Annotated in this window: 49 protein-coding genes and 2 pseudogenes (1 of these 51 running past the window's edge); 19 read left to right on the forward strand and 32 right to left on the reverse strand. The window is 71.8% G+C overall.

The genetic code is table 11. The features are described 5' to 3' along the window. Positions 1-450 precede the first annotated feature (450 nt). Positions 451-1,149, reverse strand: a complete 699-nt coding sequence (locus ABTX62_RS24380) for an ANTAR domain-containing protein (RefSeq protein ID WP_352118182.1) — start codon at positions 1,147-1,149, stop codon at positions 451-453. A 188-nt stretch (positions 1,150-1,337) separates the two neighbouring features. Between ABTX62_RS24380 and ABTX62_RS24385 the strand changes: the two genes are divergently transcribed. Further along, positions 1,338-1,691, forward strand: a complete 354-nt coding sequence (locus ABTX62_RS24385; protein WP_502998004.1) for an STAS domain-containing protein — start codon at positions 1,338-1,340, stop codon at positions 1,689-1,691. After that, entirely contained in the window at positions 1,688-2,644 is a 957-nt protein-coding gene (locus ABTX62_RS24390; RefSeq protein ID WP_352118184.1) for an anti-sigma factor RsbA family regulatory protein, read from the forward strand. The genes ABTX62_RS24385 and ABTX62_RS24390 overlap by 4 nt, the downstream gene beginning before the upstream one ends. A gap of 14 nt (positions 2,645-2,658) precedes the next feature. Here ABTX62_RS24390 and ABTX62_RS24395 read toward each other — a convergent pair whose 3' ends face one another. The 4 genes from ABTX62_RS24395 to ABTX62_RS24410 all read right to left on the reverse strand — a co-directional run bounded on the left by ABTX62_RS24395 (position 2,659) and on the right by ABTX62_RS24410 (position 6,893). Beyond that, a complete protein-coding gene (locus ABTX62_RS24395) occupies positions 2,659-3,696 on the reverse strand; it encodes a rod shape-determining protein (protein WP_352118185.1) in 1,038 nt (345 codons plus the stop codon). 169 nt (positions 3,697-3,865) lie between these two features. Further along, a complete protein-coding gene (locus ABTX62_RS24400) occupies positions 3,866-4,105 on the reverse strand; it encodes a hypothetical protein (protein WP_352118186.1) in 240 nt (79 codons plus the stop codon). A 9-nt stretch (positions 4,106-4,114) separates the two neighbouring features. Next, positions 4,115-5,455, reverse strand: a complete 1,341-nt coding sequence (locus tag ABTX62_RS24405) for a carboxyl transferase domain-containing protein (RefSeq protein ID WP_352118187.1) — start codon at positions 5,453-5,455, stop codon at positions 4,115-4,117. After that, positions 5,448-6,893 carry an acyl-CoA synthetase gene (locus ABTX62_RS24410; protein WP_352118188.1) on the reverse strand — a complete coding sequence of 482 codons (1,446 nt, stop codon included), beginning with the start codon at positions 6,891-6,893 and terminating at the stop codon, positions 5,448-5,450. Before ABTX62_RS24410 ends, ABTX62_RS24405 begins: the two co-directional genes overlap by 8 nt. Positions 6,894-7,172: 279 nt before the next feature. Between ABTX62_RS24410 and ABTX62_RS24415 the strand changes: the two genes are divergently transcribed. Continuing rightward, positions 7,173-8,051 (forward strand): ATP-grasp domain-containing protein, encoded by an 879-nt coding sequence (locus ABTX62_RS24415; protein WP_352118189.1) that lies wholly within the window; start codon positions 7,173-7,175, stop codon positions 8,049-8,051. Positions 8,052-8,458: 407 nt separating this feature from the next. Here the strand turns inward: ABTX62_RS24415 and ABTX62_RS24420 are convergent, their stop codons facing one another. The 10 genes from ABTX62_RS24420 to pgfA form a co-directional block, all read right to left on the reverse strand. Continuing rightward, entirely contained in the window at positions 8,459-9,067 is a 609-nt protein-coding gene (locus ABTX62_RS24420) for a hypothetical protein (protein ID WP_352118190.1), read from the reverse strand. Beyond that, complete coding sequence (locus ABTX62_RS24425; protein ID WP_352118191.1) at positions 9,033-9,860, reverse strand: FkbM family methyltransferase; 828 nt, start codon at positions 9,858-9,860, stop codon at positions 9,033-9,035. The genes ABTX62_RS24420 and ABTX62_RS24425 overlap by 35 nt, the downstream gene beginning before the upstream one ends. Continuing rightward, entirely contained in the window at positions 9,857-10,078 is a 222-nt protein-coding gene (locus ABTX62_RS24430; protein ID WP_283970038.1) for a Trm112 family protein, read from the reverse strand. The genes ABTX62_RS24425 and ABTX62_RS24430 overlap by 4 nt, the downstream gene beginning before the upstream one ends. Next, entirely contained in the window at positions 10,075-10,980 is a 906-nt protein-coding gene (locus ABTX62_RS24435; RefSeq protein WP_352118227.1) for a hypothetical protein, read from the reverse strand. The genes ABTX62_RS24430 and ABTX62_RS24435 overlap by 4 nt, the downstream gene beginning before the upstream one ends. Positions 10,981-10,995: 15 nt before the next feature. Beyond that, positions 10,996-11,739 (reverse strand): class I SAM-dependent methyltransferase, encoded by a 744-nt coding sequence (locus ABTX62_RS24440; RefSeq protein WP_352118192.1) that lies wholly within the window; start codon positions 11,737-11,739, stop codon positions 10,996-10,998. Next, positions 11,736-12,983 (reverse strand): condensation protein, encoded by a 1,248-nt coding sequence (locus tag ABTX62_RS24445; protein ID WP_352118193.1) that lies wholly within the window; start codon positions 12,981-12,983, stop codon positions 11,736-11,738. The genes ABTX62_RS24440 and ABTX62_RS24445 overlap by 4 nt, the downstream gene beginning before the upstream one ends. Beyond that, complete coding sequence (locus ABTX62_RS24450; RefSeq protein ID WP_352118194.1) at positions 12,980-17,149, reverse strand: alpha-(1->3)-arabinofuranosyltransferase domain-containing protein; 4,170 nt, start codon at positions 17,147-17,149, stop codon at positions 12,980-12,982. Before ABTX62_RS24450 ends, ABTX62_RS24445 begins: the two co-directional genes overlap by 4 nt. Further along, positions 17,146-17,931, reverse strand: coding sequence for a class I SAM-dependent methyltransferase (locus ABTX62_RS24455; RefSeq protein ID WP_502998005.1), 786 nt, complete (start codon positions 17,929-17,931; stop codon positions 17,146-17,148). Before ABTX62_RS24455 ends, ABTX62_RS24450 begins: the two co-directional genes overlap by 4 nt. Further along, the gene (locus ABTX62_RS24460; protein WP_352118195.1) at positions 17,928-19,079 is read right to left on the reverse strand and encodes a glycosyltransferase family 4 protein; all 1,152 of its coding nucleotides are present in this window, start codon (positions 19,077-19,079) and stop codon (positions 17,928-17,930) included. Before ABTX62_RS24460 ends, ABTX62_RS24455 begins: the two co-directional genes overlap by 4 nt. 218 nt (positions 19,080-19,297) lie before the next feature. Continuing rightward, positions 19,298-20,293 (reverse strand): cell envelope lipid trafficking protein PgfA, encoded by a 996-nt coding sequence (gene pgfA / locus ABTX62_RS24465; protein ID WP_352118196.1) that lies wholly within the window; start codon positions 20,291-20,293, stop codon positions 19,298-19,300. A gap of 376 nt (positions 20,294-20,669) precedes the next feature. Between pgfA and ABTX62_RS24470 the strand changes: the two genes are divergently transcribed. From ABTX62_RS24470 to ABTX62_RS24485, 4 genes are all read left to right on the forward strand, one after another. Then, a complete protein-coding gene (locus ABTX62_RS24470) occupies positions 20,670-20,822 on the forward strand; it encodes a hypothetical protein (RefSeq protein ID WP_352118197.1) in 153 nt (50 codons plus the stop codon). Between the two features lie 2 nt (positions 20,823-20,824). After that, entirely contained in the window at positions 20,825-22,069 is a 1,245-nt protein-coding gene (locus tag ABTX62_RS24475; protein ID WP_352118198.1) for a PucR family transcriptional regulator, read from the forward strand. A gap of 328 nt (positions 22,070-22,397) precedes the next feature. Beyond that, on the forward strand, positions 22,398-23,171 hold the full coding sequence (locus ABTX62_RS24480; RefSeq protein ID WP_352118199.1) for an IclR family transcriptional regulator: 774 nt from the start codon (positions 22,398-22,400) through the stop codon (positions 23,169-23,171). Beyond that, the gene (locus tag ABTX62_RS24485) at positions 23,168-24,016 is read left to right on the forward strand and encodes an SMP-30/gluconolactonase/LRE family protein (RefSeq protein WP_352118200.1); all 849 of its coding nucleotides are present in this window, start codon (positions 23,168-23,170) and stop codon (positions 24,014-24,016) included. The genes ABTX62_RS24480 and ABTX62_RS24485 overlap by 4 nt, the downstream gene beginning before the upstream one ends. A 268-nt stretch (positions 24,017-24,284) precedes the next feature. Here the strand turns inward: ABTX62_RS24485 and ABTX62_RS24490 are convergent, their stop codons facing one another. From ABTX62_RS24490 to ABTX62_RS24500, 3 genes are all read right to left on the reverse strand, one after another. Then, a complete protein-coding gene (locus ABTX62_RS24490) occupies positions 24,285-25,685 on the reverse strand; it encodes an FAD-dependent monooxygenase (protein WP_352118201.1) in 1,401 nt (466 codons plus the stop codon). 319 nt (positions 25,686-26,004) lie between these two features. Further along, positions 26,005-27,219: an MAB_1171c family putative transporter gene (locus tag ABTX62_RS24495; RefSeq protein ID WP_352118202.1), complete on the reverse strand. Its 1,215-nt coding sequence runs from the start codon at positions 27,217-27,219 to the stop codon at positions 26,005-26,007. A gap of 11 nt (positions 27,220-27,230) precedes the next feature. Then, complete coding sequence (locus ABTX62_RS24500) at positions 27,231-27,842, reverse strand: toxin-antitoxin system, toxin component family protein (protein ID WP_352118203.1); 612 nt, start codon at positions 27,840-27,842, stop codon at positions 27,231-27,233. Between the two features lie 246 nt (positions 27,843-28,088). Here ABTX62_RS24500 and ABTX62_RS24505 point away from each other — a divergent pair, with 246 nt between their 5' ends. The 4 genes from ABTX62_RS24505 to arfA all read left to right on the forward strand — a co-directional run bounded on the left by ABTX62_RS24505 (position 28,089) and on the right by arfA (position 32,817). Further along, a complete protein-coding gene (locus tag ABTX62_RS24505; RefSeq protein ID WP_352118204.1) occupies positions 28,089-29,444 on the forward strand; it encodes an extracellular solute-binding protein in 1,356 nt (451 codons plus the stop codon). Next, positions 29,444-30,382 (forward strand): carbohydrate ABC transporter permease, encoded by a 939-nt coding sequence (locus ABTX62_RS24510; RefSeq protein ID WP_352118205.1) that lies wholly within the window; start codon positions 29,444-29,446, stop codon positions 30,380-30,382. Before ABTX62_RS24505 ends, ABTX62_RS24510 begins: the two co-directional genes overlap by 1 nt. Further along, on the forward strand, positions 30,379-31,212 hold the full coding sequence (locus ABTX62_RS24515) for a carbohydrate ABC transporter permease (RefSeq protein ID WP_352118206.1): 834 nt from the start codon (positions 30,379-30,381) through the stop codon (positions 31,210-31,212). The genes ABTX62_RS24510 and ABTX62_RS24515 overlap by 4 nt, the downstream gene beginning before the upstream one ends. Positions 31,213-31,305: 93 nt before the next feature. Then, on the forward strand, positions 31,306-32,817 hold the full coding sequence (gene arfA / locus ABTX62_RS24520; RefSeq protein WP_352118207.1) for an arabinosylfuranosidase ArfA: 1,512 nt from the start codon (positions 31,306-31,308) through the stop codon (positions 32,815-32,817). A 36-nt stretch (positions 32,818-32,853) separates the two neighbouring features. Here the strand turns inward: arfA and ABTX62_RS24525 are convergent, their stop codons facing one another. Continuing rightward, positions 32,854-35,826: a glycoside hydrolase family 35 protein gene (locus ABTX62_RS24525; RefSeq protein ID WP_352118208.1), complete on the reverse strand. Its 2,973-nt coding sequence runs from the start codon at positions 35,824-35,826 to the stop codon at positions 32,854-32,856. A 609-nt stretch (positions 35,827-36,435) separates the two neighbouring features. Here ABTX62_RS24525 and ABTX62_RS24530 point away from each other — a divergent pair. Then, complete coding sequence (locus ABTX62_RS24530) at positions 36,436-37,092, forward strand: DUF4360 domain-containing protein (protein WP_352118209.1); 657 nt, start codon at positions 36,436-36,438, stop codon at positions 37,090-37,092. Between the two features lie 119 nt (positions 37,093-37,211). Here ABTX62_RS24530 and ABTX62_RS24535 read toward each other — a convergent pair whose 3' ends face one another. Continuing rightward, entirely contained in the window at positions 37,212-38,009 is a 798-nt protein-coding gene (locus ABTX62_RS24535; RefSeq protein WP_352118210.1) for an alpha/beta fold hydrolase, read from the reverse strand. A 65-nt stretch (positions 38,010-38,074) separates the two neighbouring features. Here ABTX62_RS24535 and ABTX62_RS24540 point away from each other — a divergent pair, with 65 nt between their 5' ends. Then, complete coding sequence (locus tag ABTX62_RS24540) at positions 38,075-38,626, forward strand: YciI family protein (RefSeq protein ID WP_352118211.1); 552 nt, start codon at positions 38,075-38,077, stop codon at positions 38,624-38,626. Positions 38,627-38,695: 69 nt separating this feature from the next. Beyond that, the gene (locus ABTX62_RS24545; RefSeq protein WP_352118212.1) at positions 38,696-38,932 is read left to right on the forward strand and encodes an arginase family protein; all 237 of its coding nucleotides are present in this window, start codon (positions 38,696-38,698) and stop codon (positions 38,930-38,932) included. An 18-nt stretch (positions 38,933-38,950) separates the two neighbouring features. On the opposite strand, the gene ABTX62_RS24550 is transcribed toward ABTX62_RS24545, so the two are convergent. Together ABTX62_RS24550 and ABTX62_RS24555 are read right to left on the reverse strand one after the other, a co-directional pair. After that, the gene (locus tag ABTX62_RS24550; RefSeq protein ID WP_352118213.1) at positions 38,951-39,133 is read right to left on the reverse strand and encodes a DUF397 domain-containing protein; all 183 of its coding nucleotides are present in this window, start codon (positions 39,131-39,133) and stop codon (positions 38,951-38,953) included. Beyond that, positions 39,130-39,972, reverse strand: coding sequence for a helix-turn-helix domain-containing protein (locus tag ABTX62_RS24555; protein WP_352118214.1), 843 nt, complete (start codon positions 39,970-39,972; stop codon positions 39,130-39,132). The genes ABTX62_RS24550 and ABTX62_RS24555 overlap by 4 nt, the downstream gene beginning before the upstream one ends. Before the next feature lie 130 nt (positions 39,973-40,102). Between ABTX62_RS24555 and ABTX62_RS24560 the strand changes: the two genes are divergently transcribed. The 3 genes from ABTX62_RS24560 to ABTX62_RS24570 all read left to right on the forward strand — a co-directional run bounded on the left by ABTX62_RS24560 (position 40,103) and on the right by ABTX62_RS24570 (position 43,134). Then, on the forward strand, positions 40,103-40,576 hold the full coding sequence (locus ABTX62_RS24560) for an ATP-binding protein (protein ID WP_352118215.1): 474 nt from the start codon (positions 40,103-40,105) through the stop codon (positions 40,574-40,576). Positions 40,577-40,735: 159 nt separating this feature from the next. Further along, positions 40,736-41,716 (forward strand): arabinan endo-1,5-alpha-L-arabinosidase, encoded by a 981-nt coding sequence (locus ABTX62_RS24565; protein ID WP_352118216.1) that lies wholly within the window; start codon positions 40,736-40,738, stop codon positions 41,714-41,716. Continuing rightward, entirely contained in the window at positions 41,698-43,134 is a 1,437-nt protein-coding gene (locus tag ABTX62_RS24570) for a family 43 glycosylhydrolase (protein ID WP_352118217.1), read from the forward strand. The genes ABTX62_RS24565 and ABTX62_RS24570 overlap by 19 nt, the downstream gene beginning before the upstream one ends. A gap of 87 nt (positions 43,135-43,221) precedes the next feature. On the opposite strand, the gene ABTX62_RS24575 is transcribed toward ABTX62_RS24570, so the two are convergent. The 8 genes from ABTX62_RS24575 to ABTX62_RS24610 form a co-directional block, all read right to left on the reverse strand. Beyond that, entirely contained in the window at positions 43,222-45,060 is a 1,839-nt protein-coding gene (locus tag ABTX62_RS24575) for a pyridoxal phosphate-dependent aminotransferase (RefSeq protein WP_352118218.1), read from the reverse strand. 198 nt (positions 45,061-45,258) lie between these two features. Further along, positions 45,259-46,407, reverse strand: a complete 1,149-nt coding sequence (locus tag ABTX62_RS24580) for an aldose epimerase family protein (RefSeq protein ID WP_352118219.1) — start codon at positions 46,405-46,407, stop codon at positions 45,259-45,261. 54 nt (positions 46,408-46,461) lie between these two features. Then, on the reverse strand, positions 46,462-47,706 hold the full coding sequence (gene mmsB / locus ABTX62_RS24585; protein WP_283970006.1) for a multiple monosaccharide ABC transporter permease: 1,245 nt from the start codon (positions 47,704-47,706) through the stop codon (positions 46,462-46,464). After that, positions 47,703-49,253, reverse strand: a complete 1,551-nt coding sequence (gene mmsA, locus ABTX62_RS24590; protein ID WP_352118220.1) for a multiple monosaccharide ABC transporter ATP-binding protein — start codon at positions 49,251-49,253, stop codon at positions 47,703-47,705. The genes mmsB and mmsA overlap by 4 nt, the downstream gene beginning before the upstream one ends. 46 nt (positions 49,254-49,299) lie before the next feature. Then, positions 49,300-50,412 (reverse strand): multiple monosaccharide ABC transporter substrate-binding protein, encoded by a 1,113-nt coding sequence (gene chvE / locus ABTX62_RS24595; protein ID WP_352118221.1) that lies wholly within the window; start codon positions 50,410-50,412, stop codon positions 49,300-49,302. 139 nt (positions 50,413-50,551) lie between these two features. Beyond that, positions 50,552-51,520: a glycosyltransferase family protein gene (locus tag ABTX62_RS24600; RefSeq protein WP_352118222.1), complete on the reverse strand. Its 969-nt coding sequence runs from the start codon at positions 51,518-51,520 to the stop codon at positions 50,552-50,554. 128 nt (positions 51,521-51,648) lie between these two features. Beyond that, positions 51,649-52,653, reverse strand: coding sequence for a zinc-dependent alcohol dehydrogenase (locus tag ABTX62_RS24605; RefSeq protein WP_352118223.1), 1,005 nt, complete (start codon positions 52,651-52,653; stop codon positions 51,649-51,651). Beyond that, positions 52,650-53,813, reverse strand: coding sequence for a mandelate racemase/muconate lactonizing enzyme family protein (locus ABTX62_RS24610; protein WP_033306141.1), 1,164 nt, complete (start codon positions 53,811-53,813; stop codon positions 52,650-52,652). Before ABTX62_RS24610 ends, ABTX62_RS24605 begins: the two co-directional genes overlap by 4 nt. A 269-nt stretch (positions 53,814-54,082) precedes the next feature. Here ABTX62_RS24610 and ABTX62_RS24615 point away from each other — a divergent pair, with 269 nt between their 5' ends. Then, positions 54,083-54,985, forward strand: a complete 903-nt coding sequence (locus tag ABTX62_RS24615) for an SCO2400 family protein (protein ID WP_352118224.1) — start codon at positions 54,083-54,085, stop codon at positions 54,983-54,985. Positions 54,986-55,231: 246 nt separating this feature from the next. Here ABTX62_RS24615 and ABTX62_RS24620 read toward each other — a convergent pair. Both ABTX62_RS24620 and ABTX62_RS24625 read right to left on the reverse strand, forming a co-directional pair. Beyond that, positions 55,232-55,602: pseudogene (locus ABTX62_RS24620) on the reverse strand (NTP pyrophosphohydrolase). Between the two features lie 42 nt (positions 55,603-55,644). Beyond that, positions 55,645-56,536 (reverse strand): annotated as a pseudogene (locus ABTX62_RS24625) (NAD(P)-dependent oxidoreductase). A gap of 176 nt (positions 56,537-56,712) precedes the next feature. Between ABTX62_RS24625 and ABTX62_RS24630 the strand changes: the two are divergent. Next, positions 56,713-56,964: the start of a LamG-like jellyroll fold domain-containing protein gene (locus ABTX62_RS24630; RefSeq protein WP_352118225.1), read on the forward strand. The gene runs 4,068 nt beyond the window's last position; 252 of the gene's 4,320 nt are visible here — the first part of the coding sequence; its start codon is at positions 56,713-56,715; its stop codon lies beyond the right edge, outside the window.

The raw sequence follows: 56,964 nt of genomic DNA on the forward strand, positions 1-56,964 counted from the left end.
AGGGCGGTGGTCATGTGCGGTGGTCCGGTGTGCGGTCCGGGGGCGGCTCCCGTGGCGGATTCGGTGTGGGTGCGGCGGGTCGTGTGCGTGGCGCGGGGCGGTGGGGAGGAGCGGGCCCGTGTCCCTGGCGGGTGGTCGGCTGATGGGGGCAGGGCGGTGGTCATGTGCGGTGGTCCGGTGTGCGGTCCGGGGGCGGCTCCCGTGGCGGATTCGGTGTGGGTGCGGCGGGTCGTGTGCGTGGCGCGGGGTGGTGGGGAGGAGCGGGCCCGTGTCCCTGGCGGGGCGGCTGGGGGCGGGGGCTCGGCGGCCGGGGGGCGGTGGCATCTCGCCCGTCCCGGGTCGCGGTCACGGGGCGCGGAGCCCATGGCGTTCTCCTCGGCGGAGGCGGGCCGGAGCGGGCCGCCGGGTACCCGGGCCCTCCGGCGCGAAACCGGGCGCCTCTCCGGCCCTTCAGACCGCGCGGCGCCTCGCGACGGCCCTCTGCAACGCCGTGCGCAGCTCCGGCGACGGCGGCGGGCCGTCCGCTTCCGCACTCGCCGTCACCGCCGCCGCGACATCCCGCAGCTTCGTGTTCGACAGTTGCGACGCCTCCCGCAGGATGTGCCACGCCTCGTCGGACGTACAGCCGTGGGTGGCCATGAGAATGCCCCGGGCCTGGTCGATGACCGGGCGCGAGGCGATGGCCTGGCGAAGTTGCTCGACCTCTTCCCGGAGCACGTGCAGACACTCCGCGCGTTCCAGGGCGACCGCCGAGGAGGCCGGAGCGGCCGGTGCCGACGCGAAGACCCGGCCGACGGCGTCCGGATCGGTCAGCGGGTCGGTCGTGTCCAGGCCCGCCAGCTCCAGGATCCGGCGCGGCTGGCCGTTCCAGTTCGTCGCCGTCACCGTCCGCGACCACTGCCGGCCGTGGTCGGCCAGCACGTCCAGGAACTGCAGGCCGGCCGTGTCCATGAAATGCACGCCCCTCATGTCCAGCTCGACCCGGGTGACGGTGGCCGGCAGGTCGGTCAGGGTTCTGTCCAGGATCTCCGCGCAGCCGTGGACGAGCTCGCCCCGGGGGGTGAGCTCGGCGCGGTCCGCGTCGACGCGGCCACAGATGACCAGGGTGTCCAGCCCTCCTGTGAGTCGTGGTGATGCCGCTGAGGTCATGTCACCGCCTTGTCGGTCCTCGTCGGTCGTGTTCGTCTCGCCGGCCTGCATGACGTCACTCGCCCCCGTGGACGTCGGTGTGACGTGCGCCTGCCCGCCGTACGGCGTACTACACACGGTTCCGGGGAATGAGGTTGTCCCGTACGGGTACGAGCGCTGTGGTCCGCGAGAAGCGTGGGGAGAGGGGCTTGAACACTCGGCAGCAGGTGTCGGCGACCGGCCCGGGCGGACCTGTGCCGGGCTTGGCGGTGTTTCCGCTGGCCGGGCAGCAGGGCGTGAGGGCAGCCGGTGAGGTCGGCCTGACGACGCGTGCGATCTGGGAAGGCGTACTGGAGCAGGCTGTCCGTGAGGATGAGGACGTGTACTACTTGGAGCTGTCCGAGGTGACGTTCGTCGACGTGGCGGGCGCCGATGCGCTCGCGACGGCCGCCGGGCGGCTCGGGGACGGCCGGAGGTTCGTGGTGCGCCGGCCGCCGGCGGCGCTGCGGCGCACGCTCGACCTGCTGTGGCCCGGCCAGACGGGGATCGAGGTGTCGACGTGACGACCACCGCGGTGACCGAGCCCTTCGGGCCCCTCGATCCCTTCGCCCACCCCGCGCTCTTCTACCGGGACGAGCAGGAGTACCTCGACGGCACCCTGCCCTTCGTGCACGCCGGCCTGGAGGCGGGCGAGCCGGTCGCCGTCGCCGTGCCCGGCAAGAACCTCACCCTGATCAGGGACGCGCTGGGGGACGCCGCCGAGTCCGTGCGGCTCCTGGACATGCGCGAGGCGGGCCGCAATCCCGGGCGGATCATCCCCGGCGTGCTGCGTGCCTTCGCCGACGCCCAGCCCGACGGCCGCCGGGTGCGGATCATCGGCGAGCCGGTCTGGGCGGGCCGCTCCGACACCGAGTACCCGGCCTGCGCCCAGCACGAGGCGCTCATCAACGCCGCCTTCCGGGGCCGTACGGCGACCATCCTGTGCCCGTACGACATCGCCCGGCTGCCCGAGCACTTCGTCGCCGACGCCTACGCCACCCACCCCACCGTCATCCACCCCGGCTCCGACGTCGCCCGGGAAAGCGGCGCCTACGCCCCCGAGGACGTCGTCAGCCGCTACAACCAGCCGCTGGAGCCCGTGCGGGAGGCGCTGACGTTCGCCTTCGACTCCGACTCGCTCTCCCAGGCCCGGCACGTGGCCGTCGGGGAGGGCGTGCGGCTCGGCCTCGTCGGCGTCAAGCGGGAGGATCTGGCCCTCGCCGCGGCCGAGCTCACCACCAACAGCGTGGTGCACGGCGGCGGTGCGGGCGTGCTGCGGCTGTGGGCCGAGGAGGGGTACGTGGTGTGCGAGGTCCGCGACGAGGGGCGGCTCGCGGACGTCCTGGCCGGACGCCGGCCCGTGCCCCGCGACCAGCGCGGCGGGCGCGGGATGCTGCTGGTCAATCTGATCGCCGACCTGGTGCGGGTGCACCGGAGCGACAGCGGGACGACCGTGCGCTGCTGGTTCGCCCGCTGACCGGCCGCTGACGCTCAGGAGCCCAGCGGGTCCAGGGCCAGCGGCGCGATCCTGCCCTCCAGCATCGCGCCGAGACCCTGCACGGCGCACACGTCCGGGCGCTCGGCGATGTGCACCGGCATGCCGGTCGCCTGCCGCAGCATCTGGTCCAGGCCCGGCAGCAGGGCGCTACCGCCGACCATCATGATCCCCCGGTCGGCGAGGTCGGCGACCAGGTCGGGCGGGCAGGCCCGCAGCACCTTGCCGATGCCGTCGAGGATCGCGGTGAGCGGTGTCTGGATGGCGTCCCGGACGGCCGCGGTGTCGACCTGGACGGAGCGGGCCAGTCCCGTGGCGACGTCCCGGCCGTGGATCTCCGTGGAGGCCGGGCCCTGCGGGGTGAGGCCGTTGCCGGACAGGGCGAGTTGCAGCGGCCGGACCGACTGGCTCGGCAGCATCAGCTCGTGCTCGTGCCGCAGGTGCTGCACGATCGCCTGGTCGACGGCCTCGCCGCCCACCGGGATGCGTTCGGCGGTGACGATCGCGCCGAGCGACAGCACCGCCACCTGCGTGGCCGCCGCCCCGCACACCATGATCATGGTCGCCTCGGGCTGCTCCATGGGCAGTCCGCAGCCGACTGCCGCGGCGATGAGGGTGTCGACCAGTTCCACCCGGCGGGCGCCCATGCCGACGAGTGTCTCGATGCACGCGCGCTGCGCCAGCGGGTCGGCGTCGTGCGGGGTGCAGGCCGCCGCCCGCAGGATCGGCTTGCGGCGCAGCGCGCGGCGCATCTTGTCGCCCAGCAGGTGCCGCAGCATGCGCTGCGCCATCTCGATGTCGACGACGGTGCCGCCGGACACCGGCCGGGCCACCCGGATGTAGTCGGGGGTGCGGCCCGTCATCTTCTCCGCGAGTTCGCCGACCGCGATCAGCGCCCCGGTGCGGGTGTTCACGGCGGCGGCGGACGGCTGGTCGACGACGAGACCCGCGCCCTTGACGTAGACGCGGGTGCGGGCCGCCCCGAGGTCGACGGCGAAGTGGCAGCGGCGCAACTGCTCCAGACTGGCGGTCATGGCAGGTCCTCCCGAGAGCACAGACCGTGGGGGGCCGCCAGGTGGCGGGCCTCGCGGGCGTGGGTCCGCCGGGTGGCGGGCCTCCTTCGCATGGTGCGCGGGAGCGGGCCCGGCCGCCTTTCCTGGAGGGCCGGGCGGGGCGCCGCCGAACGGGGGTATCGACCTCCGGTCACAGGGAGTGCGCGGCCTCCAGCAGGGGCGCGAGGGAGGGCACCGTGGTCTCGCAGCCGGCCTCGCGCAGCCGCCGGTCGATGGTGGTGTTCCGGGCGAGGCCGATGAAGCGCAGCCCGGCCCGCCGGGCGGCGGCGAGTTCGGCGAGCCCTTGCCGGAGCTGGGCAGGGAGACGCGGTGGTGGGCCTGGTGCGGGGTGTGGTCCACCTCGGAAGGTACTTGATGACGCGGTCGGCATGCACCGTACTCATCCGCCGACGGTCCCCCGGGTCACCCCCAGCTCCACCAGGTCCTGCGGACGGATGCGGAGCTGGTCCGCGGTCGCCTCCACCGCGCGCGGCGGTCGTTTCAGGATGGCCGCCGCGAGCTCCGGGGCGATCACCGAGAAGTAACTGTCGGGTGTGGCCCAGGTGTTGCCGGGAGCGGCCAGGGCCAGCGCGCCGCCGGAGCCGCCCTCACCGATCACCAGCGTGGTCACCGGGGTGCCGACGCTCGCGACCGCGCCGAACAGGTCGGCGATCGCCGCGCCCGCCCCCTGCCGCTCCGCCTCCGCGTCGTTGGCCGCTCCCGGGGTGTCCACCAGGGTCAGCACCGGGATGCCGAGCCGGTCCGCGAGACGGATCAGCCGGGCGGCGGTGCGGTATCCGGCCGGCCGGGTCGCGCTCCCGGTCTGCGCGGCGTACGCGACCGTACGGCCCTCGTGTGTGCCGAAGCCGCAGAGCATGCCGTCCGGGTCGGTGCCGCCGCAGCGGTCGCCGCTGATCGCGACCCGCTCGGTGAAATACGCCTCCAAGTAGGCCGTGGCACGCGGCCGCCGGGAGGAGCGGGCCCGCCGGACGGCGTCCCAGCCCGTGGCGGGCAGGACCCCGCACTCGCCGAGCGGGTCGGGCGGTGGGGCGGGCGTGACCGACGGGCACGTCAGCAGCCGCAGCCACCGTCCCAGCGTCTCGCGCAGCTCCTCCGGCCGTACGACCGCGTCCGCCGCGCCCGCCGCGACCTGCGCCTCGGCCGTGTACGCCGCCGGGTCCGCGTCCGCCGGCCGCACCCGGGAACCGGCGAAGCCGACCTGGGCACCGGGCAGCGCGAGCACCACGTCGGCGCCCGCGCCCAGGGTGGCCCACCCGCCCCCGGTGGTCGGGTCGCGCAGGACCGCGACCTGCGCGAGACCGGCCTCCCGGGTGAGGGCCGACTGACGGGCCACCCGCTGGAGTTGGGTCAGCGCGAGCATGCCCTCCTGCATCCGGCTGCCGCCCGTCGCCACCAGCGGCACCACCGGGAGGCGGCGCTCACGGGCGCAGGCGTACGCCGCCTCCAGCCGGTCCCCGGTGCGCTCACCGAGGGAGCCGCCGAGGAAACCGAACTCGAACGCGAGCAGCACGGCCCGGGTGCCGCCGACGCGGGCGGTGCCGCACACCACGGACTCCTGCTCGCCGGTGCGTTCGGCGGCCCGCGCGCGGGAGTCGTCGTAGCCAGGCCAGGCGAGCGGGCCGTCGGGCCTCGACGGCCTCGCGGGGACGGGAAGTTCGGCGAACGTGGCCTCGTCGGCGAGGGCGGTGACGACGGCGCGGGCGGAGAGGCGCTCAGTCATGGGCCAGCGCCCGCTTCAGGATCTTCCCCATGTCGTTGCGGGGCAGCGCGTCCAGGTGATGGACGACCCGTGGCCGCTTGTGCGGGGCGAGCCGTTGCGCCACATGGTCCGCCAACTCCTCCAGCCCGGGCGGCGACTCGGGGTCGGCCGGCACGATCCACGCCACGATCCGCTCGCCCAGGTCGGCGTCCGGCTCCCCCGTGACGGCCGCCTCCCGCACCCCGGGGTGTTCCAGGAGCGCGTTCTCGATCTCACCGGCACCGATCTTGTAACCGCCGCTCTTGATCAGGTCGGTGGCCTTGCGGCCCACGATCCGGACGTAGCCGTCGGGGTCGCGCACCGCCATGTCGCCGGTACGGAACCAGCCGTCGGCGGTGAAGGCGGCGGCGGTGGCGTCGGGGCGGTTGAGGTACCCGGTGAACAGGTTCGGCCCGCGCACCTGGATCTCGCCGACCGTCTCCCCGTCGTACGCGGCGACCTCCGAGCCGTCCTCCTCGACCAGCCGCAGCTCCACACCCGGCAGCGGCACGCCGACCGTGCCCGGGCGGGCCTCGCCGTCGGCACGGACGCTGGTGTTCATCAGCGTCTCCGTCATGCCGTACCGCTCGATCACCCTGCGCCCGGTCGCGGTCGCGATCCGGCCGTGGTCGTGCACGGGCAGCGCGGCGGAACCGGAGACCAGCAGCCGCGCCCCGGTCAGGGCCTTCACCAGATCCGGGTCGCTCGTCACGGCCTCCGCGATGCGGTGGTACATCGTCGGCACGCCGAACAGCATGGTCGCCCCGCCGTTCAGCTCCCGGGCGACACCCTGGATGCTGAAGCGGCCCAGGTGCCGCACCGAACCGCCGCGCCGCAGCGGGCCGAGCGTACCCAGGACCAGCCCATGCACATGGAACAGCGGCAGCCCGTGGACGAGGACGTCGTCGCCGGTCCACCGCCAGGCGTCGGCCAGCGCGTCCAGGGTGCCGGCGACGGCCCGGCGCGGGATGACGGCACCCTTGGGCGGGCCGGTGGTGCCCGAGGTGTAGACGATCAGGGCCGGGTCCTCCGCTCCCGCACGGTCCTCGGGGGCGGTGCCGGTGGCGTGCACGTCGACGTCCACCCGGGCGAGGTCCCGCAGGGGGGCGGGGAGTTGGTCGTCCGGGGCGGTGAGCACGAGGCCGGGGGCACTGTCGGACAGGATGTGCCCGAGCTCCTTCTCGCCCGACTTGGGGTTGAGCGGCACGGCGGGCACCGAGGCCATCAGCGCGGCGACGACGGCGACGGCCGTCTCCATCGTGGGCGTCGCCCAGACGGCGACCCGGCGGGCCCGCCCGATGCGTTCCGCCGTCGCACCGGCCGCGGCGGCGAGCTCGCCGTAGGTCAAGGAGCGCTCACCGAACCGCAGGGCGGGCCGGTCGGCCGGGCCACTGGTCAGGGCCGGGAAGAGAGAGGTCACGCGTCACATCTCCTTAGCTGTTCGCCTGTCAGGGTCCCCGGCGGTCCGCCCCCGCCGGGGACGGAGCGCCGCGCCCCGTCAGGCCGCCGCCGGTACGACCGCCACCCTCCCTCCGTACACCATCGGCCGCCGGAAGAAACGCCCGCGGTCGGCGCCCGGTGCGGCCGTCCCGCGTGCGCGCCGGTCTGCCGTGGTCACACGGGGGTGTCGCGGCTCCGGAGCGGATTGTTAGCCTGCGACGGACACCGAGTCGATCGCCTCTACGAGGATGGAGTCGCCGTGGCCGGCACCCCGCGCATCGCCGTCGTCACCTATGACCCTCGCGGCGAGGAGCACACGGATCGGGACCTGCCGGTGCTGGTGGAGGCGCTGCGGGAGGCGGGGGCCGGGGCCGCCGCCGTGCACTGGGACGATCCCGCGGTGGACTGGGCCGGGTTCGATCTCGTCCTCATCCGGTCCACCTGGGACTACAGCTGGCGCGCCCAGGAGTTCACGGCGTGGGCCGAGCGGTGCGGGAAGGCGACGCGGCTCGCCAATCCGGCCGGCATCGTGCGGTGGAACGCCGACAAGCGCTACCTCGGGCAGCTCGCCGAGGCCGGAGTGCCCGCCGTGCCCACCCGGTACGTCGCGCCCGGCGACCCCGTCGACCTGCCCGCCGACCGGGAGTACGTCGTCAAGCCCGCCTCCGGGGCCGGGGCCCGGTACGCCGCCCGATACCCGGCCGGGGAACGGGACGCCGCCGCACGCCAGGTCGAGCGGATGCACGCCGAAGGGCTGACCGTGATGGTGCAGCCCTATCTGGCCGGCATCGACACGCACGGCGAGCGGGCCCTGCAGTTCTTCGGCGGACGCCTGCTGCACGCGAGCGTCAAGGGCGCCGTCCTGGCGCCCGGCACGCCCTACGACGCCGACAAGGTCGCCCATCCCGACCTGCGCCCCTGGGAGCCGACCGGTGCCGAACTGGCCGTCGCCGCGCGGGCGCTGGCCGCCGTGCCCGGGGACGCGGAGCCGCTGTACGCGCGCGTGGACCTCGTCACCGGACCGGACGGGGAGCCGTGGGTGATGGAGCTGGAACTGATCGAGCCGAACCTGTTCCTCGGTCTGCACCCGGACTCCGTGCCGCGCGTCGTGCGGGCGGTGCTGGCCGCCGCCCGCTGATCGGCACGGTGGGCATACGTCCCTCGGTGGGGCTATTGGTGTACTGGTAGGGCCATGCCCCCTCCCGAGCCGGCCCCGGAGCCCGCGCGACGGTCCTGGGCACCGCTGCCGGCGGTGTGAGCCGGGTACTTCATGGTGATCCTGGACGTGACGGTGATCAATGTCGCCGTACCGGTGATCTGGCGGGAGCTGTCGGCCTCGCTCACCGGGATCCAGTGGATCGCGGCACACTGCTCGCCTCCGCCGCGAACCACGGGGCACCGGGATCCGGGATCCGGACCAGCATGGGCATCGGCGCGCTCGTGTGTCTGACCGCGGCGGTCCTCGCGTCGTGGTGGGTACCGGTGAAGCCCCGGCGTTTCGCGCAGGCCCGGTAGGACTCATGTCTCGGCGGATGCCCGGGCCCCTCAGCCCGGACGGCCGGTGACGGACACCCGCTGCACCAGCCCCCAGGTGAACTCCGCGGCGGCCTCCCGCCGCACACCCCGAGCGTCCGGCGCGCTGAAGGCCAGCCCCCAACGGGTCGGTGCCGAGCCCTCCAGGGGGCGGGCCGGGGCGAAGGCACGGGCCGCCTCGTCGACCGTGCAGGACCAGGGGGTGAGATCGTCGAGCGTGCGCAGCTCCGGGCCCGGGGCGCCGGGGGCGCGGACCAGCCACTCGTTCCACACCGCGCGGTTCGGGGCGGTCAGCACCTCGAAACGCAGGGTGGGCCACAGGGGCAGCGGCCACAGCCAGGCCTCGCAGTCCAGGTCGCCGATCCGGCGCGGCGTACGGGATTCCGGTTCGCCGAGGACCGAGCGGTAGCGGGACAGGGGCGTGCGCGAGCGCGGGGAGCGGACCATGGCCTGCCAGCGCTTGTTGGCCTCGCGCATGTCCGCGAGGGAGGCCCCCAGCTGATGACGGGCGTCCTCCACGAGATCCGGATTGTGGTCGGCCATGCGGCGCAGCAGCACCAGCTGGAAGTCGAGCGGGGTGAAGGGGCTAGCGGGGCGCTTCGCGGAGGGCATGGGAACCATCGTCGCCCACCGGCGCGGTGCCCGGGCGGTGGCCGTCCGGGAGGAAGAGCACCGAGTTGACGTAGCGCGGCCCGCGCAGCGGGTCGTACGGCAGGACCCGGCGGAGCAGGCCGTGCGAGACCACGTAGGAGGCGTCCGCCTGGTGCGCCTCCAGGGGGAACCTCGCCAGCGGCACCCACCGGTCGCCGGGCAGCACCCAGCCCTCGTAGCCCAGCAGGGACAGATAGGTCACCACCGGCGCGATCGGCTGGATGCGGGACTCCAGCTCCACGAACAGGGCCGGGCGGTCCCGGGCCAGCAGACCCGTCGCGCCCCGCAGCACCGCCGGTTCGTTGCCGTCCACGTCGATCTTGATGAAGCCGACGTTCCGCAGACCCAGCTCGTCCAGCGTGACACAGGAGACGTCCAGCGCGCGGCCGTGGATGTCGCGCCGCACCAGCGAGGACACGCCCCGGTCGCCGGAGTCGTCCGGCGGCAGCCACAGGCGGGCGATGCCCGGCCGGTCCGAGGCCGCCGCCCGGATCACGCGGACGTTCGGCGGCGCGGCGGCGGCCAGCAGCCGGGCCAGATGGGGCACCGGCTCGACCGTCACGACCTGTTCGGCGAGGCCGGCCAGGCGGTGCGTCCAGGGCCCGTACCAGCCGCCGACGTCCACCGCCGTGCCGCAGTCCGGCGGGCACAGCTCGGCGAGCCGCGCCAGCTCCGGTTCGAACCGGGGATACAGCGCCCGGGCCGCCGCGGCCACCAGACGGGTGGGCAGGAGAGGGGCGAGGCGCGCTGCCAGGCTGGTCACGGTGCCATCCTCTTGAGGAGTTCCTCGTGCACGTCGTCCGGCACCTGCTCGCCCGAGGAGGGCAGCAGCTGCGGAATGCCGTCGGTGATCGGGTAACGGCGGTGCAGGCGCGGGTTGTACAGCGCCTCCTCCTGCCCGGCCTCCTCGGCCAGCAGGTGCAGCGGGCCCTTGTCGATCGGGCAGGCGAGAATCCTGAGCAGCGGGTCGTCGGGCTTCATGGGGATGCCAGCTCCTCGGCGGGTGGGGAGGGTTGGGGAGTGGTGTCGTGCTTCGGCATGGTCAGCAGCACGGCCACCGCCAGGGCCGTGCCCGCCACCCGCAGCGCGAGCCGCAGCGGCTCGTCCGGCAGGGCCTCGCCGAACGAGACCGTGCCGAGCACCGCCGTGAACAGACTGGTGACGGTCGTGCACACCGGCACGATCAGCGACGCCCGGCAGCGCTGGAGCGCCGCCTGCGACATCACCAGGCCGAACACACCGGTGAACAGCAGCAGATACGGATACGGGGAGCTCAGCAGGTCCAGGATCGCGCCGCCGATCCCGCTGGTCGTCAGGTGGCCGGCGACGCCCTTGATGGCAAGGGAGCTGACCCCGTAGAGCAGGCCCACGGCCACCCCGTACTCGACGCCGGTCGTCGGGCGCCGGTGCCGGTTGCGGGTGCGCCGTTCGGCGGAGGCGTACAGCCACACCCCGGCCGCCAGCGAGGGCACGCACACCAGCAGGATCAGCTGGTAGGGCGCGTCCTGGCTGACGGTGTCGGAGCCATCCCGCAGCGACAGCACCACCATCAGCAGCGCCAGCAGGATCGCGCCCAGCGCGTACCGCTCCCGGCCGGAGGTCTCCTCCCCGAGCAGCCGGGCCGACAGCAGCACCAGCAGCACCAGGCCGGAGACGAAGATGCCCTGCGCGGCGGCGATCGGCAGGGTGCGGTAGACGACGAGCTGCGCGGCGAAACCGGCGGCGAGGGCGAGGGAGCCGCCGATCCACAGGGGACTGCCGAGGACGAGGCGCAGCAGCCGGGCCGGCTGCCGGATCGACACCTCGGGCAGGGAGGTGAGCGCCCGTTTCTCCAGTACGAAGCCCAGGCTGTACAGGGTGTTCGCCAGCAGGGCCGCGGCCACTCCCCACCACATGGGTTACGTCCTCCGGGCGTGCAGCAGCAGGATCGACGCGAGCTGCGGCCGGGCGCAGGCCAGCCGGTCCAGCGGCCGCAGCGGGCGCGGCACGCCGTGGAAGGGGGCCCCTTCGAGCCGTACGACGGTGAATCCGGACGCGGCGACGAACTCCCTGAGCGCGCGGGCGGTGTAGAGCCGCAGATGCCCCACGACCTCCTTGCCCGGGCGGCCGTGGATGCCGCGCAGGCTGACCTCCGAGAACACCGGCTGCACCCCGGCCAGCAGCAGGCCCCGGTTGTACCAGGCGGCCAGATTCGGGGTGGACAGCATCAGATGGCCGCCCGGGCGCAGGATCCGCCGGATCTCGTCGAGGGCCGCGTCCGGGTCGACGAGGTGCTCGATCACTTCGCTGAACAGCACGGCGTCGGCCGAGGCGGACGCGAAGGGCAGCCCCCCGCCGGTGAGTTCGCCGCGGACGGCGTACGGGATGCGGGTGCGGGCGCGGCGCAGGGCGTCCTGGGACCAGTCGACGCCGATGACGCGGTGGCCGGGCAGGAGCGGGGCGGCGGTGGCGGCGGCGGTGCCGTCCCCGCAGCCGATGTCGAGGACCGTGCGGGGGGCCCGGGCCGCCGGTCCGAGGGCGCGGGCCAGCATGCGGGCCTGGCGGAGGCTGCGCGGGGTGCCGGAGGCGACCGGGACGGCCGGGTTCTCGTAGAAGTCGCGCAGGTCCCGGGGTGGGCGTCCGGTGGTGGCCGGGGTGGTCACGGGGTCACCTCCGTGGTGTGCAGATAGTGCTCGAAGAGGTCGCGGAGGTGGGCGCCGTCGCCGTGGCCGAGCAGGGCGTTCGACCAGCGCAGGGCCAGATGGAGACGGCCGGCCGTGGAGGCGGTGGTCACGGTCAGGCCCCGCGGCATCCGGGCCGGGGCGGAGAACCAGACGGCGTGCGCGCGGCCCGCCTCCTCCCCGAAGTCCAGCGGGTAGGGGATACGGCCGATGTTGCTGAGCAGGGTCGTCGACGTCCAGGGCGCGGCGGCCCGGCGCAGGGCGCGGGTGAGGGCGGCGCGGGCGGTGACGGGTGCCCAGGGCGCGGTCAGGAGGGCCGCGCCGTGGCCCAGTTGGGGGCGGGGCAGCGACTTCAGGGCACGGGTCCGCTCCGCGGTGCGGCGCAGGAGGGCCGGCATGTCGGTGACGTCCAGCTCCCGCGGCGCGTACGGGACCTCCACCAGACGCGTGCCGTTGCCGATGGGCATCGTCGTGTCACGGGGGCGGTCGTCCACGGGCATGGTGATGCGCAGGGGGCGGGGGCGGGCGCCGTGCTCCCTGTTCCAGTGGGCGATGGTCAGGGCGGTGGTGACCATGAGCTGGTCGTTGACGGTGTAGGGGGAGCCCTTGGGGCGCTGCGGGAGGGGGAGTTCGGTGACGAGCATGCCGTTGCCCGGGGAGGGGTCGGGCGTGCCCCGTGCCACCCGCGCCGGGGGCGACCAGCCGGCCGGGGTGTCCGCCGCCTCCTGGTGGGCTCGAGGCGCGCGGACCGGGGGCGCCGCGGGGGCGTTGTCCCTGCCCCCGTACAGCTCCGCGGCTGTCGCCAGGACGCGGAGGCAGGCGGGCCCGTCGAGGGCGGTGTGGTTGACGGTGAGGAGGAGGACCGAGTCCACCACCTCGAGCCGTATCGGCGGGGACGACGACAACGGCGGCGCGTGGGAAAGGGCCCGGGCCCTGGCGTCCCGCAGGGCCCGGGGGCCCGGCGGGGCGAAGGTCACCACCTCCACATCGGGCTCCGGCGTCAGCTCCCACTCGTAGCGCCGCCGGTACCAGGGCCCCCGCGCCTCCCGCATCAGGATCCTCGGATGCCGGTGCAGGGCCTCCGCGAACGCCTTGCGCAGCCGCGCCTGGTCGAGGGGGCCCGGGAGGTGCACCTCGATGTGGACCGTTTCCGGTTCCGCCTCCTGGAGGCAGTGGCGGGACACCTCGTCCACCACCGGGAACGGAATGCGCGCCGGTGCCGTCATGCGGGCTTGCCCTCCCCCGGGTCGGTCCTCGGCAACCGCTGGGTCGGCGCCTGAGCGGGGGGCTCCTCGCGCAGGCTCACCAGTCCCGCGAACAGCCCGATCAGGGCGAGCAGTTGGGCCAGGTGCCCGAACGCGCCCTCGCCCGCGCCCACCGGTTCCCCGGCCCCGAACACGGCGGCGACGCCCGCACCGGCCAGGGCGGCGAACGCGATCGGCACCAGCAGGGCGTGCCGTCGCGAGGCCAGCAGTGCCAGCGCCGGCACCAGCAGCGCGAACCAGCCCGCGATCACCACGCCGACCAGCGTCAGCGCCGCCGCGCCGAGCCACGGGCCGGGCGGCGGCGGGACCGGCTGGGGCGCGTCGGGGTTGGCGGCGCGGCGCCGCCACAGCGTCAGGCCCAGCAGCACCGCGATGCCGACGCCGCTGCCGATCAGGGCGGCGTCGTACGTCGTGGCCGGCTCGTAGGACAGCTCGACGTCGCCGCCCGCCCCGGCCGGGACCCGCCAGCCCTGCTGCCAGCCGTCCAGCCGCACCGGCGTCAGCTCCTTGCCGTCCAGGGTGGCCTTCCAGCCGTCGTTGAAGTTCTCGTACGTCGTGAGGTACGAGGCCGCGCCCGAGCCGACCGTCACCCGGCGGTGGTCGCCCAGCCAGTCCCGGATCCGCAGGTCCCGCCCGGCCGTCGCGGCCTCGGGGACCGTGCCGCGGGTGAGGGTCACGTCCGTGAGCGTGAGCGGGCCGGCGTCCCCGCCCTCCAGCCGGTGCTCCCCGGCGGGAAGCCGCACCTCGGTGTCGTCCCGGCCGTCCTGGCAGAGCGTCACCTCTACGCCCCGCCGTTCCACCAGGTCCCGTACGGTGCCCTTCACGCTCGACTGGTACAGCTCGCCGTCCAGCGCCACGTCCGGGCCCCTGCCGCACGGCAGGGAGAACGTCCGGGTGCCGTCCGGCTGCGGTGTGCGGTACTGGTCGAGCGACGGGAGGTACGCCTCCGTGAGACCCACCGGGAGGCGCAGGTCCTCGTCGGCGACCGGGTTGTGCAGGGTCAGCGGGGCCGTCTCGGTGATCGTGATGTCGAGGCGGTCGGTGGTGATGGCGGGGAAGCGGACCCAGCCGTTCTTGTCGACACCGGCGATGGCGGCGCCGTCCGGGGAGCTGATGTGCACCTCGGAGGCCCGGGCGGACAGGCCGCCCGCGGGAGCCAGGACCAGTTCGCCGACCGGCTGCTTGCCCTGCCAGCGCAGGTGGATCGTCGGCCGGTCGCCCGCGATCCACGCCGTGGTCAGATCGCCGTCGGTGAGGTTGCGTGCCGCGAGGCCCGCGCCGAGGCGTGCCGTGGAGTCGGCGGTGGCGACGATCCGGGCCTGCTGTTCGGGCGCGACTTCGTAGAGCAACTCGTCGAGTGCCCCGCCCGGCACGGGCACCGCGCTCGCCTTCACCTCGTACGTCCCGGTGGCCGGAGTCGTGAAGCGGCGGTGCAGGCCCGCCTCGGTGCCGGTCGCGGCCAGACCGGTCGGGTCGGAGGTGCGGTGCAGGGAGACGACGGTCGCGGCCGAGGTGGCGTCATCGGCGTCCGTCGGAAGCCGCAGCAGTCGCGTCACCCGCACGTCCGGCAGGTCGATCTCGGAGAAGCCCGCCCCGGTCAGACCGGTCCTGCGCGCCACCGAGTCCACGATCGTGAGCTTCATCCACCGCGTCGCGCCCTCGGGCGCCTCGATCCGCTGGGTCGTGCCGTCGGGCTGGAGAAAACTGGTCTTCGAGCCCTTCTCGGTCTCCACCCGCACCCTCGTCGCCGCCGCCCGCACGCTCTCCTGCGGCAACGGCGTGACCTTGAAGGAGGACGGCATGTCGTAGGGGCCGGTGAAGCCGATGCGCAGCCACTGCCCGTCCGGCGAGTCCGGCGCGCCCTCCGCCCAGGCGGTGTCCGGGTTGCCGTCGAAGGCGTTCACCGGGTCGTACTGCGGGAGGTGGAAGAGCCAGTTGCCGTAGGAGGACGCCGACACCGAGCGGGCGCCGCGCAGTTCGGCCACCGTCTGGTGAGCGATGCCCTCGGAGGGCAGGATCTGGCGCGGTTTCTCGCCCGGGTCCTGCAGCGCGTCCGGCGCGTTGCGCTCGTCGCGCGTGTACGTGTACGAGGTACCGGAGTTGACCAGCCCGAACCGGGTGTCCGCCCGCCGCAGCCCGTCACCCACCACCTGCACGGCAGGGGTGCCGAGCCCGGGATGGTTGTCGCCGGTCAGGACGGCCGCCCGCCCGCGCAGACGTGACGCCAGCGGGAGCAGCGACTCCGGCCCGCCGGAGACCACGGCCGTGTCGGCGACCGGGGCGAGCCCGGCCTGACCGGGACGGATCACGTCGTCCCCCGTCGGCCGGTAGATCTCCACCGCCCGCTGCCGCGGATACAGCCCCTCCACCTGGAGCGGGGCGTCCTGCGCGATCCGGCCGCCGGTCATCACCGGTCCGAGCCCCGTCACCCGCTCGTACCCCGACTGTTCGAGGGTGCGCTTGACGGTCGTGGTGGGCACATGGCCGATCTGGTCGGGGTCGAGGTCGTTGCGTACGACGACGTAGTACAGCCCGGCCCGGCTCAGGTAGTCGGCCAGGCCCGGCACCTCGGCACCGGACATCAGCGCCTGTTCGACGGCGTCCATCGCCCGCCGGTTGCCGGGCGTGCCGAACGGCACGTAGTCGCGCTGCGCCCACCGCGACTCGGCGAGCACGTCGAGCGGCTGGTCGATGGGGGAGCCCCAGGTGTAGACGCCGTGCGCGGTCGCCGGGACGACCAGGGCACGCGAGTCGGGCGAGTACTTCTCCAGCCAGTCGGCCGTGGCCTGCCAGTAGGCCGGGAGCTGCTGGAACGAACCCGGGTTCAGGATCGAGCCGTTGAGGTACGGCCACAGCAGACCGGGCAGGATCAGCACCGCCGCGACCAGCGGGGCGAAACGCCGGCCGCGCACCCGCCGGGCCCCGCGCGGCTCGGCCGCCACCCCCACCAGATGGGCCAGCCCCAGCACCAGCGCCAGGGCCAGGCCCGTCTGGAACTTGTAGATGTTCCGGAACGGCGACAGCCACCCGTCCAGCCAGTCCTGCACCACCCCGTGGAACGGCGCCCCGAACGCCCCGCCGTACCCGGCGAGCAGCACCAGGGCCGTCACCAGCACCGTCAGCACCAGCCACCGCCGCTCCGGCAGGTCCCGCCGGGCGAGTCCGGCGAGGCCGAGTCCGGCCGCGAGCGCCGAGCAGAGGATCACCACGACGGAGGAGGCCACGGTCCAGCCGGCCGGCAGCCACGCGTCACCGAGGTGCAGATAGGCGACCCAGTTCCCGGCGCCGCGCAGCGCCTCGGTCGCCGACATGGTGTCCGTGGTCGTACGCGCCGTCTCTATGTAGGGGAGGAAGTTCTCGCCGTAGACCCCGAGCAGCAGCAGCGGCACCCACCACCAGGCCGTCACCACGATCACGGCCGGTGTCCACCAGGCGATCAGCTTGCGCTGCCGCGGTCCCGGGGGCCGGGACAGCAGGTACAGCCCGACCGGCAGCAGGGACGCCAGGGTCGCGGAGGCGTTCACACCGCCCATGAACGGCACGAGCAGCGCCGAGCGCAGGGCCGCGACCCGGGCGGTGTACCGCTCGTTCGTCAGCGGCAGCAGCACCCACGGCAGGAACGCCCCGGGCAGTGCCGCGGCCGACGTCGACCCGATGACGGTGGTGAACACCGGCCACAGCGCGTACGCCACCGCGGCCGGCAGCCGGGACGCCCCGCTGCCCACCCGCAGCCGCTCCGCCAGCCGCAACGCCCCCCAGAAGGCGACGGACACGATCAGCGACAGCCACAGCCGCTCCGCCAGCCACACCGGCAGGCGCACGAGGTCGCACAGCCAGTAGAACGGCAGCATCGGCCACAGATAACCGACGTACTGGTCCTGGATCCCGCCGAACCCGGCCCGGTCGTGCCACAACTGGCCCAAGTCGGCGAGGAACTGCCCCGGGTCGACCGTGACACCGAGCTTGGTGTCGAAGGTCTGCCGCCCCGGCCGCACCGCGAGGAACAACACGAACACCACGGCCCAGAAGCCCAGCAGCCAGCGCCGCGACCGCGGGCCGTCGGGCGGTCCCGCGGTGGTCGCGGTGGGAACGGCTGCCGGGGGAGGAGCCTGGACCGTGGTTGTCATGTAGGGCACCGCCGCAGAATGAGGAGGAGGTTCCAGGTGGCGAACTCGCGGATGCCGGGCGCCTTGACGACGGTCTCCGCGAGGAACGGCCAGTAGCGGGAGCGCGCCGAGACGACCGTGACGTCGTCCCGGGCGCGCACCTGCCTGAGGGTGGAGCCGATGTGCACCGCGAACAGGTTCTCGCCGAGCGTGTGCTTGGCGGGCCGGCCGGTCCGCCGCAGGTAGCGGGCCCGGGCCCGCTCGGCGCCGAAGTAGTGCCACGGGGCCCACTCGTGCCCGCCCCACGGCGACAGCCAGTTGGTGAACGACACGTAGATCAGCCCGCCGGGCCGCGTCACCCGGGCCAGTTCGCTGAGGAACGTCTCCGGATCCGCCACGTGTTCCAGCACATTGGAGGAGAAGGTGACGTCCGCGACACCGTCCCGCAGCGGCAGCAGGTACCCGTCGGCGACCACGGCCGACTCGGGCGGCTTTCCGCCGAGTTCGGCCGGGTCGGGCTCGAAGAGGAAGGCGTGCGCCCCGCGCCGCCGGAACTCCCGCGTGAAGTACCCGCTGCCGCCCCCGACATCGAGGACCGTACGCCCGGCGACGGACCCGTCACAGGCCTCGACCTGGTCGACGGCGTCGCGGGCCAGCAGCGTGTAGCAGGCCTCGGGATCGTCCTGCTCGCGGAGGAAGGCGCGGAACAGGGCGACCGAGCGCCGAAGGGACGGATCCCTCCAGGCGGGATGCCGAAAGGTGCCTTCCCGGGGGCGGGACGCACCGCGCGGGAGGTGTGTCACGGGGCCCAGCCCTTCACCGCCTCCGCGGCGACCGCCCTGAACTGCCGGACCGTACGGTCCCACCGGAACTGCGCCGCCCGCTCCCGGGCCGCCTTGCCCATCAGCTCCCGCTGCCGGCCGGACAGGGTCAGCGCGCACCAGGCCGCGGCGAACGAGGACTCACCGCGCGCGAGGATCCCGGTCTCACCGTCCACCACGGAGTCCTTGAGCCCCGGCACGTCGAAGGCCACACTCGGTGTCTCGCGCGCCGCGGCCTCCGTCACGACGAGACCCCACCCCTCCACGGCGGAGGGATGCAGCAACAGCCAGGCGGCGCAGAGCAGTCGATGCTTCTCGGCCTCCGTCACGTATCCGGTGAACTCCACACCGGGACCGGCGAGCCGCTCCAGACGTTCCCGCTCGGGCCCGTCACCGACGATCACCAGCCGGCCGCCGGTCACGGGCCGCACCCGCTCCCACAGCCGCAGCAGCAGATCGATCCGCTTGTACTCGACCAGCCGCCCGACGGCGACGAAGAGCGGCTCGGCCGAGCGATCGGCTCTCGGGCCCGGCTCCTCGACCCCGTTGTGCACGACTCTGATCCGGTCCCGTTCGACCCCGATCGCCCGCAGCGCGTGCGCGGTCGAGGAGGACACGGCGACGAGCAGGTTGCGCTGCTGCGCCCCGGTCAGCGCCCAGTGTTCGAGTCTTCGGCCGATGCGGGCGGCCGGTGCCAGCGGCCCGCCGAAGCGCATCTTCCACAGATCCGTGTGGACGTGGTTGACCAGGCACAGCGTGGGCCCTCGGTGCCACAACGGCGCCAGATACGGCATGCCGTTGCACACCTCGACCAGCAGATCGCAGTCGCCGACCTGGCGGGTGAAGGCCGATCGTGCGCGCAGGTAGTGCCCGTAGGGGCCGCCCGCCGACACGACCCGGTAGTCGCGGAAGGACGCGGGCCCTCCGCACAGCAGGGTCACCTGGTGGCCCAGGCGGGTCAGGCCGTCGGCGAGCTTGTCGACCAGCAGTTCGGAACCTCCGGCGGAGGGGTTGTCCAGATCACGGTGGGCGAGGAAGACGATCCGGCGCGGAGATGGGGGGAGCGCCGGAGGGTGCTGCGGCGCGCTGGAGGGCGCGGTGCGCAGCGTGGACGGCACGTGCTGGGGCATGGGTGCTCCAACTCGTCTCGGGGTGCGGAACTCAGCGTGGGGAAAACGTGGGGGTGGGGTCGTCTCGGCGGGGTCGGTCCGTGGGAAGCCTGAGCTCTTCCTGGGAGGGGAGTGTGGACGGGATGTGATCGGGTGGGGTTGGACAGTTTTCGCCCGGACGATCGCCACGGCTACTCACCGACGTGACAATTTCCGGCTTTGTTGAAGCTGACGTCACATCACATCGTGAGGGTGGGCTGGGGCGTACCGGATGTATCGGACGGAGTGGGGTGCTCCGGCTCCTTCCGCCCACGTGCCACGAGAACGCCGCCCACCACCGCGAGCACGAAGCCGCCGATCGCCGCCCCGATCGGCAGCGTCGTGCCCACCATCCGCAGCTGCCCGCTGTCCCGCTTCGCCTGCCGCACCGCCTCCTTCTGGGTCGCGGTCGTGAACGCGAGCTTGCGGCTGTCCAGCAGCACCGCCGCGTCCTTCGTCCCGCCCGGCGCCCGCAGGGTCCGCTTCGGGCCGGTCCGCGCGTAGATCACGCGGCCCGTCGCCTGGTCCACGACCAGCTCGAAGCCGTGGTTGGAGTACCACTCCTCGGCCAGCACCTGCGGCCGGCCCGGCTGGTCGACGAGGGTGCCGGGCACCATGCGCGTGCCGGTCTTCGTCGGGGGCACCGAGCCGGTGAACCGGTAGCCGGTGTAGCCCTGGACCTTCGCGGTGCCCCGGTAGCGCAGCACGACCGTGTCGCCGAGCGTGTTGTCCCACCACTGGTAGGAGCGTTTCTGCACGTCGAAGGGGAACTTCAGATACGCCTCGCCCTCGATGTACGGCTTCTCGCCGCAGCAGTGCACCGGCCGCGTGGTCTTCCGGTCCATCACCCAGCGGTGCGGCACGAAGTCCAGCGCGTCGTGCGGGTCGGCGGCCGGCAGCGACGTGTCGGTGTCGACCGTGGTCGTCACGTCCCAGACGGCGTTGCCGCTGCGTTCGCTGTCCTCGACGTTGCCCCGCACCCGCTGGGTCACGGTGATCCTGCGGTCGGGCACCGTCTCGATCCGGTCGGTGTCGAAGACGCTGCCCCGGCCGGTGTAGACGGCGGTGGTGTCGATGTCGATCGGGTTGACCGCGGCACGCGGCTCCACGTACCAGGCGAGCAGGGGCGCCAGCACCAGCAGGAACGTGCCGAGACCCAACAGGACCAAGGACAGGGGAGAGGTTGTACGGCGCATCCGGGCACTCCAGTGGCTTGGGACGGCTCGACGTACGAGAGGGCCGGCACGGCGGAGGAATCAGCGCGTGCGAAGGGGGTGTCGAACGGGCCGGGGCGGAGGGGGAGCGGCGTCTGGTGCGTGCGATCGCAACGCGCCGGAGCGCCCGCGCGGCGGAGCCACGTGGGTGGTTCTGCAACGCGGCGAGCGTGCGCGCCAGACGCCGCGACGCCGCGCCGGCCCGTTCGGCACCCCCTTGGGCCGGGAACCGTAGGCGGCTCTTGACGGGGTGTCAATGCTTGTCGAGACTGGGCGCGACAGGCAGGGACGGGACGCCGAGGTGGGGAAACCTCCGGACGACCTCCGGACGAATCCGGACAGAGAGGCTGACCCTGCGATGTCCAGACTGCTCGCTGCCGCGCTGACCGTCGCGCTCGCCGCCGCCCTCGCCGTGGGCGCCGCGCTGGGCGTGGTCGCGCTGCTCGAAGCCACACCCGACCAGCCGAACACTCCCCTGATCACGTACGAGCGAGCCGGTCAGGGGGACTGACCGTGACGGCCGCCCGCACCGCAGCTCTCACGACCCGCTCGGCCTGGCACGACGTACCGCGCTTCCAGGTGCGCCGGTTCGCCGCCATCGCCATGGCCGAGGCGCCCGCCCTCGCCGAGGAGATCCTCAGCGCGATCCAGCGCGAGTACCCGCACCTGCCCGTCGTCCTCGACGACTCCGGCGAGCCGATGGCCCTGGTCGGCATCCGCCGTGCCATCGAGGTCTTCGTGCAGCACCTGGAGCACTCGGAGGGACGCCCGACCGTCCCGCCCGGCGTCTTCCAGGAGTTCGGGCGCGGCGAGGGCCTGAACGGCCGCTCGCTCGACGCCCTCCAGGCCATCTACCGCATGGGCGTACGCCTGGCCTGGCGCCGCCTCGCCGACATCGGCCAGCGCGTGGACATCCCGCCCCCGGCGATGTACGAACTCGTCGACGCGGGCTACGAGTACCTCGACGGCCTGGTCGACCAGTCCGTACGCGGCTACGCCGAGGCCGCGGCCCGCCAGGCCGGCGAACGCCTGCGCCTGCAACGCCGCCTCATGGAACTGCTCCTCGCCGAGCACCACCGCGGCGACCCCGCCGAGGCCCTGACCGAACGGGCCGCCCGCATCGGCTGGCCCTTACCGTCGAAGGTCGCGGTCGGCGTCCTGCTGCGCCCGGCCCGCGAGGCGATGGCACCCGCGGTCGGCCAAGGCGTCCTGCTCGACATGGAGTACGAGCAGCCCCGCATGGTGGTGCCCGAACCGGACGCGGCGGGCCGCTCCGAGCTCATGCACCGGGCCCTGGCCGGCTGGTCCGGCGCGATCGGCCCACCGGTCCCGCTCACCGACGCGGCGAAGTCCCTGCGCTGGGCGGAGGCGGCGGTCCGCCTGATGGAACGCGACCTCCTCCCCGCCGGCGAGGTCCTCTACTGCACCGAACACACCGAGGCCCTCGTCCTCCTCCAGCCCGAGGAACTCATCGACGACCTGGCCCGGAGATGCCTGGCCCCCCTGACCCACTGCGGCCCCACCCACGGCCGCCGCCTCGCCGAAACCCTCCTGGCCTGGCTGGAGACCCGCGGCGGCGCCCCGGAGGTCGCCACCCGCCTCGGCGTCCACCCCCAGACGGTCCGCTACCGCCTGCGCCAGATCCGCGAACTGTGGGGCGACGAGATCGACGACCCCGACCGCCGCTTCGAACTGGAACTGGTGCTGCGGGCGCAGCGGCTGCGGGGGCAGTTGGGGGTGGCACGGGGGCGGCGCTGAGCCGGGCCGCACCCCCGGCGACGACCACCGCCGCCCCGGCGTCACACCGCCACCCCGGCGTCACACCGCGGCCCGCTCCTTCGCCGCAGTGCGCCCGGAGGCGGGTCACGCACAGAAATCCCCCCACCTCTGCGACACGTGTGACGTGTCGCACACCGCGCACTTCAATGTGCGCGCCACGCGATCGTGGGGTGCTCGGGGGTTTCCGCTTGCTGGGCGCCTGCCCATTGCCCGGGCATACCTCTATGGCTAGCCTGTGTTCGTCATGCCGATCGCCTGTTGAAATCTCGAACGCAGGCGCCTGAGACATATGAGGGAGGGGGCCGTCGTGGGACGCCTCGTACCAGCCGTGACCCGGGCTCTCGACATTCTCGAGCTCTTTCTCGACGGGGACGGGACGCTCTCCGCCCCCGACATCGTGCGGAAGCTCCAGCTGCCGCGCACCACCGTGCACGAACTGGTGACCACCCTCGCCGCCCGGAAGTACATCGTCCCGATGCCCGGCCAGCCCGGACGCTACCGGCTCGGTGTGCGCCCGTACCAGCTCGGAGCCCGCTACGCCGAGCATCTCGACCTCGCGGCCGAGGGACAGCTGGTCGCCCGGTCCGTCGCCGAGACCTGCGACGAGACCGTGCACGTGGCGATCCTGGAGGACACGGACGTCATCTACATCGCCAAGGTCGACTCCACGCACGCCGTGCGGATGGTGTCGGCGGCCGGGCGCAGGCTGCCCGCCCACTGCACCTCCGTCGGCAAGATGCTGCTGGCCTCCCTTCCCGAGCCGGAGCTCGCCGCGCGCATCCCCGACGACGCCGAGCTGGTCGGGATGACCCCCAACAGCATCACCGACCCGGGCGCTCTGCGCGAGGCCCTGGCCGAGATCCGTGAGCGCGGCCTCGCCGTGGAGAACCGCGAGTCCAACCCGGACGTCTCCTGCGTGGCCGCACCGGTCCGTGACCGCACCGGGCAGGTCGTCGCGGCCCTGTCGATCTCCGTTCCCATGATCCGCTGGAGCGAGGAGCGCCGCGGCGAGCTGGAGCAGCTCGCCGCCAAGGGCGCCGCCGAGCTGTCCGAGCACCTCGGTCACCGGAGCCTGGCGTGACGAGGCCGTACGAGGTCGCGGTGCGGGCCGAGGCCGAGCTCGGCGAGGGCCCGACCTGGGACACTGCGGCCGGACGGCTGCTGTGGATCGACATCCTCGGCTCGCGCCTGCACACCTACGACCCGGACACCGGGCGTCGCACGGTCCGCCGCACGGAGCAGCACATCGGTGCCGTCAAGCCGCGCGCCGGTGGCGGGCTCGTGCTGAACCTGCGCGACGGGGTCGGCCTCCTCGACCCGGACGGCGGCTTCGGCTGGCTCCACCACGAGCCGGTCCCCGGCCGCCGTGCCAACGACGCCGCCGTCGCTCCCGACGGCGCGCTGTGGGCGGGCACGATGCGCTACGACGAGGCGCCGGGGGGCGGGACGCTGTCCCGCGTCACCGGCGACGGCTCGGTCGCGGTCGTGCTCGACGACGTGGCCGTCAGCAACGGCACGGGGTGGAGCCCCGACGGGCGGCTGATGTACTACATCGACTCCCCGACCCGGCGGGTCGACGTCTTCGACCACGCGGACGGCCGGATCTCCGGGCGGCGGATCCTCGTCGAGATCGAGGAGAGCGCGGGCTTCCCGGACGGGCTCACCGTGGATGCCGAGGGGTGCGTGTGGGTGGCCCTGTGGCAGGGCTCGGCGGTGCGGCGGTACACACCCGACGGTGAGCTGGACCGGGTGATCGAGCTGCCGGTGCCGCTGGTGACGGCGTGTGCGTTCGGCGGGGCCGGGCTCACCGACCTGTATGTGACGACCGCTCGTGTGGGCCTGACCGATCCGCCCGCGCTGGCGGGGTCGTTGTTCGTGGTGCCGGGGGCGGGCAAGGGACTGGCCCAGCCTGCGTTCGACGGCTGACCGGGGGCGAGGGCGGGCGACCGGACGGGCCGGCTCTCGGTACGTCGGTACGTCGGTACGTGAGGTTGCCGACGGAACGCGGACCGGACGGGGTGGGACGGAGGCGGCCGGTCCAGCTCCCAGTACGTCGGTACGTCGGTACGTCGGTACGTGAGGTTGCCGGTGGGGCGCGGACCGGGTGGCTGGGGCGGAGGCGACCGGGCCGGCTCTCGGCGCGCCCGCGCGTGAGGTCGCCGACGGGCGCGGATCGGGCCGGGCCGCCCCTGCCTCAGTGTCCCGTCCGGTCCAGCCGCCGCAGGACCGCCCGCTCGTCGTCCGTCAGCGGCGCCCCCACCGCCGCGGGCAACGGCGGCCCGCTCAGCGTCGCCAGGACCGTCGAGGGCCGGAGCAGCCGGGTCGGCCCCGTGGTCATGCTCATCACGTCCCAGACCGCCGACGCCGCCGTGTAGGAGCCGGTCGCCGTGCGGATCATGCGGCGGGTGTAGGCGGTGACCAGACGGTCGGCGACCCCGGGCGAGCCCCCGCGCGTCCCCGGGTACCAGACGTCCTGGCTCACCGCCATCGTCCACGCGGACTCCACCGGCCTGGCCACCCTCCGCTGCACCCGCCGGGCGAGCCCGGGCTCGCCGAGGGCGGACCGCCGCAGCTCGCGGTCCAGCTCCCGGGCGCCCAGCGCGGCCACCGTCATGCCCTGTCCGTAGGCGGGGTTGAACGTGGCCAGCGCGTCACCGAGGACGACGAGGCGGTCGGGCCAGGAGCGCGCCTTCTCCAGGTACCGGCGGTGATTGCTGGTGCTGCGGCTGACATGGACCTCGGTGAGCGGTTCCGCGCCGGAGATCAGCCGCCCCACGATGGGGTCGGGCAGGTCCAGGGTGTAGCGGAGGAACGCGTCCGGATCGGACGGCGGTTCGCCGCCGCCCCGCGTGCCGGCGAGGCTGACCATCCAGCGGTCGCCCTCGATCGGCAGCACCATGCCGCTGCGCCCGGGCCGCCCCTGATACGGATCGGCCTGCACCATGGTCAGCGGGAAACGCCCGGCCCCTTCGGGAGTGCGGTAGAGACGGGTGGCGTTCACCAGGCCGGCGTCCACCGTCTTCTCGCGCACGTCGTCGACGCCCAGCCGCGCCAGCCAGGTCACGATCCGCGAGCCGCGTCCGCTCGCGTCCACCACGAAGTCGGCGGCGAGTTCCTCGTCCCCCGCGGCGGTCGAGAGGCGAACCCCCGTCACCCGCTGCCGCGACCCCGTCAGCTCCAGCACCCGCGCCTTGCGGATCACCACCCCGGTGTTGTCCAGCACGGCGCCCCGCACCGCCCAGTCGAGCAGGGCCCGGGTGCAGGTCAGCATCCGCGGCCCGGGGTGGCGCCAGCGCCGGAACCAGCCCTCGGGCGTGAGGGCGACCATGCCCGAGCCGAGCGGGATCTCGTGCGCACCGGCGGCCAGCAGATGCTTGCGCATGCTCACGCCCGGCACCAGGTCTTCCATGGAGGCCAGGCCGCCGGCCATGAGGAGATGCGCGTGACGTCCCTGCGGCAGGCCTTTGCGGTGCTCCGGCCCCTCGGGCAGCTCGTCCCGGTCGAGCACGACCACCTCGTCCGCGACGGCGGACAGGGCCGCCGCGGCCAGCATGCCGGCCAGACCCGCACCGATGACGACAGCTCTACGCGACATGCGACTCCTCGCACTCAGCCATGAAGGCTCCCCCGCCCTGAGGGCATTCCCCGACGTCCGGCCACAGCCGTGCGGCGGCCAACACCGGCCGCCTGCACCGGTTTCGAGCCATACGGGCCCCGTTCCGGACAGCTCTCACCGTACCTTCACGTACCGTGCGTGCGGCCCCTTGTGCGAGTCTCGTCCGCGAATCCGGTCGCTCGACGGGCACGACGGGCACGACCGGCCGCAGGCCGGACCGGCACCCGTGGCCGCCGGACCGGCACCCGTGGCCGCCGGACCGGCACCCGTGGCCGCCGGAGCCGGCCCCGGGGCGTGGTCAGCCGGTGAGCGACCTGCCGTCCGTGTGGTCGTGTGCCAGGGCGCGGATCGCCCGGAGGTCCTCCGTGCGGCGCAGCGCCCGGGACACGGCGCCGATCTCGCGCAGCAGGTCGGTGGTGTCACGGGCCCCGGTCGTCTCGTCCTCCCGGGTCCGGTTCCCGGCGTCGGCCGCGTCGAGGATCGCCGCGGTGGCGCCGAGTGCCTTCGCCAGGTCGGGCGGGTGGCCGAGGGCGAGGGCGGCGTCGTGGAACCGTTCGCGCCGGTCCTCGTCGATGTGCCGGGCGAGCGGCAGCAGCACGTCGCGGATGAACGTCTCCCGGCGCACCAGTCGCAGCTCCGGCGTCGCCCGCAGCAGGAACGGGACCCCTTCGCCGTTGACCGTCTTCATCAACTGGTACAGCGGCCGCAGTTCGTGGTGGGCGAACCGGACGTGCCAGCGGCCGTGCAGGTACTGCCCGGCGTGCGGGAGGATGAAGCCGACCGCGATGAGCACGGCGGACAGGCAGGCGAGCGGCGGGGCGACGGCCGTGCTCAGCCAGTCCACGTTCCGCCCGGACCAACGGGCCACCACGGCACTGATCTTGGCGGCGTCGAAGAGGAACTGCGCGGCGTAGCCCACGCCGAGGAACTTCAGCCCCCAGCGCAGCAGCGAGTCGAGTCCGTCCGTGCGCACCCAGTTCCAGATCAGCCCGTTGGTGACCAGCGCGGCCACGGTGTGCGCGAGCAGGTAGAGCACGATCACTTCGCGCATGTACGGGGTGTTCGCGTAGTACGTGTCGAGATCCCGCAGTCGCTCCACCGGCACGTCCGCGAGGGCGAACAGCACCCACATCGCGACGATCACACCCGAATAGACCGCCACGACCCCGCGCATCGCGCGCCGGGTGCGGTCCGAGCGGTCGGACAGGCCGTTGCGCCAGGAGATGATCAGCAGCAGGCAGAAGGCGCAGAACGCGGTGAGCAGCGAGTAGACCCAGGGGCCGGAGAAGTTCGCCACGCCGGTGAGCCGGTTGACCCGGGCGATCGTCGACGGCGCCACGAAGACGAACACGGCGCAGGCGAGCAGCAGCAGCCCGCCGACCGCGCGCAGCATCGGGTCCTTCCACAGCCGGATGATGCTCGGCAGCTTGATGGCCAGGGCGGCGGCCAGCACCCCGGCGGGGACCCACCAGAAGTTCGGATAGAACTGGTTGACGAACTCGACCGGGGTCATCGCCACCGTCCTCACGGTGCCGCACCTCCTCGCGGCCCCCGGTAGCCCAGCGACCGCTGTACGGGTTCGAGGGGGACGTCCGGACCGCGCCCACCCGGCAGCAGCGCACGGCACCCCGCGGCCAGCCGCAGTCCGAAGGCGTCGGCATCGGCCTCGTCCCGTTCCCGGGAGCCGTTGCGGGCGGCCATCGCCAGCGCGCCGCCCTCCCAGCCCGACCGGTCGGCGAACGCGTGGGCCGCCGCCGCGCCCGCCCCCTGATGATGCCCGTGCCCCGCGTGCAGATGCCACAGTTCGTGGCCCAGGATGACCAACTGCTGCACCGCCTCCGCCCGTTCCTCGACGATGACCAGGTCGAAGTCCTGGAACTCCACCCACAGACCGGTCACTTCGATCTCGTCGGGGAAGCGCTCGAACCGCAGCTGGATGGGCCGACCGCCGCGCCGCGTGCTCATCTCCTCGCACAGCACCCGGCACAACGACCGTACGTCGGGGGGCTGCTGCGGTCTCTTGCGGACCGCGGTGGCGAGCTCGGCGGCCAGGCCGCGCATCGCGGAGCCACTGCGCGTGCGCCTGAGCGCGGCGGTGACTCGGGCGGCTCTCATCCGCGCGCCCGCGATGTCCATCGCTCCCCCTTCTCGCCGCCGGCCGGCCTGTCGGCGCGTCCGAGACTACGCGCCCGAAAGTGTGCGCGTCATGCGATCCGGTGTCCGATGTTCAACAAGGAACGACCGTTCCCGACTGGAATGTCCGGGACCGAAAGAGGGCCGGACCATTGACGCGCAAGCGCTTCGAATCTACGGTCCCGTTCGAAGTGACGAGCGCTATCCGAAATACCGAACGGTACTGTTCATCGATCGTAAGGGCAGGGCATGGGACGACCTGACCTGAACCGCAGACAACTTCTCGGCGGGCTCGGCGGACTCTGCGTCGCCGGCAGCTTCGGCTTCGCCGCGCTCGGTACCGGAGCCGACGCGCTCGCCTCCAGCGCCGACACACGCGTGCGCTACTGGAACCTCTTCAGCGGCGGCGACGGCGCCAACATGATCGCGATGCTGGACGCCTTTCGTAAGGCAAACCCGGACATCGCAGTGAAGGACTCCACGCTCCAGTGGGGCAGCCCCTTCTACACCAAACTCGCCATGGCGGCCGCCGGCAACCGCGCCCCCGACCTCGGCGTCATGCACCTCGGGCGCGTCACCGGCTTCTCACCCGGCCGCCTCCTCGACCCCTGGGACGTCGGCCTGCTCGCCGAGTACGGCGTGCGCGAGCAGGACTACAACCCCACCCTGTGGAAGCGCGGCGTCATCGACGGCAAGCTCTACGCCCTCCCGCTCGACATCCACGTCCAGCTCTGCTTCTACCGCAAGGACGTGCTGAAGAAGGCGGGGCTGCTCGGCGATGACGGCCGGATCGTGCCGGTCACCTCCACCGACGAGTGGTTCGACGTGCTGAAGGAGGCAAAGCGGGCCACGAAGAAGGGGCTCCAGACCATCGGCATGTGGAACAGCGACCAGAACTTCCAGTGGTGGTTCTTCGTCGCCTTCTACACCCAGCTCGGCGGCACCTGGTTCAACGCCGCGAACACCGAGGTCACCTTTGACACCGACAAGGCCGTCCAGGTCCTGGAGTTCCTGCGCCGACACGTCACCGACGGGTACTCCGCGCCGAGCTTCGGAGGCCTCGCCAGCGCCGAACAGTTCATCAACGGCTCCCCCTTCGTCTGGGAGGGCAACTGGTCGGTCCCGGTCTACTCCGGAGCGAAGCTCGACTACGGAGCGACCCCGCTGCCGCCCGTCTTCGGCCGGCAGGCCACCCACGCCGAGTCACACTCCTTCGTCCTGCCGCACCAGTCCGACCGCGGCGGCGCCACCAACGAGGCCGCCCACCAGCTCGCCGCCTACGTCGTCCAGCACGCCCAGCAGTGGGCGGCCGGCGGTCACATCCCCGCGTACACACCCACCGTGTCCACGGCGGCGTACAAGAAGCTGGACCCGCAGAGCGAGTACGTCTCCGCCATGGACCACCAGGCCACCGAGCCGAAGGTGTGGTTCGCGGGTTCCACCGGCATCCTCGCCCAGCGCGTCGGCCCGATCGTCGTCTCCTCGACGATGGGCTCCGCCAAGCCGACGTCCGCGGCGAACCGTATGAAGAAGGCGCTCACCCAACTCCTCGCGACCAAGAACCCCATGGACGGAAAGACGGCCGCAGAAGGAGGTGCCGCCTGATGGCGACCAGTGCCCACACCATCGCCGCACCCGCACGCGCGAAGACCGCCGCCGACGACGCCACCCTCCGCCGCAAGCAGGGCTTCCAGCACGGCGGCTGGTTCGTCGCCCCGTTCCTGGCGCTCTTCGCCCTGTTCGTGATCTGGCCGCTCCTGCGAGGCGTCTACCTCAGCTTCACCGACGCCAACATCACCGGCGAGGGCGCGAGTTTCGTCGGTCTCGACAACTACCGTGAGGCTCTCGAGGACCCCCTGGTGTGGGAGTCCCTCGGCAACAGCGCGTACTTCACGCTCCTGGTCGTTCCCTGCATCACCGTGCTCGCCTTCCTCTTGGCGATGCTCGCCCACCACATCGAACGCGGCAAATGGCTGTGGCGGCTCTGCTTCTTCGCCCCGTTCCTGCTGCCGTCCACCGTCGCGGCCAACCTGTGGCAGTGGCTGTTCAACCCCGGCACCGGAATGATCAACTACGTCTTCGGCATCGAGACGCCCTGGCTGACCGACAAGTCCTACGCGATGCTCGCCATCGTCATCACGACCCTGTGGTGGACCGTCGGCTTCAGCTTCCTGCTCTACCTCGCCGCCCTCCAGGGCATCCCGGAGCACCTCTACGAGGCCGCCAGACTGGACGGTGCGGGCGCCTGGCACCGCATGGTCCACATCACCCTGCCGTTGCTGCGCAACATCACAGGCCTGGTCGTCGCCCTCCAGATCCTCGCCTCGCTCCAGGTGTTCGACCAGGCCGTGGTGATGATGGACTTCCTCCCCGGACCCGAGGGATCGACCCGCACCTTCGTGCAGTACACCCTCGAAGAGGGCTTCACGAGCTACCGCGTGGGCTACGCCTCCGCCATCTCCGTCATCTTCTTCGTGATCATCGCGGCCGTCGCCCTCGCCCGGATGTGGCTGCTGCGCAACCGTGAGGAGAGCGCCCGATGACCACCAAGGCGTGGACGCCCAGCCAGATCCTGCTCACCCTCCTCGGTACGGCCGTCTCGGTCGTCTTCCTCGCCCCCTTCGCCTGGGGCCTGTTCACCTCACTCAAGTCCGAGACCGAGGCGGTGGAGGTCCCGCCGCACTGGCTCCCCGAGGACTGGACCGGCCAGGCCTGGAAAGCCCTGTTCGAGACCGGCAACATCACCAACTGGTTCGTGAACTCCCTGGTCGTCTCCGTCTGTGTGACGTCCGTCGTGCTGCTGGTGAGCGCCCTCGCCGGCTACGGCTTCGCCCGCACCGAGTTCCGCGGCAAGAACGTCCTGATGGGCGTGGTCATGGCGGGCCTGATGGTCTCCCCGGCGGTCCTCGGCGTCCCTCTCTTCACCACCGTCCAGCAGATGGGGATGGTCGACACCTACTGGGGCATGATCCTGCCGCAGTGCGCGCCGGCCGCGATGGTCTACATCCTCTACAAGTTCTTCCAGGGCATCCCGCGGGAGCTGGAGGAGGCCGCCTTCATCGACGGCGCCGGCCGCTGGCGGGTCTTCTTCACCATCGTCCTGCCGCTCTCGCGCCCCTCCCTCGCCGCGGTCGGCATCTTCACCTTCATCGCCTCGTGGAACAACTTCCTCTGGCCGTACATGGTGACCAACAACCCCGACCTGATGACCATGCCGAACGGCATCGCGACCGTCATGAACTCCTACGGCATCCAATGGGCCCAGCTGATGGCCGGCGGGCTCATGGCGGGCCTGCCGCTGATCATCGTGTTCGTCTTCTTCCAGCGCCAGATCGTGTCCGGCGTGGCGCATACAGGCCTGGCAGGGCAGTAACGCCCATCTCCCAGGGGCGCGGGGAACCGCGCGACAAGCCACGAACCACCCGCAGCCGCCACCGAACAGAACCACCCACCCCGAAAGGCGACCATGCACAAGGCCCGCTTCACCCTCGACCCCGCCTTCACCGTCGGCGAAGTGAACCCCCGCGTCTTCGGCAGTTTCGTGGAACACCTCGGCCGCTGCGTCTACACCGGCGTCTTCGAACCGGGCCACCCCACCGCCGACGACAAGGGACTGCGCCAGGACGTCCTGGACCTGGTCCGGGAACTCGGCGTCACCGCCGTGCGCTACCCCGGCGGCAACTTCGTCTCCGGTTACAAGTGGGAGGACTCCGTCGGCCCCGCCGAGGACCGCCCCCGCCGCCTCGACCTCGCCTGGCACTCGACGGAGTCCAACCGCTTCGGCCTCTCCGAGTACATCGACTTCCTGCGCAAGATCGGCCCCCAGGCCGAGCCGATGATGGCCGTCAACCTCGGCACGCGTGGGGTCGCCGAGGCCCTCGAACTCCAGGAGTACGCCAACCACACCTCGGGCACCGCCCTGTCCGACCTGCGCGTCTCCCACGGCGACAAGGCCCCCTTCGGCATCCGGCTGTGGTGCCTCGGCAACGAGATGGACGGCCCCTGGCAGACCGGCCACAAGACGGCCGAGGAGTACGGCCGCCTCGCCGCGGAGACGGCCCGGGCCATGCGCCAGCTGGACCCCGGCGTCGAGCTCGTCGCCTGCGGTTCCTCCAGCCAGTCCATGCCGACCTTCGCCGAGTGGGAGGCGACGGTCCTGAAGGAGACGTACGACCTCGTCGACTACATCTCGCTGCACGCCTACTACTGGCCCGAGAACGGCGACCTCGACTCCTTCCTCGCCTCCGCCGTCGACATGGAGTCCTTCATCGACAACGTCGTCGCGACCGCCGACCACGTGGGCGCCCGGCTCAAGTCGAAGAAGCGGATCAACCTCTCCTTCGACGAGTGGAACGTCTGGTACCTGCCCGAGTGGGAGGCCCGCGCCAAGACCTTCGAGCAGGACGACTGGCCCGAGGCCCCGCGCCTGCTGGAGGACAACTACAGCGTGATGGACGCGGTCGTCTTCGGCTCGCTGCTCATCGCCCTGCTCCGGCACGCCGACCGCGTCACGGTCGCCTGCCTCGCCCAACTCGTCAACGTCATCGCGCCGATCATGACCGAGCCCGGCGGCCCGGCCTGGCGGCAGACGACGTTCTTCCCGTTCGCGCAGGCCTCGCGGTACGGCCGCGGCCAGGTCCTGGACGTCCGCGTGGACTCTCCGCAGCACGAGACGAAGAAGTACGGCGCGACCGACCTGCTGCACGCCACCGCCGTGCGGGCCGAGGACGGCACCGTCACCGTCTTCGCCGTCAACCGCAGCCGCACCGACGCCCTGCCGCTCGAAGTCGCCCTGAACCTCGATCTGGCGCGGGTCGTCGAGCACAGCGCCCTCGCGGACGCCGACCCCGACGCCCGCAACACCCTCGACGACCCGGAGCGGGTCGCCCCCCACCAGGTCGACGGCACGACCCTCCAGGACGGCACCCTGAACGCCGTACTGGAGCCGCTGTCCTGGAACGTGATCCGGCTGGCGTGACGGCCCCGGCCGATTCCGTCACACCGGCCGATTCCGTCACACGGGTCGTACGGGCACCCCTCCGGCCGCGGCACCCAGCAGCGTCAGCCGCACGTCCCCCGGCCCGGAGGGTGTGGTCCCGTCGGACAGCACCGCCAACGCCAGTGTGTTGGCACCACGTGTACGCAGGATCCCGTTCGGCAGCACGAAGGTGTGCTGCGGGCCCACGTCGTTGATGTACTGGCCCATGTTCCAGCCGTTGAGGAAGATCTGGACGCGATAGGCCCGGCCCGGGTCGTCGTCGAGGACGAGGCCGACCGAGGCGTCGACGCCCGGGTCGACGTCCAGCCGGAAGTCCGTCCGGTACCAGGTGACCCCCTGCCGCCGCTCGGCCCGGGGCAGTTCGGCGTCCGCCCAGTCCTTGTCGTCGTACTCCGGCAGGTGCCAGCCCTCGCGCTCCCCGTGCAGCCCGCCCGTGTTCAGCGGCCCGCGCACGGGGTCGGGCGTGGCGGTGCCCTGGATCCGCCAGGTGACCTCGGGGGAGGCGCCCTCGAAGGTGACGGCGGTCAGTCCGCGCGCGGCCTTGTGCGTGTCGAGCGCCTTGCCGTCCATGTCGTGCTGCATCCGCCGCACGAGCACGGACAGCACGTGCCGCTGCCCCTTCTTCTCCGCACGCAACCTCTTGCGCAGGTCGTTCGGCAGGCCGAAGCCGGCCTTCGCGGTCCACGTCCCCTGCCGCGCCCGGGCCTTGTCCGGCACCGGCATCCGGTGCGTGCCCAGCGGCTCGCCGTCCAGCCAGGCCATCAGCAGCCCCTGGGTGCCGGTGCTGTAGGCGAGGGACACGGACTCGATGCCGCTGTCGCCGGTCCACTCACCCCGGTACCAGACGTCGCCGTAGTGGAAGCCGTAGTCGTCGGCGAACAGGACGGGCTGCCCGTCGGGCACGGGTGTGGTGCTGAAGGTCGTCGTCCTGTCGGCCGTCGTCCACCCCGAGTCGTCGAAGTCCGGCTCGGCCTCCGGGTTCCCGGCCCGGCGCCGCCAGCCGTCCAGGGCGGGCAGGGCCGGCCGGGCCACGCCGGGCAGCGGCCGCAGCGCCAGCAGACTGCCGGAGGCGCTGATCCGGGTGGGGACCGGGCGTCCGTTCCAGGTGACGTGGGTGATCCCGCGCGGTCCCCACACCTCCAGGCCGGTCCGCCCGGTGGTGTCGCCGGTGAGGTGGGCGGTGGAGCCGCGCAGCTCGGCCGAGCGCAGCAGTGCCGGGCCGTAGACCAGGAGCGGACCGGACGGTGTCTCGTAGGGCCACAGCCGCAGGGCGGTGGCGTCGTCGGCGAACAGCACCAGCATCGGCGTGTCCACCCCGTCGCCCTCGACCCGCACCCGGCTCAGCCCACCGGCGCCCAGCGGAGCCGTGATGTTCAGTTTGCCCAGGTTGTACGCCCAGGCGGGCTCCGCGTCCAGCCGCATGGGCGTCGGCTCGTCCGCGCACTCCAGGACGACCTGGGCCATCTCGCCCCGGCGTCCGGCGAACACGGCGATGTCCTGCCGCCCGGCGGTCAGGCTCAGCATGGGCTGCACGGTGGCGTGCACCAGTGTCCGCTTCCCGAACCTCAGACCGGCGGCGATCAGCTTGGCGTCCCGGGCCGGGACGGTGACGGGCACGTCGATCCCGGCGTCCGGCAGCGTCGCGGAGAGCGCCTCGCCGGTGTCGTTGCGCAGGACGTAGAAGTGGGCGCCGGTGTCGGGGTTGGTCAGGTGGTAGACCTTGAGCCGCTTGTCGGTGGCCCGCACCGTCTTCGCCCGCTTCAGCTTGGCGAGGTCGGGCACGAACCGCAGCAACTGCCCGGTCTGGTGCATCGGGGCGAGCTTCGGGGTGGCGTTGCGGGCCTCGTCGAAGGCGGCGCCGTAGTCGTACGAGGTGTAGACGGCCGGCGCGGGCAGCCAGCCCCAGGAGGTGCCGCCGTACGTCATGTAGACGTTGTGCAGCGTGATGCCGTTGGCGAGGTTGGTGAGGTGGAAGCGCCGCTCGTACGCCGCGTCCCGGGTGCGGCGCGCCTCGGCGTACCCCTTGCCGTCGAACCAGGAGCCGCCCCACGGGTCGAACCAGCCCCCGCCGAACTCGGGCAGGAACCCGGGCGTGTTCGGACTGGCCGTCGCCCCGCCCTTCGCGCCGCCGGCCCCGAAGAGCCCCCAGTCCGGCGGCACCCGGTCCGGCTCCGGATACCCGTCGAACCCGTACAGCCAGCGCCCCTTCTCGCCGCCGGTGGCGAACGACCCCGGGGTCCAGTGGCCGTTGCGGCCCTTGTCGTTGTGGAACAGCGGCACGTCGATGCCGTCGGCGCGGACCTTCTCGTAGAGGTACGACATGTAGGCGCGCCCGGACGGCTCGTCGACGTGGGCGTCGTACTCGTTCTCGATCTGGTAGAGCAGGACGGTGCCCGTGCCCCGCGTGAACAGGCGTTTCGCGACGACGGCGTTGACGGCGGTCAGCCACTCGTCGACGTAGCGCAGATACGTCGGGTCGGCGGTCCGGGCCCGGCCCTCGGTCGCGGTCAGCCAGCCCGGGAAGCCGCCCGCGTCGACCTCCGCGCTGATGTACGGCCCCGGCCGCACGATGACGTACATCCCCGTCTCGGCGGCCGTCCGCAGGAACAGGTCGAGGTCGCGCACGCCGCTGAAGTCGTACCGGCCGGGCGCGGAGGAGTGGTAGTTCCAGGCGACGTACACGCTGACGGCGTTGAAGCCGTGCGCGCGCATCTTCTCCAGCACGTCCCGCCACAGCGACGGGCTCGGCAGCCGGAAGGGGTGCATCTCGCCGGACCAGAGCACCAGGCGGCGGCCGTCGACCAGCAGCGAGTAGTGGTCGAAGCCCACGTCGTGCCGCCTGCCGTCCGCGCTCGGCACCGGTGGCGGCGGGCCGGTGGGGGCGGTGCGTGCCGGGTGGGCGGAGGTCGGCGACCCGCTGCCGGTCAGCGCGAAGCCGAGCGTCGCCGTGCCGGCCAGAGCGTGGAAGGTACGCCTGCTGAGCTCCAAGGGAGCGCCTCCTGTTGTGCCTGCGATGCGTGGTGCGTGGTGCGGGATGTGTCACGCGGTAGGTGTGCTCAATGTCTACAGGGTGACGAGGGCAACGGTTCGTTGAGGACCTCGGCACGTGCGGACTCCACGGTACGAGCGGTCGTGGAGCCGGCCGTCCGGCAGGGGGAGGGACCGGTCAGGCGGAGGCCGTCGCCACTGCGCGGGATCCTCGAGAGTGGGACGATCGCCGACCTCGCGACCGGGACGCTGCCCGAGCCGGTGGAGCGGCCGGCGGCGGCCGAACCGGCGGCCTGGGAGAACCCCCGAGGGGAGGCGGCCGGGTGCCGCGCGGTGCGTGGTCCTCATTCCGTCCTCGGTCCTCGCTCTGACGCACTGGTGCAACGCACCCTATGCGCCTGCCGGTGCCCGGGTGAATTCCCGCCAGTGTGAATGGCCGGACAGCGACCTGGCCCACCCCTGCCGTCCTGCGTACGATGCGACCGCCCCCGCTCTTCACATCTCCTTCATGGAACGGTCACAGGCCGGGGGTGCGCACGCTTGTCATCTTGACATGTGCATGTTCAATCACCTTCGTGATCCACCCCCCACGAACGGAATGGGAGAACCATGGCCGGTGGCCTGCTCCTGAGCGGCGCGATCGCCGCGCTGCTCACCAGCGCACTTCCCGCACAATCCCCGTCCTCCGGGTTCGACGACCCGCCCCCGGACAAGATCATCATCCAGGTCGCCACGGTGAACGGCTCCGGCTGCCCGCAGGGCACGGCGGCGGTCGCGGTCTCCGAGGACAACACGGCGTTCACGGTGACCTACAGCGACTACCTGGCCCAGGCGGGCGGGAACTCCGACCCGACCGCGTTCCGCAGGAACTGCCAGCTCAACCTGAAGGTCCACGTCCCCGGCGGCTTCACCTACGCCATCGCGAGCGCGGACTACCGGGGGTTCGCCTCCCTCCAGCGCGGCGCGAGCGCCACCCAGCGGGCCTCGTACTACTTCCAGGGCTCGCCCAGCACGGTGTACAAGAGCCACCCCTTCAGCGGCCCCCTCAACGACAACTGGCAGGCCACCGACGAGACGGACTGGGCCCAACTGGTCTACGCGCCCTGCGGAGTCCAGCGCAACTTCAACATCAACACCGAACTCCGGGTCAACGCCGGCACCCAGTCGGCCGACAAGGTCAGCTTCATGACGATGGACTCCACGGACGGGGACATCAGCACGGTGTACCACCTGGCGTGGAAGCAGTGCCCCCCGAAGAAGTCGTGACGGGGTGAGGGGCGGCCCGCCGACCGGCGGGCCGCCCCTCGCAGAGTGTTCCGGACACCCGGGCCCGGACAACGGCTGCGGGGCGAGAGCGGCTGGAGGACGTCCGGAAACGGCCTGACTCAGGTTCCGCTGGATCGGGACCCGGCCCTGGGCGTGAGTGCGGCAGCAGTGGCGGCGGCGAAGGCCTCGGGGTTGTCCGGCATGATGTTGTGGCCGCAGGCGGGGATCGGGACGACGGACACCCCTGCCCCGGTGAGAGCGTCGGCGCCCGGGAGTGGGCCGTCCGCCGCGGGGAGCAGGAAGGTGCGGGGGCTCTTCAGGTCCAGCAGGAGTGCACGCATGGTCGGGTCGGAGCCCCGGGTGAGGTGGAACGCGCTGCGGTGCAGGGCCTCGCGGCCCGCCAGGCGCATCGTGGACCACCAGTGGGCGCCGACCCGGTCACGGACCTCCTCCCAGCCGCCGCCCGTGACGAACTCCTCCTCGGAGTAGGCGGCGATGCCGCTGCTGCCCGGCGAGCCCGGGACGCGCGGGGTCGGGTCCAGGTTCGCGTCGATCAGGACCAGGCGGGAGACCAGGTGGGGGTGGCGGGCCGCCAGGACGATCGCGACCGAGCCGCCCATACTGTGGGCGATCAGCTCGGCGGCCGAGACACCCGCCCCCGTCAGTGCGTCGGCGACGGCGTCGGCGTGCGACTCCAGCCTGTAGTCGAAGTGCGTCGGGCGGTCGCTGACGCCGTGGCCCAGGAGGTCCAGAAGCGGGGAGCGGCGGCCGGACAGCCTCGGGTCGACCGCGACGGAAGCGAAGTAGGCCGGCGAGGTGGCGCCCAGTCCGTGCACGTAGACGCGCGGCGGCTGCTGCCCCGGCAGTTCGACCCAGCGGATTCGGTCGCCTTGGGGCGTTACGGCGGCGCTGCGCACGGTCTGCGTCTCCTGTGGTCGCGACGATGGGAGACACGAGATTGACGACCGGGGTTGGATGAGCCATGGAGTTTCTCTGCTACCACCGAGACCGGCCCGGCTCGCTGCCCTTGCGCGAGGAGCTGGGGGAGGCGCACTGGGCCTATATGGACCGGTACGAGGCCGAGTTGATCGCCCGGGGGCCGACCTTCGCCGATGACGGGGAGACGCCCACCGGCAGTGTGCACATCGTCGACCTGCCGGATGCCGCCGCCGCGCGGGCGTTCGCCTTCGACGAGCCCAACTACCAGGCCGGGGCGTACCGGGATGTGCTGGTGCGACGGTGGCGGAACCTGCTGGGCCGCTCCATGTGGGAGTTCCCCGGCGGCCGGACGGGCGGGAAGCGGTACCTCGTTCTCGGGCTCGGCTCGGGGGACGGCGCCGACCTCGATGTGCCGGGTGCCTGGCAGGACGAACTGATCGCGTACGGGCCGCTGCTGTCCGACGACGGTGCCGTGTGGGTGGGCACGGCGGCACTGGTGCGGGCTGCGGATGCGGAGGCGGCGCGTGCGGTGCTGACCTCGGAGCGGTATGCCGCGATCGAGGTGCATGACTGGGAGTTCGGCGGGCGACGGTGAGGCGCAGGGGGCACGTCCGCCGGTGTCCCTGCCGCCCATGGGCTGTGCGCGGCGACCGTCGGCCGGTACGTGCACATCGACCTCGACGTCCTCGACCCGTGGGTCTTCCCGGCCGTCGGCACACCGGAACCCGGAGGTCTCGGCATCGACGACCTGCTGGGAGCGGTACGGGCGCTGACGGGGGAGTTCACGCTCGCCGGCCTCGCGCTGACCGAGTGCGAGCGGGGGAGGACACCAGTCAGGTGGAGGCCGTACTGCGGCGGATTCTCGACGGGCTGTTCGGGACCGCCCGGGGCTGAGCAGTGAAGTGGGCGGCCCCGGCAGTCACCGGGCGGCGTGCTTGAGGAAGGCGGTCCAGGCGGTGGCGGAGATGTGGAGTTCGGGACCCTGCCCGTTCTTCGAGTCCCGGATATGGATCGTGTCCGGGTTGCTGGCGACCTCCAGACAGTCGCCGGAAGCGCTGCTGCTGTAACTGGACTTGTACCAGGCCAGTTCGCTGGTGTTCATAGGTCTCCTCGCATGCGCTGCAACAGGCTCACCGAGTCATCGAGGGAGAGAGCCTGTGCACGCATCCTGGCATACCTCCTCTGGAGCACGCTGACCACTTTCCGGTCGGTGACAAGCTGGCCGCTCTCTTGCCCTTCTAGGTAGGCGAACCACTGGTTCTCCGGTGTTTCCAGAAGGTGGAACGGGCCTTGGAGTCCCGAGTGGGATTCGCGTACCAGCGGCATCACCTGGATCTCGACGTTGCGTAGCTGGGAGCTCTTCAGCACGTGGTCGATGAGATCCCGCGTTACTGCCGTGCCGCCTGTGCATCGCAGGAACGAGTGTTCCTCGACGATGAAGCTGAAAGCGGTGTTCGGTCGCTCCCACAGCAGCTTCTGCCGCTCGGCTCGTGCCGCCCACCGTTCCTCGATCTGCCGGTCGGCGAGTGGCGGCAGGTTGTCTGCGGCGAGGGCCCGGATGTAAGCCTGCGTCTGCAATAGGCCGGGGACCATGCGGCACTCGTACGTGCACATGGTGATGGCCGTCTGCTCCAGCCCGGCCCACCGCCGAAACCAAGCCGCCAGCCCCGGCTGTCGCTCCAGACACCCCGCCGCCCTCTGCAACGCCCCCGTCCTCCCGAACACCTCCTCCGCGCGCTGCACGAATTCCGCTTCCGGCATCCTCCTCCCCAACTCCACGGACGCCACCGTGTGTTTGGAGAACCGCACCAGCTCCCCGAACTCCTCCCGGCTCAACCCCGCGTGCTCACGCAAGCCCTGGACCACCGCTCCGAACGTCCGCAGACTGTCGGAGGACTCCGGCTCGCCACCCGTGCCCGTCCCCACCACGCCATCGACCACCGTCGGCCACCTCCCGGAGCGATCGTCACGGTTGGTAACCGGTACTGTCCAGTCCGTCACCGCGTACGCTGCCGCAGCGTACGCGGCGGCAGCCTGGAGAATCGCCCCTCTCGGCCGCCAGATTGGACGCATGACGTCACAGTCCATCCCCCGGAACCCGGTCACCGTACGTGTGTTCAGGCAGCGCCTCAGCTCCACCCCGCGCGGTGCCCGCCTCGCCCGCAACCTCACTCTGAACCAGTTGCACTCCTGGGGCATCCCCTACGAGTCGGACGTCTCCTGCGCGGCCGGCGCGATCGTGGCCGAGTTGGCGGCCAACGCCGTGACGCACGGGCGCGTTCCGGGCCGGGACTTCGAGCTGCGGCTGGCGATCGTCACGGGCAGCGTCCGGGTGGAGGTGACCGACACCCGCAGTGGGCCGCCGTACCCGCCCGCTCCGGGTGCCGTACGCCCGCCCCGGCTCCTCGACGAGCACGGCCGGGGGTTCGTCCTGGTCGACGCGCTCGCCGACCGCTGGGAGGTGCTCGACCGCGAGCCGCCCGGCAAGACCGTGCGTGCGGAGATCCGGCTGCCGGAGTGGATTTCGAAGCTGCTCCCGCAGTGACATGCGACCGCAGGCTGTTGGCGAACATTGATGGTCCGCGCGGTTGTTGATGCGCGGACCATTGACGCGCAAGGGGTTCGATTCTACGGTCCGTTCGAACTTGCGAGCACTGTTCGAACTGTCGACCAGGTGTACCCCTCACCGCAAGGAGGACCCCGCATGAGCCGCACCCCCGTGCGCAGGCGCACCGCCCTGCTCGCACTCCCCGCCGCAGCACTGCTCGCCCTGATTCCGAGCACGGCGTCCGCCTACCCCAACCCCGGCCGGGTCACCGGCGACGTCGTCACCCACGACCCGTCGATGATCCGGACCTCGTCCGGCCAGTACCTGCTCTACGCCACCGGCGGCGGCATCGCCAACAAGACCAGCGGCGACCGCACCGCCTTCAGGAACGGCGCCGACGCCTTCTCCAGCCGGCCGGGCTGGTGGCGGAACTACTCCTCCGTGCCGGAGGCCTGGGCGCCGGACATCTCGTACCACGGCGGCAAGTACCTGATGTACTACTCCGTCTCGAAGTTCGGCTCCAACACCTCGGCCATCGGTCTCGCCACCTCCAGCACCGGCCAGCCGGGCAGCTGGACCGACCAGGGCACGGTCTACACGTCGAACTCCTCCAGCGACTTCAACGCCATCGACCCGAACCTCTTCGTGAACGACGACGGCAAGTGGTGGCTGTCCTTCGGCAGCTGGTGGACCGGAATCAAGATGATCCAGATCAACCCGTCCACGGGGAAGCAGCTCTCCTCCAACACCACCCGCCACTCGCTCGCCTCCCGCCCCACCGGGACCAAGGCCGTGGAAGCGCCCTTCATCGTCAAGCGGGGCGGCTACTACTACCTCTTCGCCTCGTACGACACCTGCTGCGCCGGCACCAGCTCGACGTACAAGGTGAAGGTCGGTCGCGCCTCCAGTGTCACCGGGCCGTACCGCGACAAGAACGGCGTCGACCTGATGAACAACGGCGGCACGCCCGTCCTGGAGTCGCACGGCAGCGTCATCGGCCCCGGCGGCCAGTCGATCCTGAAGGACGCCGACGGCGATCTGATCGTCTACCACTACTACGACGGCAACGCCAACGGCACGCCCAAGCTCGGCATCAACCTCTTGAACTGGAGCAGCGGATGGCCCGTCGCCTACTGACCCTGCTGGCGGCCCTGCTGCTCGCGCTGAGCCTCGGCCAGCCCTCCGCGAGCGCCGCCTCCTTCGCCAACCCGGTCAAGTCCGTCAAGGGCGCCGATCCCTGGATCTCGTACCACGACGGCAACTACTACCTGGTGACGACCAGTTGGACCGACGTCATCACCATCCGCAAGTCCACCACCCTCGCCGGGCTCTCCACCGCGCCCAGCGTCCAGGTGTGGAAGGGCGACGCCGCCTCCCGCTGCTGCAACATCTGGGCGCCGGAGCTGCACTTCCTGAACGGCCGCTGGTATCTGTACTACGTCGCCGGGCAGAACGTGTCCGACTACAACCCGACGCAGCGCAGCCATGTGCTGGAGAGCGCCGGTTCCGACCCCATGGGGCCGTACACCTACAAGGGGCAGCTCAGCAACGTGTGGATGCTGGACCCGAGCGTGCTGAACGTGGGCGGCAAGCTGTACATGCTGGGCAGCGCCAACACGGGCGGAACGCAGAACCTCGTCATCGCCCCGATGTCCAACCCCTACACCGTCAGCGGCTCCTACTCGACGATCTCGACGCCGACGCACGCCTGGGAACGGCAGGGCGGCACGGTCAACGAGGGCGCGGAGGTGCTGCAACGCGGCGGCCGGACCTTCCTGATCTACTCCGCGAGCGGCTGCTGGACGCCCGACTACAAGCTCGGGCAACTGGAGCTGACCGGCTCCAACCCGCTCTCCGCCTCCTCGTGGACGAAGAAGTCCACCCCCGTCTTCCAGCGCAGTGACGCCAACGGGGTGTACGGGCCCGGCCACAACGGCTTCTTCACCTCACCCGACGGCCGCGAGAACTGGATCGTCTACCACGCCAACGACTCGGCCTCGGACGGCTGCGACAACGGCCGTACGACCCGGGCGCAGAAGTTCACCTGGAACTCCGACGGCACGCCGAACCTCGGAACGCCCGTCCGGCTGGGGGCGAGCATGACCGGCCCGTCGGGTGAGCCGGCGACCGCGTCGACGACCTACACCGTCACCAACCGCAACAGCGGCAAGTGCCTGGATGTGGCAGGCGGCTCGGGGGCGGACGGGGCCGATGTCCGGCAGTTCTCCTGCAACGGCAACGCCAACCAGCGCTGGCGCCTGGAGGACCTCGGCGACGACACCCACCGTCTGGTGAACCTCGCCACCGGCAAGGTGCTGGACACCGCCGACTGCTCGGCCGCCGACGGCGCCGACCTGCGCCAGTGGTCCTGGCTGAACAACACCTGCCAGCGGTACCAGTTCGTGGCCACGGACGGTGGCTTCGTCCGCATCGTCAACAAGGCCACGGGGAAGGTGGCGGACGTCGCCGACTGCTCGACGGCGGACAGCGCCGACGTACGCCAGTGGTCCTGGCTGAACAACGCCTGCCAGGAGTGGAAACTGACGGCGGTGTGAGTCCCTGGGGGGCGCGGGGAACTGCGCGAACATCCCCAACGGGCCCGCACTCGCCCGGTCGCGGAAACCACCTACGGCGCTGAGGTGTTACCCGGCCTGCCCCATCCCCGCCGCGTTGGGCCAGTTCTGCGCGGCGGGCCACCCCGTGGCAGGCGCCGGTGTCAGCCCGTTCGTGCCTCGCACCTGCGCCGCCGTCAGGCCGCCACGGGCCGGGACACCGGGCGGCGTGGGCCCGGTGAACGGGGCGGCCATCGGTGTCGGCGCGGGCACGGCGGCAGGGACCGGCGCCGGAGCAGGGACCGGCGCCGGGGCTTGGGCGGCGGGCGCCAGGAGCGGTGCCGGGGCGGCCATCGGCTGGGGAGCCGGCTGCGGTATCTGGGGCTGGGGCTGCGGCATCTGCGGCTGGGGCATCGGCGCCGCAGCCGGCATCGGCATCCCACCGGTCGTGCCCGCCGGTACGGCGGACGCGGCGGCGGGGAGCGGCATGCCGATGCCGGTGGTCGGAGCGGGGGCGGGGGTGGGGGCCGGGGCGAGCCCCGGCCCACCGCCCGCACCGGTACTCGCGGCCGCGGGCGCGGGCACCGGCGCGGGGGAGAACCCCGGGCCGCCCGCCCCGGCGCTCGCGGCAGCCGGAGCCGCGGCGAGCCCCGGCCCCCCGGCGGGGGCCGGAACTGCGGCCATCCCCATCGCCTGCGCCGCGAGCCCTCGCATGCCCGACCCGTTCGTCTCGCTCACCAGACGGTCCACGGCCGCCGTACCCGAGCTGTAGCCGGTCCCGTTGCCCGGCTCGGGTACGGCGGCTCCCCTCCTGGACGTCCCGTAGAGCACCTGTTCCAGGCCGGACACCAGGCGACGCACGTCCACCTGGGGGCGCACCACGAGACGCAGGAAGCGACTGGAGGAACCGATCTTGTTGCCGCACTCGCGGACCAGGATGCGGTGCTCGGTGAGCATCCGGTCCCGGACCACGGTGCCCTCGGCGCCCACGGGGAGACGCACGAAGAGGAAGTTGCCCTGCGACGGGTAGACCGTCAGCCCGGGCAGGGAGGAGAGCTGGCCGGACATGTCGAGCCGGTCGCGGCGCACCTGCTGCAGGCTCTGCGCGTACTCGGCGCCGTGCTCCTTCAGCATGAAGACGACGTGCTCGGCGAAGGAGTTGAGGTTCCACTTCGGGAGCATCGAGCGGACCCGGCCCGCCAGCGCCGGGTTGGCGACGAGGTAGCCGAAGCGGATGCCGTGCAGGCCGAAGTTCTTGCCGAGGCTGCGCAGCACGACCACGTTGGGCCGCAGCATCGCCTCCTGGACGACGGACGGCTCGGCCTCGGCGTCCGCGAACTCCAGGAACGACTCGTCGACGATGATCAGATCGAGGTCGGCCATGGCGTCCATGAACTGGACGATCGCGTGCTTGTGCAGGAAGCCGCCGTCGGGGTTGTTCGGGTTGCAGATCACCGCGACGCGGGTGCCGCGGGCCCGGATGAACTCGGCGTACTGCGCGAGGTCGAGGGCGAAGCCGCTGGACTCCTGGAGCGGGAACATGTCGACCCGCTTGCCGGTCTCCATCGGCTGGTCGGTCCAGCGGCCGAAGGTGGGGACGGGGACGGCGAGGGACTCGCGCACCAGCAGGTGGTCGATCCAGGTGATGAGCTCGGTCGAGCCGTTGCCCATGGCCACGCACTGCGGGGGCAGCTGGAGCAGGCTGCACAGCTCGGCGGTGATCGTGTCGGCGCTGCTCGGGTAGTACGTGATGATGTCGCGCAGCCGGCCCGCCATGTCCTCGAACATGGCCGGGGTGGGGAAGTACGGGTTGCAGGGGATACAGAAGTCCACGGGGCCGGTTCCCTCGCCGCCCTCGCGTGTCAGAGCCGCCATCGACGGGCTGTGTGCCGCGGTACTGCGGAACAGCGACGTGACGTTGTCGGCCATGGAACCTCCGTATGAGGCGGGTCCGTTGGGGACGGCCGGACCCGACGTTCAAGGGCGGCCCGCGCGGGGGAGCGCGGGCCGCCCATTCATACGGAGACCACGGTGACACCGTTCAACCGTCGGGAAAACGGTCGGAACGTGTGCCCTTCCTGTGAAGGCGCGTCAGTGACCTCGGTTTCGTGAGGCCTGCCGACGGCCTCAGCAGCCGAACGTGTGGATCGTGGTCGTCCGGTAGGTCTGCCCCGGTCGCAGCACCGTCGACGGGAACTTCGGCTTGTTCGGCGAGTCCGGGAAGTGCTGTGTCTCCAGGCACAGGGCGTCGCCCTGCCGGTAGGTGCGGCCGGACGGGCCGGTCAGCGTGCCGTCGAGGAAGTTGCCGGAGTAGAACTGCAGACCCGGCTCGTTCGTGGCGATCTTCATACTGCGCCCGGAGGCCGGGTCGCGCAGGGTCGCGACGTGCTCGGGCCGGGCGGTGATGCCCTTGTCGAGGACCCAGTTGTGGTCGAAGCCCTTGGCGGTCACCAGCTGCGGGTGCGAGACGCGGATGTCCCGGCCGATCGGCTTGGCCCGGGTGAAGTCGAACGGCGTGCCCGCGACCTTGGCCAGCTCGCCCGTGGGGATCAGGCCCGCGTCGGTGGGCGTGTAGCGGGAGGCGGCGATCTGGAGCTCGTGGTCCTCGATCGTGCCGCTGCCCTCACCGGCGAGGTTGAAGTAGACGTGGCTGGTGAGGTTGACGACGGTGGCCTTGTCCGTGGTCGCCTCGTAGTCGATGCGCCAGTCGCCGTGCCGGGTGAGCGTGTACGTCACCTTCGTCTTGAGCGTGCCCGGGTAGCCCATCTCGCCGTCGACGCTCGTGTAGTACAGGTGCAGACCGACGTCGGAGCCCTTGGTGAACGGCTCGACGTCCCACACGCGCTTGTCGAAACCCTGGGCGCCGCCGTGCAGGCTCTGCTCGCCGTCGTTCACGGACAGCTGGTAGTTCTTGCCGTCGAGGGTGAACTTGCCCTGGCCGATGCGGTTGCCGTACCGGCCGATGAGCGCGCCGAAGTACGGGGTCTTCGCGACGTAGTCCTCGAGGTTGTCGAAGCCCGCGGAGACGTTGGCGTACCGGCCGCGACGGTCGGGGATCTCCAGGGACTGGACCACACCGCCCCAGGACAGGACCTTCAGGCGGGTGCCGCCGTTCTCCAGCGACCAGCTGTGGACCTTGGTGCCGTCGGCCAGCTTGCCGAAGAGCCTCTTCACCGGCTTCCTGCCTCCCGTGGCGTGCGCCGTGCCGCCGAGCGTGGTGGCGGCTATGCCCGCCGCCGCCGCTCCCGCGATGACCGTGCGTCTGTTCAGTTCCATGTGCGGCTCCCGATAAGGAGAGGGCCCCGCCTGGCGGCGGGGCCCCGATCTGACTTACGAACCGACCTTGCGCTTGTTCCACACGTCGAACCCGACCGCCGCCAGCAGCACCAGGCCCTTGATGACCTGCTGCCAGTCGGTGCCGATGCCGACGAGGTTCATACCGTTGTTCAGCACGCCCAGGACCAGGCCGCCGATGATCGCGCCGAGCACGGTGCCGACACCGCCGCTCATCGACGCACCGCCGATGAACGCCGCCGCGATCGCCTCCAGCTCGAAGTTGAGGCCGGCCTTGGGCGAGGCCGCGTTGAAGCGGGCGGCGAAGACCAGACCCGCCAGGGCCGCGAGCATGCCCATGTTCAGGAAGACCAGGAAGGTGACCTTCTTGTCCTTCACACCCGACAGCTTGGCCGCCGGGAGGTTGCCGCCGATGGCGTAGATGTGGCGGCCGATGATCGCGTTGCGCATGACGTAGCCGAAGCCGACGAGCAGCACGCCCAGCACGAGCAGCACGATCGGGGTGCCCTTGTAACTGGCCAGCAGCATCGTCAGCGTGAGGATGGCGGCGCCGATCGCGACCAGCTTCAGCAGGAACAGCTTGGCGGGCGGGACCTCCAGGTCGAACTCCTGCTGCCGCTTGCGGTCACGGACCTCCTGGAAGATCACGAGGGCGATCAGCGCGAAGCCCAGCAGCAGGGTGAGGTTGTGGTAATTCGTCTCCGGGCCCACTTCGGGCAGGAAGCCGTTGGCCATCTTCTGCAGGCCCCGCGGGAACGGGCCGAGCGTCTGGCCCTCCAGGAAGATCTCCGTCAGTCCGCGCCAGATCAGCATGCCCGCCAGGGTCACGATGAACGATGGTATGCCGCCGTAGGCGATGAAGAATCCTTGGATGGCGCCCGCGAGCGCGCCCACCGCCAGACACAGGATCACCGCGACCGGCCAGGGCAGATCGTTCCTGACCATGAACACGGCGGCCATCGATCCGATGAACGCCGTCAGTGATCCGACCGACAGGTCGATGTGACCGGCGATGATCACCAGCATCATGCCCATCGCGAGGATGAGGATGTAGCTGTTCTGCAGCACCAGGTTGGAGACGTTGCGTGGCAGCAGCAGGTCGCCGTCGGTCCAGACGGCGAACAGGACCACGATCAGGCCCAGGGCGATCAGCATGCCGTACTGCCGCATGTTGCGGCGCATGCCGTCCATGACCAGCTGCAGCAGGCCGCCGCCCTCGGCCCCTCCGCTCTTGCCCGGCGGCGCGGGGGCCGGGCTCTTGGCGGTCACGTCCGTGCTCATCGGGTTACCTCTTTGTCCTTCGTCATCTGACGCATCAGCGATTCCTGGGAGGCCTCGGCCCGCGAGAACTCACCCGTCAGCCGCCCCGCGGCCATCGTGTAGATGCGGTCGCACATGCCGAGCAGCTCGGGCAGCTCGGAGGAGATGAAGACGACCGCCTTGCCCTGGGCGGCCAGCTGGTCGATGACCGTGTAGATCTCGTACTTGGCACCGACGTCGATGCCGCGCGTCGGCTCGTCCAGGATCAGCACCTCCGGACCCGAGAAGATCCACTTGCTGAGGACGACCTTCTGCTGGTTGCCGCCGGACAGCTTGCCCACCGGCTCGAACACCGTCGGCGCCTTGATGTTCATGGAGGTGCGGAAGCCCTCGGCGACCTGCCGCTCCTCGTGCTCGTCGACCACACCGCGCTTGGCGACCTTGCCCAGGGCGCTCAGCGAGATGTTCCGGTTGATGGTGTCGATGAGGTTGAGGCCGTAGTGCTTGCGGTCCTCGGTGACGTACGCGATGCCGTGCTTGACCGCCTCGGGGACGGACTTGGTACGGATCTCCTTGCCGTCCTTGAGGACGGTGCCGCCCGCGTACCGGCCGTAGGTCCGCCCGAAGACGCTCATCGCCAGTTCGGTGCGGCCGGCGCCCATCAGACCGGCGATCCCGACGATCTCCCCGCGCCGCACGTGGATCGACACGTCGTCGCACACCTTGCGCTGCTGGTCGATCGGGTGGTGCACGGTCCAGCCCCGGATCTCCAGGGCGGGTGCCGCGCCCTCCTCGGGCTCGTGCGGCGACCGCTCGGGGAAGCGGTTCTCCAGGTCGCGGCCGACCATGCCGCTGATGATCCGGTCCTCGGTGGTCTCCGCGGCCTTCACGTCGAGGGTCTCGATGGTCTGGCCGTCACGGAGGATCGTCACCGAGTCGGCGACCCTGCGGATCTCGTTGAGCTTGTGGGAGATGATGATCGAGGTGATGCCCTGCTTCTTCAACTCCAGGATCAGGTCCAGGAGTTTGCCGCTGTCCTCGTCGTTCAGGGCGGCGGTCGGCTCATCCAGGATGAGCAGCTTCACCTTCTTCGACAGCGCCTTCGCGATCTCCACGAGCTGCTGCTTGCCCACGCCGATGTCGGCGACGCGGGTGTCGGGGTGGTCGGCGAGACCCACCCGGCGCAGCAGCTCGGTGGCGTGCCGCAGCGTCTCGGTCCAGTTGATGATCCCCCGGGTGGCGTGCTCGTTGCCGAGGAAGATGTTCTCCGCGAGGGAGAGGTAGGGCACCAGCGCCAGTTCCTGGTGGATGATCACGATGCCGCGCTCTTCGCTGGCCCGGATGTCCTTGAACTGGCAGACGTCTCCCTCGAAGAGGATGTCGCCCTCGTACGTGCCGTGCGGGTGGACGCCGGAGAGGACCTTCATGAGGGTCGACTTGCCGGCGCCGTTCTCCCCGCAGATGGCGTGGACCTCGCCCTGCCGGACGGTCAGTGTGACGTCCGAGAGCGCCTTGACGCCGGGAAAGGTCTTGACGATCGAGCGCATTTCCAGGACGGGTCCCGCCATGGTCGTGCCTTCCAGTCAGTGGTGAATCGTCGGTCGGTGGCGGGGACTACTTGAGGTCGCCCTCCTTGATGTAGCCGGAGTCGACGACCTCCTTCTGGTAGTTCGACTTGTCGACCGCGACGGGCTCCAGCAGGTAGGCCGGGACGACCTTCGAGCCGTTGTCGTACGTCTTGGTGTCGTTGACCTCGGGCTTCTTGTCGTTCAGCAGCGCGTCGACCATGTTCGAGGCGACCTTGGCGAGCTCGCGGGTGTCCTTGTAGACGGTCATCGACTGCTGGTCGGCGATGATCGACTTCACGGAGGCGAGTTCGGCGTCCTGGCCGGTGACGACCGGCAGCGGCTTGCTCTTGGAGCCGTAGTCGTCGGACTTCAGCGCCGACAGGATGCCGATGGAGATGCCGTCGTAGGGCGAGAGGACCGCGTCGACCCGCTCGCTCTTGTAGGACGAGGTCAGGATGTCGTCCATGCGCTTCTGGGCGGTGCCGCCGTCCCAGCGCAGGGTGGTGACCTGGTTGAGCTTGGTCTGGCCGGAGCGGACGACGAGCTGCTTCTTGTCGATGTAGGGCTGCAGGACGTTCATCGCGCCCTGGAAGAAGTAGCGGGTGTTGTTGTCGTCGTTGGAGCCGGCGAACAGCTCGATGTTGAAGGGGCCCTTCTTGGAGCCGTCCTTCAGGCCGAGCTTCTCGACGATGTAGGTGCCCTGGAGCTCGCCGACCTTCTCGTTGTCGAACGACGCGTAGTAGTCGACGTTCTCCGTGCCGAGGATCAGGCGGTCGTAGGAGATGACCGGGATGTCGGCTTCCTTGGCCTGCTGGAGCACGTTGTTCATCGACTTGTTGTCGATGGCGGCGACGATCAGCGCCTTCACACCCTGGGTGATCAGGTTCTCGATCTGCGAGACCTGCTGGTCCGGGTCGTCCTCGCCGTAGACGAGCTGGGTCTTGTAGCCCTTGGACTCCAGGTCCTTCTTGACGTTGTTGCCGTCGGCGATCCAGCGCTCGGAGGACTTCGTCGGCATCGCGATGCCGATGGTGCCGCCCTTGGCGCTGTCCCCGCTCTCCTCGCTGCCGCCCTCGCTGCTCTGCCCGCAGGCGGACAGGGTGAGGGCGAGGGACGCGGCTCCGGCTATGGCGGCGAGGGCGGCTCTGCGGTTACGCATGATCGTCATCCTTGATCTGTGGCAGGGCTCGGTCTGGGGGCGCGAAGTCGCTCCGGTGGTCGTGCCGGAAAGACCGAGAAGAGATGTGTCGGATTGTGGTCGGCTGTGTCTTCTTCTGTGAAGCCGAGTTTCCGGAACGTTATGCCGGAATTTCGAACCGTTGCAGATCACCGGGCAGCCGGGATCCGAGAGGCGCCATGTCGCCGTCCGCGCCATGGCGGGCCAGCAGGTCCAGGGCGAGCCGGCCGCGGCGCACCCGCTCCTTGGCGGTGGCCAGCGTCAGCTCCCGCATGTGGTGCCCGTACGGGTAGATCCCGGGGGCCTTGGACAGGCCGAACTTCAGGTACAACGGGGCCCCGCGTCTGATGAGCTCGGCCACCTCGTACATCCGGACGTAGCCGCCGAGGTCGTCGGGGGCCTCGATGTACATGTCCATCGGGGCGCTCGACACCCGTCGTATCTCGGTGAGGTGATCGAGCGTCAGGTCACTGGGCACATTGACCGAGTCGGCGCCGAGTCGCTCGTAGACCGCGTACGCGGCCGGGTTGACGGGGCCGATGAGCGCGGAGACCTTCAGCGTCGTGTCGGCCGGGATGATCCCGGCGGCCCGGGCCCGGTGCAGCGTCCACAGCACGCCCTCGTCGGCGACGAGCAGGCACGCGACGCCCAACTCCGTGGCTCTGACGGCGTCTTCGACGCAGCCGGCCACGGCGTCGTGGCCGCGGGCCCGCAGTCCGGCGCCCCGCGAGTCGGTGCGCGTGGACCCGCCGATGTCCCAGGTGCCGCGCGGCCCGGTGAACAGGCAGAGCTCGATGTCGCGTTCGGCCGTCGCCTCGACCATCTCGGTGATCTCGGCGTCGGACAGCATCCACACCCCGCTGCCCTGGCTGATCCGGTGGATCGGCACGTCCAGCCGCGAGGCCTCCTTCAGGACCACCGCCAGTGCCTCGGGACCCTCGCAGGAGGGGATCTCGGTGCGCCAGCGGCCGCCGCCCGGGAAGGAGTGCGGCGAGGCGTCGGCGGGGTCGGGGGCGGGCGCGTTCAGGCCCAGGGCGGTGAGCGCCTGCTCACCGGGCCTGCGCGCTGCCGGGGCGGAAGCGTCGGTCACGGGAATGTCCTTCGGTTCGATATGTCGGACGATGTTCGCGGCTCTGGGGCGCTGGGGCAAGGGGTTGGGGCAAAACTGGGTGTACGCCGGTACGGGAGCCGTCAGGTCGCCCCCGTACCGGCGTACGTCTAGGGGCGGAGCAGGACCTTGCCCACCTTCGGATCGCCGGCCCCGACCAGCTCGATGGCCTGCGAGAACTCGGCGAGCGGCAACTCGTGCGTCACCAGCGGCAGCGGGTCGAGCAGACCGGCGGCGAACACCCGCACCGTGTGAGCCCAGGCGTCCGGCGGCGCACCGAACACGGTGTGCACCTCCAACTGCCTCACCACGAGGTCGGTCGGGTCGAGTCCGTCGGCGTCCGGCGCCGGGATGCCGGTCAGCACCAGCCGGCCGCCGCGCCTGAGCAGACCGGCCGAGATCCGGGCGGCGTCCGCGGACCCGGCCGTCTCGATCACCACGTCGAAGTCGTCGGGGAGTTCCTGGTCCTTCGTCCGGAAGTCCGTCGCGCCGTACTGCCGCGACAGCGCCTCGCGGTCCCGGCGGGTGCCGACCACCAGCAGCTCGGCCGGCGAGTTCGCCTTCAGGAACTGCACGGCGAACATGCCGAGGGTGCCGGTGCCGACCACGGCGACGCGCTCACCGGGCTGTGCGTTGCCCTTCAGCGCGGCGGCCGCGATGCAGGCGGCGGGTTCCAGGAGGGCGGCGGCCGTGAGGTCGCAGTCGTCCGGGAGGGCGTGCAGGAGGCGGGCCGGGAGGGTCAGCGTGGCCGCCATCGCGCCCGGCTGGGTGAACCCGGTCTCCTCGTACCCGGCGCTGCACAGGGTCGTGTCGCCCGCGTGGCAGCGGTCGCAGACCTGACAGTTTCGAAAGCCCTCACCGACGACCTTGCGGCCGACGAGGGACGCCGGGACACCGGCGCCCACGGCCTCCACCGTCCCGGACCACTCGTGGCCCGGGGTCAGCGGGTAGCGCACATAGCCCTCGGGGCGGTTGCCCTGGTAGACCTCGCGGTCGCTGCCGCAGATCCCGGAGGCGTGGACCCGCACCAGCGCCTCGCCCGCCTCGGGCCGCCGGGGCTCGTGCGGGACGAGCCGGTGCTCGCCCGGGGCGTCGACGACGACAGCCGTGCTCACTGCGAGCCCTTCGGCTTGCGCTGTTCCCAGCCTTCCGCCCACAGGTCGAAACGGGCCTGCTGCTGGGGGAACTCGGCGGCGGCGTCCACGTCCAGCTCCACGCCCAGGCCCGGGGCGTCGGAGAGGTGGAAGCAGCCGTCCTCCGGGTTCACCTGCGGCGCGCCCTTGACCACCTTCTTGATCTCCGCGTCGGCGAAGTCGTTGAAGTGCTCCAGGATCTTGAAGTTCGGCGAGGTGAAGCCGACCTGGAGGGACGCGGCGGTCAGGACCGAGCCGCCCACGTTGTGGGGGGCCACCAGCATGTAGTGGGTCTCGGCGGTCGCGGCGAGCTTCCTGGTCTCCCAGATACCACCGATATGGCCGACGTCCGGCTGGATGATGTCCACGGCCTGGCTCTCGAACAGCTCCCGGAACTCGATCCGGTCGTGGATGCGCTCACCGGTGGCGACCGGCATGTCGACCTTGGCGGCGACCTTCTCCAGCGCCTTCAGGTTCTCCGGCGGGACCGGCTCCTCCAGCCACGCCGGCTTGAACGGCGCCAGCTCCTTGGCCAGGCGCACGGCCGTGGCGGGGGAGAAGCGCCCGTGCATCTCCAGCATCAGCTCGGCCTCGGGGCCGATGGCGTCGCGGACCGCCTCGATCAGGGAGACGGCGTACAGGGTCTGCTGGTGGTCCAGCTCGAAGTGGCCGGTGCCGAAGGGGTCGATCTTGAGCGCCCGGTAGCCGCGCTCCATCACGCCCTGGGCGGCCTTGTGGTAGGCCTCCGGGGTCCGCTCGGTGGTGTACCAGCCGTTGGCGTACGCCTTGACCTTGTCGGTGACCTTGCCGCCCAGCAGCTGCCAGACGGGGACGCCCAGGGCCTTGCCCTTGATGTCCCAGCAGGCCATCTCGATCACGGCGATTCCGGACATCACGATCTCGCCCGCACGGCCGTAGTCGCCGTACTTCATGCGCTTGACGAGGTCCTCGACGGCGAAGGGGTCGGAACCGAGGATGTGATTGGCCTCGGCCTCCCTCAGGTAACCGAGAAGGGCGTCGGTGTGTCCCAGCATCCGGGTCTCGCCGACTCCGGTGATGCCTTCGTCGGTGTGCACCTGGACGTACGTCAGGTTGCGCCACGGCGTCCCGACCACGTGTGTGCTGATTCCGGTGATGCGCACGGCGGTTGTCCCTCGCAGCTTCGTCGGTTCATTTCCGTCAGAGTGTTGCGTCAGCGTCCCGTTCGTGTTCCGGCGACCCGCTTTGTTCGAGATTTCGGCACACGTTCGAAATGCTGGCGTGACAGTAAGGATCCGATGGCGGGGGTGTCAATGGGTCGCGCACATAACGGTTTCGACGGTTTCGAAACCACCGAGGAGCGGTGTCCCTACAGAACCTTCACGGATGGATCTAGGAACCAGACCGGCGGGGAACTTAATCTTCCCGCGTCATGGACTACTGCGACCCGTGCCGTCGGCACCTCAACGGCGCCCTTGCCTGCCCGGGCTGCGGCACCTCGGCCGAAGCGCTGCGCCGGTCCGAGCCGGAGTACGGCGGCTACGGCGCCACCGCGTCCGGGGGCGCGGGCGCCACCCCCGAAGGGTCGGCGGAGCCGTACGCGCCGGACGACGCGCACGGCGACGACGCGCACGGCGACGACGCGCACGGCGACGACGCGCACGGCGACGACGCGCACGGCGACGACGCGCACGGCGACGACGCTCACGGCGACGACGCTCACGGCGACGACGGGGACGACGGCGAGGGCGAGCACCTGGGACGTGCCGCGCGTCGTCGCGGGCGGGGCCGCGGGCCGGCCGCCGACGGTCCGGGCACGGCGAGCCGACGGGACCGCAAGGCCGCGGCACACCGCCGGCGGCGGCGCAGGGCCCTTTTCGTGGCGGCCGGGTTCGTGCTGGCGGCCGGCGGCCTGAGCCTCGCGGAGCTCGGCATGGACGCCCCGAGTTCCACGCCCGGGCCGGCCGCGGTCGGAGGCGAGTCCCCGGACGGAGGCGCGTCGGCCGAGGCGGGGGAGTCGAGCAGCGCCCCGGGTGGTGGGGCGGGAGCTGAAGACGCGTCGGTTTCCCCGTCCCCGGACGCGTCCGGTTCGCCCTCCGCGTCGGCGTCCCCGACGGACGGCGCGTCGGAGTCCCCGGAGGGTGACGAGCCGAGCAAGGAGGCCGAGTCGGCCGCGGCGGGCGATTCCCCCGACCGCCCGACCGCCGCACCCACGGCCGCCCCGCCGGCCCCTGCCCCGACCCCGACCCCGGACCCGACCACCCCGGCACCCGAACCGGAACCGGAACCGACCCCCTCCCAGACGTGCGACCGGTTCCTGTGGTGGTGCACTTAGTTAGGGGGCTTCTGATGGATCTCCGTGGCGTCGCGACGCCCGGCACGCTCCCCCGCTCTCGGCTTCGCTCGAACGGGAGTGGCCCCCACCGCCGCACCGCGCGAAAGCCCAGGTAGCTCCGCTACGAGGGCTTCCCCGCGGCACGCCGAGAGCACGCACCGAACGCCGCTCCGTCTGCCACGGAGATTTATCAGAAAGGGCCTAGCTAGCCCGACCCGACGGCGCGGGGCCGCGTACGGCAGCCGGCTACGGCCGTACCGTACGCGGCCCCGCCACGTCGGCCCCCAACTCCGTGACCCTGTACCGCAGTTCACGGTCCGCGGTCACCACCAGGCAGGCCTGCCCGGCCTCCCGCCGCACCAGCTCGACCATGTGGTCGTCCCCGCTCCCGGCAGCGGACTCCACCCGCACGCCCGGCACGGACCCCACGCCCCGAGCGGCCCCCTCCACCACGAGCATGATCTCCACGGGCCCCGGACGCCCCGGCACCCCGTCCGCCGCCAGCCGGTCCCGCAGCCGCTCCGCGGCCCCCGCCGGTCCCGCCACCACCCGTCTGGCACCGACCCGACGACGTTCGCGGCGTCGACGATCACCAGGAGGGGGACGTCAGTGTTCATGCGGCAAGGGTCGCACGGCGGCCCCGTCCGGGACCGGCCCGCTCACTCCGCTGCCCCCTCCTCGAAGCTCGCGAAGTACGCCGCCGCCATGTCCTCGTCGCCGTGCCCCTGCGCCGTCGCACGCTCAAAGCGCTCCGCGCTCGCCGCCGCCACGTCCAGCTGTACGCCATGCCGTTCGCCGGCCTCCACGATGAGCCGCGCGTCCTTCGCCGCCGTGCTCACCGCGAACGCGGCCGGGGACAGCCCGCCGTTCAGCACCAGCCCCGTCTTCGCCCGCAGATACCCCACGTCGAGCGGCCCGCCGTCGATCGCCTCGAAGAACCGCTGCGGGTCGACGTCGAGGGCCTTGGACAGCGCGAGCACCTCACCGGCGGCGTTGGTCACCGCGAGTACCCAGCTGTTGGCGACCAGCTTCAGCCGGGTCGCGCTGCCCGCCCCGCCGTCCTCCCCGGTCCACACCGTACGGGCGCCGACGGCGTCGAACACCGGCGTCACCGTCTCGCGGCCCTCGGCCGGCCCCGCCGCGAGGACGGTGAGCTGACCGGCCTCGGCGGGCTGGCGGGTGCCGAGGACAGAGGCGTCGTAGAAGACGAGGCCATGCTCGTCGGCGAAGTCGGCCAGGCCGGCCATGGCGTCGATCCCGGCGGTCGTCGACTGCATCCAGACGGCACCGGACCGCAGGGCGGGCGCCGCCTCACGCATGACGGCCAGCGTCGCGGGGCCGTCGTACAGCACGGTCAGGACGACGTCGGCACCCTGGACCGCCTCGGCGGGGGTGCCGGCGACGAAGGCGCCGTCGGCGGCCAGGGGTTCGGCCTTGGCCCGGGTGCGGTTCCAGGCGCGGACGGTGTGCCCGGCCCCTCACGAGATTGCGGGCCATCGCGGCGCCCATGATGCCGGTGCCCAGGACGCTCACGGTGAGCTTGTCGGTCATGACGTCGGCTTCCTGTTCTCGTACGGACGTTGCTACCAGTGATGTGACCAAGATCATGACCACCCGCGTGAGGCGGTTTCCGTATGCCCTGATTCTCCTCTCGATCATCACGCTTTCCTCGGAGTACAGTCCGTCAGCTTGTTCTCATCAAATTTTCATATAGGGGGGTGAGGTGTGTGAGCACCGAAGGGAAGTCGCGAAGACGCGTCGTGGGCGGCGCGCTGTCCGTGGCACTCGGTCTGGGCCTGGTGGTGGCACTGCCACCTGCGGCGACCACGACCGCATCGGCCGCGGCACCGCGGCAGACGTCCGCACCGGGCACGGGCAACGAGACCTTGTCCGAAGGCGAGGCGCTGGCCAAGGCCAAGCGGACCGGCACGGATGTGGAGATCGTGTCGCTGCGCGGCGAGAGCAGCGAGGTGTACGCG

The organism is Streptomyces sp. NPDC096046 (assembly GCF_040303285.1).
GTDB lineage: Bacteria > Actinomycetota > Actinomycetes > Streptomycetales > Streptomycetaceae > Streptomyces.

Excerpts from the sequence above, each read along its gene's own strand:
- ABTX62_RS24530 (WP_352118209.1), top strand. The coding sequence starts at position 36,436 with ATGGCCGGTGGCCTGCTCCTGAGCGGCGCGATCGCCGCGCTGCTCACC.
- ABTX62_RS24540 (WP_352118211.1), top strand. The coding sequence starts at position 38,075 with ATGGAGTTTCTCTGCTACCACCGAGACCGGCCCGGCTCGCTGCCCTTG.
- ABTX62_RS24615 (WP_352118224.1), top strand. The coding sequence starts at position 54,083 with ATGGACTACTGCGACCCGTGCCGTCGGCACCTCAACGGCGCCCTTGCC.
- ABTX62_RS24500 (WP_352118203.1), bottom strand. The coding sequence starts at position 27,842 with ATGGACATCGCGGGCGCGCGGATGAGAGCCGCCCGAGTCACCGCCGCG.
- ABTX62_RS24405 (WP_352118187.1), bottom strand. The coding sequence starts at position 5,455 with ATGACTGAGCGCCTCTCCGCCCGCGCCGTCGTCACCGCCCTCGCCGAC.
- ABTX62_RS24510 (WP_352118205.1), top strand. The coding sequence starts at position 29,444 with ATGGCGACCAGTGCCCACACCATCGCCGCACCCGCACGCGCGAAGACC.
- mmsB (WP_283970006.1), bottom strand. The coding sequence starts at position 47,706 with ATGAGCACGGACGTGACCGCCAAGAGCCCGGCCCCCGCGCCGCCGGGC.
- chvE (WP_352118221.1), bottom strand. The coding sequence starts at position 50,412 with ATGCGTAACCGCAGAGCCGCCCTCGCCGCCATAGCCGGAGCCGCGTCC.
- ABTX62_RS24570 (WP_352118217.1), top strand. The coding sequence starts at position 41,698 with ATGGCCCGTCGCCTACTGACCCTGCTGGCGGCCCTGCTGCTCGCGCTG.
- ABTX62_RS24580 (WP_352118219.1), bottom strand. The coding sequence starts at position 46,407 with ATGGAACTGAACAGACGCACGGTCATCGCGGGAGCGGCGGCGGCGGGC.
- arfA (WP_352118207.1), top strand. The coding sequence starts at position 31,306 with ATGCACAAGGCCCGCTTCACCCTCGACCCCGCCTTCACCGTCGGCGAA.
- ABTX62_RS24430 (WP_283970038.1), bottom strand. The coding sequence starts at position 10,078 with ATGAAGCCCGACGACCCGCTGCTCAGGATTCTCGCCTGCCCGATCGAC.
- ABTX62_RS24420 (WP_352118190.1), bottom strand. The coding sequence starts at position 9,067 with ATGGTTCCCATGCCCTCCGCGAAGCGCCCCGCTAGCCCCTTCACCCCG.
- ABTX62_RS24550 (WP_352118213.1), bottom strand. The coding sequence starts at position 39,133 with ATGAACACCAGCGAACTGGCCTGGTACAAGTCCAGTTACAGCAGCAGC.
- ABTX62_RS24490 (WP_352118201.1), bottom strand. The coding sequence starts at position 25,685 with ATGTCGCGTAGAGCTGTCGTCATCGGTGCGGGTCTGGCCGGCATGCTG.
- ABTX62_RS24460 (WP_352118195.1), bottom strand. The coding sequence starts at position 19,079 with ATGCCCCAGCACGTGCCGTCCACGCTGCGCACCGCGCCCTCCAGCGCG.
- pgfA (WP_352118196.1), bottom strand. The coding sequence starts at position 20,293 with ATGCGCCGTACAACCTCTCCCCTGTCCTTGGTCCTGTTGGGTCTCGGC.
- ABTX62_RS24400 (WP_352118186.1), bottom strand. The coding sequence starts at position 4,105 with ATGCCGACCGCGTCATCAAGTACCTTCCGAGGTGGACCACACCCCGCA.
- mmsA (WP_352118220.1), bottom strand. The coding sequence starts at position 49,253 with ATGGCGGGACCCGTCCTGGAAATGCGCTCGATCGTCAAGACCTTTCCC.
- ABTX62_RS24380 (WP_352118182.1), bottom strand. The coding sequence starts at position 1,149 with ATGACCTCAGCGGCATCACCACGACTCACAGGAGGGCTGGACACCCTG.
- ABTX62_RS24470 (WP_352118197.1), top strand. The coding sequence starts at position 20,670 with ATGTCCAGACTGCTCGCTGCCGCGCTGACCGTCGCGCTCGCCGCCGCC.
- ABTX62_RS24505 (WP_352118204.1), top strand. The coding sequence starts at position 28,089 with ATGGGACGACCTGACCTGAACCGCAGACAACTTCTCGGCGGGCTCGGC.
- ABTX62_RS24445 (WP_352118193.1), bottom strand. The coding sequence starts at position 12,983 with ATGACGGCACCGGCGCGCATTCCGTTCCCGGTGGTGGACGAGGTGTCC.
- ABTX62_RS24450 (WP_352118194.1), bottom strand. The coding sequence starts at position 17,149 with ATGACAACCACGGTCCAGGCTCCTCCCCCGGCAGCCGTTCCCACCGCG.
- ABTX62_RS24495 (WP_352118202.1), bottom strand. The coding sequence starts at position 27,219 with ATGACCCCGGTCGAGTTCGTCAACCAGTTCTATCCGAACTTCTGGTGG.
- ABTX62_RS24560 (WP_352118215.1), top strand. The coding sequence starts at position 40,103 with ATGACGTCACAGTCCATCCCCCGGAACCCGGTCACCGTACGTGTGTTC.
- ABTX62_RS24575 (WP_352118218.1), bottom strand. The coding sequence starts at position 45,060 with ATGGCCGACAACGTCACGTCGCTGTTCCGCAGTACCGCGGCACACAGC.
- ABTX62_RS24515 (WP_352118206.1), top strand. The coding sequence starts at position 30,379 with ATGACCACCAAGGCGTGGACGCCCAGCCAGATCCTGCTCACCCTCCTC.
- ABTX62_RS24565 (WP_352118216.1), top strand. The coding sequence starts at position 40,736 with ATGAGCCGCACCCCCGTGCGCAGGCGCACCGCCCTGCTCGCACTCCCC.
- ABTX62_RS24395 (WP_352118185.1), bottom strand. The coding sequence starts at position 3,696 with ATGACCGCCAGTCTGGAGCAGTTGCGCCGCTGCCACTTCGCCGTCGAC.